The following is a 57671-nucleotide window of genomic DNA, read 5'->3' as shown; positions in this document are numbered from 1 at the left end:
TCTGAGAAGAGCACAACAGAGGCTACATTACGCCCTTCATAGTCAGTAGAAATGCTGGTCAGCAACTCATTCAAATCACTACTGCTATGTCCAAAACGAAGTGAGTCAAGATTTTGTGAACCATCAAACGTGCGATACTCCAGCGTATAATCGTTGTCTAGCAATTCGGATGAGACATTTCCCAGACTTTGTTTCAGTGCTTCCATAGAACTACTATCCTGCACTGCAGCAATAGAACTGGAGTTATCTACCGCAAATACCACAATAGGTTCTTCCAGTGTATTTTTGATCTGCTTGATAAACGGACCAACCAGCAACAAGCACAACAAACTCACCAAAACAAAGCGTAATCCCGTTAGCAAATAGTTAATCTGCTTGTCCCATGACTGGTGACGAAAACCTTTGTTTTTGACATATAATAAAGCTGCATAAGCAGCTCCTACTAACATGCTGGGTATGATAAGCCAGGGTGAGTTATCAAAAAGAAGTTGTACTTGTTGCATAATGTTAATTTTACACTAGGTGAGCATCCCACCATCCACTTGCAGCACCTGCCCGGTCATATAGGCAGACATATCAGAGGCCAGGAATACTGCGCAATCTGCTACATCTTCAGGAGTTCCTCCACGCTTAAGTGGAATACCATCTCGCCAGCTTTGTACAGTTTTTTCATCTAGCTTTGCCGTCATTTCTGTTTCTATAAAACCTGGTGCAATAGCATTGGAACGGATATTTCTGGAGCCTAATTCCAACGCCACTGATTTGGTAAAGCCTATAATGCCTGCTTTTGAGGCGGCATAGTTAGCCTGTCCTGCATTACCTTTGATCCCCACTACCGATGTCATATTAATGATAGAACCACTTTTTTGTTTCATAAAAGTACGGGTAGCAGCCTTCACGGTATTGAATACAGACTTAAGGTTAATGTTGATTACTTTATCCCACATTTCTTCATTCATCCTCATCAACAGATTATCTTGGGTTATACCAGCATTGTTTACCAGAATATCCAAAGAGCCAAAATCAGCTACCACACTATTGATTAACTCTTCTGCAGCAGCAAAGTCTGAAGCATCCGAGCGATAACCTTTAGCATTTACGCCAAGCTCTTTTAGTTCTTTTTCCAGCGCTTCTCCCTGTTCTACGCTGGAGAGATACGTAAAAGCTACATTCGCCCCTTCTTCAGCAAACTTTAATGCCACTGCTTTTCCTATACCTTTTGAAGCACCGGTAACAAGTGCATTTTTTCCTGATAACAGTTTCATAGCCATTTTATTATATGATGCGTTTTTGCAAACTTAATTAATTCTTCAGCTAATCATATTCAATTTAAAGGTACAGGAGGAATGGCAATAAAAAAACCATCAAAAAGATGGCTTAGCAGTTAGTTTCATGAAATATAACTATCAGAGAATTTCTTCTAGTAGGTGCATAAGTTCCTCAAGATAGCGCTTATCAGTATCATCAAAGTTTTTCATTTTATGGCTATTGATATTGAAGATCAGTGCTACTTCTCCCTTATGAAATGCAGGAAGAGCAATCTCTGATTTGTCAAGCTCTGAACAGGGTACATAGCCAGCAAACTGCTCTACATCATCTACGATGATTGTGCATTCTTTGGAAAGAGCAGTACCGCATACTCCTTCTCCTAAAGCTATACGGGACACTGCTGCAGGCCCCTGAAATGGTCCAAGTACCAGCTCACCATTTTTTACCAGATAAAATCCTGTCCAGTCAAACCCCATAGTGTGATGGGTCACGGCGGCGATATTGCCAAAATTGGCGATAAGGTCATCTTCATTAGAGACGATGTCACGAATTTGTTGAAGCAACATTTTATACTTCTGCTGCTTAGTTTGGTGTGTGGGAGTAGTTACATTTTCTAAAATAACCATCTGTTATAACATTAATGATAAGACATGTTATATATACAAGACACATGTATATGTAACTTTTTATATAAAAACGAAAAATCTTTAACAAAGTAGAGAAAATAATGTTTATTTCCAATTTTTTATAAAAAAAATCAAAAAATGCAGCTAAATGGTCAAAATCTTAAAAAAGACCCATTAAACAAGCCTTCATTTTGAAGGTTTTCAAAAAAAGTACACCAAATGAAGATAATAAATATTTACTTAATCATCACCATGTTGAGTATGGCGAATCCTGCACTATCTCAGGAAATCCAAGTTCCCGGTTCGTATCATTGGAAAAATAGAATACTACTGCTTTTTTCTTCAAATCAGGGAGATATGTTTCAACAACAGGCAGAAATATTTGATGCTAAGCGTACAGGTATGAAAGAACGCGATTTAGTACTTTTTTACATCAAACATGACACAGTAGAAGCTCCTGATGGTAAAAAGTACGAAAAAAAAGCAGCAGAACAATTAAGGAAGCAATTTCAGGTGGCAGATGATGCTTTTTCTGTGATACTGATTGGTAAAGATGGCACACAAAAACTGAAGCAAGAAGAGCTATTGAGTACGGATAAACTTTTTGCCATAATTGATGCCATGCCTATGAGAAAAAGAGAGATGCGTGAAGATGATGGTAATTAATTGCGCAAATTGCTCATCTCCTTGATATCAATCTCCAACGCCCCCACTGCCAGTTCAGCTTTTACTTTGAGGGGTACTTTGTTGAGGTCATCAGATATCCAGGCTTTTACCGGTTCTTTCCCATTAAAAAAATCATTTTCCGGAATTATCGGCGAGATCACGATAGATTTGAATGTACCTAGTTTAGTTTTGAGCTCTTCTCTACCCAGAAACTTCACTTCCAGATCATAAACTTCATCGTCAAAGAAACCGTTAAGTTTGATGACGTCCCCTACTTCATGCTTATCATAATCTATAGTACGCAAGAAGTAATAGCCTCCCACGATATCTAATATATTATCAGGGACCTTAAACTCTTCTTTTTCTTTCAACTTACGGGTCTCTTTATCTAAACGAAGCACTGTGGCTACGTCTTTGGCATGATTGAAATTGATAATCTCATTCTTACGATACTTATTTTCCTCAATATGGAGATAGGCTTTTTGCGGTAGTATGGAAGCGGTATCCACGTATACTCCCCAGTTGTCTCGTACTTTTACCATCCAATCTACTACGCCGGTGGTAGTACCATGCACATCAATCTTGTAGCAGGGCCTGCCATTTACCATGTAGTGCTTATCACTGATCTGCATTACTGCTTCCGCAGCATTGATAAATTTCCAATGCACCCTGAACTTAAGAATTTCACCTGCACCAAAGCTGTTATTATCTATATAACGATAATGGTCCTGTCCCGAAGAGGAAGTCAATATAAGGATAACACATGGTAGTATTAAGGCAATAAATCTTTTCATAGACAATTTTACACAATCAATAAACACGCCATCATTTCTGTTTACGTAATGAGTATATTCATATGTTTTACAAAAATTTTATTATGTACGTTCATGTACATCAATTGCCCGCTACTGTACACTAAGAATAATATAAATCATAGCTGAATCATCATTTTCGCAGATGGCATACTTCTTGGCAATACCCTTATACAACATTAGCCCAAATTCTCATTGACGTTTTAGTTAAAATTGAACATGCTACTAAGAGCCGAAATCTGTTTCGGCTTTTTTTATGCTCCATACTTTTCCTTAAGGTGTACTAAAAAAGCCTTGAGATCCCCCTGAAACTGTGCTTCATACTCTTCTTCCAGAGAGGATACTGTAGACTGGTACCTTACATAACGGTTGAAAAAAGTATTATTGGGCAATTCTTTTTGCTCCGGAAGTTTAGCTACCAAGCTACGATACCTTTTGCTCTTAAAATCCAGTGCACCAGCATCGGTCAGAATAGAACGGATTTCTTTTTCCTTTAGTACCTGCTTATTTTCCTGACTCATATCTGGAGAAAAAGAATGGTATAAACTATCCAAACGATGTACTCCTTCGAGCATGTGTTCAGCAAAGAGTTTACGGTCATGTTGATAGTTAATATATTGGCGAAACGCAGGTGAGTTTTCACCGTACTTTCTTTCTAAGAAAGCCTCAGCACCTTTATCTCCTATAAAAGAAGCCAGATTTTCATTAAACTTTAAGTCATCTTTTACAAATAAGGTGGCATGGGTGAGTTCATGTACTATAGTATTTGCCAGCTCTCCTTCTGACCTAAAAAGTAGCTCTGACATAATTGGGTCGTCCAGCATCCCCAGTGTGCTCCATGCACTTACGGTGCGTATGCCAGTATCATAGCCTTCGGCTTCCCATTTTGCTTTTTCTTCCAGTGCTTTATCGTAATCAAAAAATCCTTTGTAAGAGAAGCTACCTAGCAGGGGAAACTCCCATTTTTTGTCTTCCATTGAAAATGGTTCGCATGCGGTGATCACCCATAGTACAGGATTTCCTTTTTGATCAAATACACTTTTGTAACTGTCAGAATCATTTACCCCCAAAGACTCAATCGCAAACTCCCGGATATCCTGGGTCAGTAATATCTTTTGTTTCAAAGAGTCTGCTACCGCAGGATCTTCCAACACATCCTCTATAGGTCTTGCATTCCAGATAATATTTAGTTGTCCTTTAGCCTGAGCTAATCCATATGCCACCAGCTCATACTGCCAAACCAGCAATATCAGTAGTGATATTGCTATTCCACCCATTATTTTCTTCCACATAAAAGATATAATAATTTAGCTGGCACCATAATTAATATTTTCGTGTTTAGGTTCAAATCTGACTAAAAGAAAACAGAAATTTATACTTTAAAAAAGTATTGATTTTATACTTAAAATAAGTATATTTGCAAATATAAGTAAAGAGCAAATTAACATAGTTACTTTGTGAAAAGTACACTAAAAATAGTACCTTCATTTAATATTAAAGTAAAGACTTTATGAGCGATCAATCAGAGAAATTAAAAGCTTTACAGCTTACCATAGACAAATTAGATAAAACATATGGCAAAGGTACAGTAATGAAGCTTAGCGATGAGCGAGTAGTGGACGTACCAGCCATTTCTACAGGATCATTGGGACTAGATATTGCCCTAGGAATAGGAGGAATTCCCCGAGGCAGAGTTACCGAAATTTATGGCCCTGAGTCTTCTGGTAAGACTACTTTAGCTATGCACTGCATCGCTGAAGCACAAAAGCAGGGAGGTATTGCCGCTATCGTAGATGCTGAGCATGCTTTTGATAAAACCTATGCTGAAAAGCTAGGCATTGACACAGAAAACCTACTAATCTCACAACCAGATAATGGTGAGCAGGCTTTGGAAATTGCTGAGCATCTTATCCGTTCCGGAGCTATTGATATCATCGTAATTGACTCAGTAGCTGCCCTGGTACCTCGTGGTGAACTTGAAGGAGACATGGGAGATAGCAAAATGGGACTACAGGCACGTTTGATGTCTCAGGCATTGCGTAAACTCACCGGAGCTATTAATAAAACTAAGTGCTCTTGTATCTTTATCAATCAGCTACGTGAAAAGATTGGGGTTATGTTCGGTAATCCTGAAACAACGACTGGGGGTAACGCGCTCAAGTTTTATGCTTCTGTACGTCTGGATATTCGTAGAATAGGTCAGATCAAGGAGGGAGCAGACAACGTAATGGGAAACCGCACCCGCGTAAAAGTTGTAAAGAATAAGGTAGCTCCTCCTTTTAAAGTAGTAGAATTTGATATTATGTATGGTGAGGGAGTATCCAAAGTTGGGGAAATTCTTGACTTAGGAGTAGAGATGGACATCGTAAAAAAATCTGGCTCCTGGTTCTCTTATGGAAGTGAAAAGTTGGGTCAGGGTAGAGATGCAGTGAAAAACATTCTATTAGATAATCCCGAACTTATGGGAGAAATAGAAAGAAAAATCAGAGCTACAATTAGTGGTGCTATTTTGGAAGATAAAGAGGAAAAAGAGAAGGAGCCTGATGCAGCAGAACTAAGTACTGATGGTAAAGAAAGCTGAGAACAAATCTGAGTAAATTTATATAGCCGCTGCTTAGTCAGCGGCTTTTTTATTACACAAGTTGTTGAATCAGAGACTGAGGCACTTCATGTTTACCTGCAAACTTTAAAAATTTCACCTGCAAGCCATAATGCTGAAACTTTTCTCCCAAGCGATCTATACTATCTTCCTTAATGTAAGGATCTTGGTCACCATAGAAATAGTAACAAGGCTTCCCTGAAAACACCTTCCTAGAAGAGACCAGCTCAATATCTTCAGGAAAAGAGCCAGCACACATAACCAATTTGTCAAAACTAATTTGAGAAGATACTAACCAACGAATGAGTGTGGAAACACCCTGAGAAAAGCCTAGCATACTGATTGACTTTGGCTGCAAATTCATCTCTTTGTATCCTATACGATAGGTGTGGTCCAAGTAAGAAATATAATTGTTGATGGCCATCTGTCTGTTCTCTTTTGTCATCCAGGAAGCCCCTACTCTACCACTCGTGCCTTGTAAGTAAAAAAGAGACAAGCCCTGAGGAGCAACAACAAAGGCTTTGTCATCCAAAAAACTAAATTTTTGAATAAAATAAGGTGCTAACTGACCATACCCATGTAGTACTACCCACAAATGTTTAGCCTTTGTATTTCCATTTGAATAGTATGTAGTCTGAAAATTGAAGTTAACTGTATGGGTTTGTGATAACGACATAAAAAAAGCCTCTTTTACATAAGAGGCTAAGATAAGAATAATATTAAAGTACTATTATCGCTTAAATCCTAAGACTGCACCTCCGCAATGATTTTGAGACCCTTCAAAGGTAAAAGTGATGTAATAAATACCAGTAGCATTACAAGGATAGATAATTCCTTTATTAAAGTTTCCGTTGGCGTAGCTGGTTCCTACCTGCTTGCGGTTAGAATCGTATAGATTTAAAATAATACCATCTGTACCTTCTCCTTCTGCACAAATGCTGATGAAATATTGAGTTCCTTTAGCAAATACATATGAGTATTCAATCTTTTCTTTGGACCCTCCTTCACCATTTATTTCGTAGCTTTTTACAAAGTTAAACCCTTCTGCAAGTTGAGGAATACATGCTTCGGTATGCTTTGCAGGATCACATTGAGCCTGCACCTCTATATCCAACATGAGTATCAACGAAACTATGCCAAACAGGGATATTAAAGTTTTCATATAACTCACTAATATTTTAATTTATAATATAATCTCTGATTTGAGCAGTAGTAGCCGCAATCTTTTTCACATCTTCCTGGGTGATATTAATAGAACTAGTACTCTTATTGGTAATAGTAACTATTCCATTAACCTCTTCTAAAGTAGACTCAGCGTAAGTCTGAGTAATTTGTATGTTCTCAAACTGTGTTTGCAATTGCGCAACCTGCTTTGTCAGATCACCGATATTAGGATCACTGTCACTGTAAAAAGACAGCAGCAGCATGATACTCTCAAGGATAATTTTTTGTTCTCCAATTCTCTCAATCAATTCCTGATTATTGGGGTTCTTTTCTGATACCTGACACAGAATATGTAGCGCTTCAATCCAGCCACCGGTTAACAACAGTACACTCAAATTGGAACGTTGCTGATTCTGAAGGTAAGAATTGATGCTATTAAAGTTCTTAGTGGTTATTAGCAATAAAGAGTCCAGATTCCGACTATTGGTAGCTAACCTTTTGATCGTACCAAAATTAAAAAACTGACCTATGCTCAATCCATCTGACAAATCCCGAATTGCGTTGAGGTAAAATATTGCATCCTGATTTTGTTCGTAAATGTTGGTATACCCTAAATCTGTACCATATACCCCCAGGTTGAGTGCCTTTTTGAAATTACTATTATAGGCAGAGATTTTATCAGTTTCGTTGAGAAACTCCTTATTATAGTTTGTTCCAGATTCTTTAAGTAACACTGAAATCTCCAGGGGAGAAGGTATTTGTTGGAGGATACTTTCTAATACATCATCAGAAATAACAGAAGTCTCGTTGGAAGCATTATTCAGGCTATCCAAGAAAGCCTGCTCGTTTAGCTTGGGATCTGAATCACAAGACCAAGTAGCAAACGAGAATATTCCTAAGGACAAAAGCAGCAGTCTTTTCATGAATATCTACAAAGTTTTAGATTGACAAATGTAGGCTGAGAGTAGGTACACCCAAACCCAAATTATAATGATTTATTACGTATGAATTATTTCTAAACCAAAACAGCTTATTTACTCAGGATAGGAATTTTAAGGTTGCCTATACGCTCCATGAGTTTGGCAAATAGTTCGTAGTACAAAGTGATATACAACACCAATGTCATTAGCCAAATTACAGCGATATTAAAGTAATAAGTGTCAAATAACTTACCTGCAAACTGTTTCTTAGGAGCAAAGAAATGTGTTCTGTAATTAAAGAAACCAGCATTTACCATAGGCTCATTAAAGACAGGATCTATACGTTGAAGCAGTTTACCTTCATACTCAATGATCCGATCAGAGACATTGATATTTCGCACCAAATCTGCCAGACTTTCATTGAAGTATCGGTTTTTATAATCATTCAGATCATATTCAATACCGGGCTGGTTTTCAAAGTAGTAAACCAACTTTTCCTGGTTTTCTACTGCCTTATTGAAGATTTGCATATAATGCTTTTTCATCCCTTCAAAATAAGCGGTAACCTTATCCACATTAGCTTGACTTAAGCCTTCAGGCGTAAATAGCAAACTAAGATCCGCATCCTCCAGGCCTTCTTTATAAGCTTCTTTTGTAAGTTCAGTTTTTAAAATATGGAGATCCTTAAGTACTAGGCTTTGTACAGAATCACGATCATCATCTGCATGTTCTACTACAAACTGTAATTTGCTTTCCAACTCGGGAATTAAATAAGCAGATTTAAAATCAGCCTGCCGTTCTTGTTTTTCAAGTTCATAATAAGGCCTCTCATATGAATTCTCCTGAAACTGATATACTGCCATTGCTTCATAAGCCCAGCGAGAGGCCATCATATCTGCTACGATAGGAACCTCGCCTTTGGAACTGATCATGCTATTTAGCTTATCAAAGTTGAATAACAAACCGCACAGGATGAGTTGAGGAATCAGTAACAGAGGAATCAGTATGTAAACAGTAACAGCTGAATTGAAAGATGCAGAGATGTTCAACCCGAGAATACACGCAAAACAGGAAACTGAAAACAAAACCAGCCAGAAGCTTAGCGTCATTTCTTTAATTTCCAGTATAGAATTACCTATGATTACAAAGGTCAATGTCTGCACTGCCGAAAGAGCAAAAAGTATTAATACTTTTGAAGATAAATAACTGTTCCAACTTAAATTAAGGAATGACTCCCGCTTAAGTATTTTACGATCTCTAATAATTTCTTCAGCACTAACTGTCAGACCCATAAATAAGGCTACCACAATAGACATTAACAAATAGGCAGGAATATTCTCATTGAAACGAAATGAATATACCAGGTTACCTGCATCTTTGTACTTAATTATAAGTGATAAGAAAAGCGCTAATACTGGTGCTTCCAGAAAGTTGATCAGCATATACTGCTTATTGCTCACCTTTGATAAGGTATCACGAATAGTAAAAAGCATAGTCTGCTTTATTCTGGAAGGAATACTCAAAGACTTAGGCGGTGCATCTTTTTCTTCGGCAACACTTTCAATCTTAAAATTCTCCTGATACATTTCGTGCCATTGAGGAGGAGATACTTTACGCTTATTAGTGAATTGACCGTATTCATCTACCACCTTTGCCTCAATGATATTGAAGACCTGCTCAGGATTTACATTACCACACTCATGGCACTGCCCTCTCTCAGCATCTACTTGGTTAGAAGACCTTTTGAAGTAAGTTACTGCTTCCACCGGATTTCCATAGAATATGGGATATCCGCCTGTATCTAACAGGTACATTTTGTCGAACATCTTATAGATGTCTGATGAAGGCTGGTGAATAACCACAAAAATAAGCTTACCCTTAAGCGTAAGTTCTTTAAGTAGATCAATCACATTTTCGGAGTCACGTGAGGAAAGTCCGGAAGTAGGCTCATCTACAAACATAACTGCTGGCTCACGGATAAGTTCCAGAGCAATATTTAACCTTTTCCTCTGCCCTCCACTGATTGTCTTGTCTAACACACTCCCTACCTTAAGGTCTTTACGATGCTCCAGTCCCAGGCTCTCTAAGGTAGCAAGCACGAGTTTATGTATCTCATCCTCTTTCTTATCAGCAAAGCAAAGCTTGGCATTATAGTAAAGGTTTTCATAAACCGTAAGCTCCTCTATGAGTAAGTCATCCTGTGACACATAACCTATTACGCCCTGAATTTGGTCTTTCTGTAGATGAATGTTGAATCCGTTGATAGTAACTTCACCATCCGAAGGAGTTTCAATCCCAGCGAGCACATTGAGCAAAGTAGTTTTACCTGCCCCGCTTGCACCCATAATCCCGATAAGCTTTCCCGGACCTTCTGCAATATTAATATCTCTAAGTCCGATGGCATTATTAGGAAAACGGAACTCAAGATTCTTGGCATTAAAAGAAATCTTGGTAGTAGATACTTCCGAAATAAAATTCCGAATCAGGTCACTATAATACAGTGCTGCGCCTGATGGTGTTTTAATAGTACTACCGTTGGAAAATAGATAGGATTGATTGGGCTTCATTATGAAACCATTCAATACCACATCGTCCTGTCCAAGATATTTAGTGAAATAAAGATCTACACTTTTTACCCTAAGAAAGATGATCTCACCACTTATATCAGTATGAATATGCTTAGCAGCAGCCTTATTCGTATTTGAAGCGCTTACGACCAAGATGTCTTCAAAATCACTGCGGCTCTCAGGAAAGTTTAATGCAAAACCTTCAATTAGCTTAAATTCATCTTTTACAATGTTAAAAGCACGAGATACGGTATCAATAATATCAATTCGTTGATCCGTAAAATTACCATCAGAACCTACTAACTCCAGTAGTTTGACCAGAACGACTACTTTTTGCTTTTGTGTAAGGGTTTTGTTAATCTTCTTACATATCGCCAACGTCTTTACAGAGTCTTTGACTGAGGTAAGTTTTTTCTTTTTTACCTGTACTTCATCTCCTTCTTCCTCTTCTTTACCGTATTCAGCAAACTGATCATAGAGCTCAACATATTCTTTTATTGAGTCATGATCCAATTCCTGTTTAAAGAAGTTAATGACAAAGTTACGTTCAGTATCTGTGACTCCTCCATCCTGCTTGGTGATAATAGCAAAAAGCTGGGTTAATGCTTTAAGTATTTCCTCGCTCATTTTATTCTACTGGTTCTGATATAGATGTACTTTTATTGTGGTCTTTCTCTGATGAGAAAAATAGTGAGATAGCAGAAGCTTCAGGAGCTCCGCTCAGTGATCGTTAGCAGCTAGAAGAAGAGAGGTATCAGTAAGTACTGAATTCAAAATTTACCTCTACCAACTCGGAAAATTCCTGTCCAGCTTCTTCCATGTCTTCATCATCCTCATGAAAGTACCAGTGAATCTTAGCACCACTGATATCTTCAAGTTTTGACAATACATCCAAAATGAGTTTTGAAGAAGCAGTATTGAAATATTCAAGCTTAAACACAAACTCACTGCTGGGATTAGGCTCTCCTGCATAGGCTTCCAACCAATCCAATACTGGCTGATAAAATTCTGCTGAATCTTCAGGCAGTGATCTTCCTGAGATTTCAAAAATACCATTTGCTTTATCCAGTATAATTTTAGGAGTATCCTCAGTTCCTTCTAAATTTAAAATTTCCATTATAGTTCGCTTTATTTGGGTTAAAACTTATAATACATTAGAAAAAATTACTCTCTTCCGATGGTGGTCCTCAGTGCAAAGAAAGAGCGTTCATTATCCATAGGAATAAAGTCATACTCAAGCTTTCTACCTGATTTTCTTGCCATGTCTACAAAGCCAAGTCCGGCTCCGCCTTTCTCTGAAATTGTAGTGCTTTTAATAATATCCTTATAGAGTTGCTTAAGACCATCTTTATCAAGTTCGTTTACCTGATCCAGCTTGCATTTAAGCTTCTCCACGTCGGTATTATAAAGCGGGTTTCCGGAAGCGATAATGTACTCATCGTTCTTTTTGCCGATCATGAAAACTGCATCATAACTGACACTTTCGTCTAACTTGTACCCTTCACCGTGCTTCACGATATTTTGAAGACACTCTACCATGACATTGAATACCTTTCTTTTGATGGAAGATTCTTCCCCCATAGAATCCATATTTCGCTCTGCCATAGCAAGCACTGACTTAGTAATTTCTTGAGTAAATTCTCCTTCGTACACTAAAATCAGATTTTGCTCGCGCATTGATTTGTGTAAGTCATACACATATTTCATGACTCTGTGATTTTGGTTACCTTAATTAATTTATTAAAATTTTATTCCGATCATTAATACATCATCTGTCTGTTTCTCTTCACCCTGCCATTCTTCCCAGGTTTTCGCAAAGATATCATGTACTTCATCCATAGGATGAGTATGATTTTCCTCAATCAATGCACGAGTACGTTTAGGGCCAAACTTTCTGTTATCCGGACCTCCAAACTGATCAGGAAAACCATCGGAACAGAAATAGATTGAATCGCCTTTACTCATTTTGAGTGTATGTGTAGTGAAGTTTGTCTGGTTCTTGAAGATGCCACCACCGATAGGGAATTTATCACCCTTGATCTCATTCATTTCTCCCTTCTGCATATGATACAAAGGACGGTGAGCTCCTGCATACTGTACCTGATTTTTATTGATACGGCAGAGTGAAATATCCATTCCATCCTTTGATTTGGAGCCATCACTATCCTGACGAAGCGTTTGGGTCACCCCTTCATCCAGTTGATCCAGTATTTCGCCAGGTTCAGTAATTTTTCTACTTCTTACGATATCATTCAGCAAGAAGTATCCTATCAAAGAGATAAGTGCACCCGGTACTCCATGCCCTGTGCAGTCTACTGCTGCAATAAAGATATCTTCACCTCTTTGTAAGAACCACGGGAAGTCTCCACTAACTACATCTTTGGCTTTGTAGAAGATAAATGACTCAGGAAACACTTTTCTAATAATTCTATTATCAGGCAGAATAGCGCCCTGTATACGCTGTGCGTAATTGATACTATCATTGATCTTCTTATTCTTATTCTGAATCTCAAGCTCAATTAGTTTTCTTTCTGTAATGTCATGTGATACTACCAGTACTGACTCCAGGCTATCCCCTTCGTCAAATTCCGGAATGGCATTGACATGCATGATATGTTCACCATCCTCAGCAGGGAAGCCGATTTCTTTGGCTACCTTACTCTGAGTTTCCTTCACATTGTCAAGAATATCTAGCCACTGTTCTACTACCGAAGCGTTAAGCCCTGAGTCATTAATATGCTTATGCAAGAAATGGTCTGGTTTCTTTCCGGTATAAGTCTCAATGGTAGGGTTAATGTAAAAGAATGTGCCTTCCTGGTCAAACCTGGTGATAAGGTCAGGTGAGTTTTCGGAAAGCGCCTGCATCTTGCTTCGCATACGCTCTTCCTGCTCAGCTCTTTTTCTCTCGGTAATATCCCGTGAGTTCAGTACAATACCATTTACAGCAGGGTCATCCAGTAGATTATTTCCCGTGGTTTCTACCCATACCTCATTATTATCTTTGGTCTGATACACATATTGTACAGTAACAGATTCTTTGGGGTTGTTCAGCAAAGTCTGGAACATCTGGCTAAATACCTCTGCACCGTCGCCTTTGATATATTGAGCATCACTCTGCCCAATCATATCCTGCTGACTGTAGCCAAAGATCCTTTCTACAGAAGGACTGATATAACGGATATTTCCGCTTTCTTCGTAAATTGTAATGACTTCAGAAGCATTCTCCAGCAGTGAAGCCATACGCTTCTGAGTACGCTCTACTTCATCTATCTGCTCTTCCAACTGCTGGTTGGTACGCTGCAACTCTTCCTGGGTTGCCTGCATCTCTTCAGCATTCTGACGCAATACTTCCTGCTGCTCCTGTAGTTCATTACTCATTTTCTGAGATTCACTGAGTAAGTTACGCGTCTTCTCATTAACTTTGATATTGAAGACTGTACGGGCAATAATCAAGCTAATTTCCTCAACAAACTTTACATCGCGAGCACTGAATTTCTCAAAGCCTGCAAATTCCAGCACTCCGTATACCTGCTCATTGGTGATAAGAGGCACGATGAGCAATGCTTCGGGCCGTTGATCTCCTAACAAACCGGAAGTTACTGAGACATAATCATAAGGAATCTCGGTACGCAGAATGGTATCTTGTTCTATGGCAGATTGCCCCACAAGGCCTTCAGCAAATTTGAACTGGCCTTTTAAGTGTTTCTTTTTGTTATAAGCATAACTAGCCTTCATCTCTATGAAAGTGTTATCCTTATCTTCATCATTGACTACATAAAAAGCACCCTGAATAGCATTGATTTTCTGAGTTACATAAGCGACCACTTCATCTCCCAGTTCTTCAAGATTATTGTGCGAACGCAGGATGTCTCCAATTTCAGCCACACCTGTTACAATCCAGTTACGCTCTCTATCTCTTTTTTCAGACTCCTGAATGCTATCACGCATATTAATAAGCGCATTTCCCAGCGTATCCTCCTCACTCAAAGGTGTGAAGTCTGAATCAAAAGCTCCCTCGCCAATCTCATGGGCAAACTCGGCGGTTCTTCTGAGCGACTTTGCAAACTGATCAGTTACCTCAGCCATCTGTCCAATTTCATCATCACTATGCTTAATTACGCGTTCGGGCAGTTTACCCTGATTCATCTGCTTAAACACTTCTTTGAGAGATAATAGGGGATCTATCAGGAAACGAGAGAATACTATGCTTATCAATAAAGCAATGAGTACGACAATAGCACCGGCAATCAAGAACTTAACAATCATTGCCTGTAAATTACCCTGAATCTCCTCCACATCAATTTTACTGATGATTCCCCATTCAACTGAAGGGAGATAATCCCAAGATGCCAAAACGACTTTTTCTCTAAAATCTTCATCAATAGAAGCACCGCTGGTTTTCTCTACAGCACGTTGCATGGCTTTTTGCTTTGCATCTCCCAATGTTACTCCTTTAGACAGAGCTGCATTACCTATATGACGACTTGGATTCAGACAAATCGCTTTGTCTTTATATTTTTTGCTTAGGATAATTTCACCACTTTCTCCCAAACCAGTAGTATCATTGACCAGAGAAAAAACAGGTGCAGCTTTTATCTCTGTCATCAGAATACCATTCTGGCCAGACAAAGGCATTCCCATTACCAGAAAGTACTCTTCTTCTTTTTGATAAATATTGCTAAAGTAGGTAGAAGATAATGACTGATTCAGAGATTCTCCATCAGGTGAAACAAAGTACTCATCTGCCTGCTGTGCCGGATCATCATCAGTGGTATATAGAATTTTACCCTGTGTATCAAGTAAATAAACATGATGTATATCCTTGTTACTTCTAAGTAGTTTTTGCGTTTCAGTAGCTACAAGTTGATATACTGCTGCACTATCTTGACTTTCTGGGCTAGCTATAGATTCCATTACCTGCGCACTTGAGAAAGCATCCACTAGCTGTGTTGCACCTGCCTTTTGCTGCTCAAAGAAAGTCTCAAGCTGCCCCTTTTTCAGCCGAGTGATAACCTCCAGCCTTCTAAGATACTGATCCTGCAGATTTCCATTTACCAGCTTGTAAGCAGTAAAGCTGATAGCGACTACAGTGACCAGCACCACTGTAAGCACTAAGGCCGTTATCTTACTACTTATATTTATTTTCTTAAACATATTTTACACTATGGCTTAGATATTAAAATTGAGTTCAGCTTTTTGCACAGTAAATAAGCTACTGCAAAATGCGAGATATATGACTTTTTTTTAGCGCTTAGCTTTTTCTAAACTTACATTGTCATCATTTACAAGTTTTAGTGCCAGTTTGTCAAAAGTCTGCTGCAATGCTGACTCCTGCTGTGGTGTAAATGTATGAAAGGATGCTATTTCAACCACTCCGATTACTTCTTCAGCCTCCTTAAGAGGAATTATAATCAAATGACGAGGCGAAGCACTACCCAGGCCAGAAAGTATTTGTATGTACCCTTCCGGCACCGCATTAATATTTACCAGTTTGCCTTCTTTGGCTACCTGTCCGGCCAGCCCTTCACCATATCTGAAAACCTTTTTTTCACCCTCTGGTAAATGATAGGCATAGGAAGCAAACAGCTCTATGTAATGAGAATCTTTGTCCTCCTGGCTTATATAAGCTGCCGCCTGGCTGGCTTCTAACTCCTTACATACGATAGATAAAGCTTTGTTGAATGTGGATGTCATATCATCATCAGATGAGAGCAACGTTTCTATAGCCTCCTGATCAATAAAGATTTCTCTTTCGGCAGAGGCTGTGTTCTCGCTCTTATCTTCCTGATTTTTACTTTCAATACCTTTTCCTTTGGAAGTTGCTTTACTGTCATAAGTACGGCTATCCGAGATAAGCATAGTCACAGCACTTAGCCCCAACAAAGCGGTTATACCTGCTATAAGGTACAGCCGAAATAAGGTAGGCTGTAATTGCCCTATAACATTTAAATCTACTGCCGGAACAGCATGCATCATCTGATCAGGAAATTGGTATAAAGTATAGGCCGAGAAAGCTACCCCTATAAAGAATAAGATGGTAAAGGTAAAGCCTAATCTCTTCGTAATAGCTTGCATAACTCTATTTATATTGTTTGTTTAACTCCATTAGAAAATTCAATATTTGGTCTACTTTAAGTACATGATCAATTTCTGTCAGTTGTAAAGCAGCTTTAGGCATGGTATCAATCATACATTCATCCGGATCCTGTACGATAGTCATTCCACCCCTCTGTTTGATTTTCATCATCCCTACCGCACCATCCCGGTTGGCACCGGAAAGCAGTATTCCTATCAGCTTGTTTTTGAAAACATAGGCAGCGGTTTCCAGCGTAACATCTATGGCCGGACGAGAATTATTGATCATTTCTTCTGTAGAGAGTGAGAATCTGTTACCCAACTCTACCGAAAGGTGATAATTGGATGGGGCCAGATACACTCCGCCTTTTTTAATACTTTCTTTGTCGGTAGGTTCTGTAACTTCTTTGATACTTTTGATTGAAAGCGCTTCTACAAAACCATTGCGAACATGCTTGAGCCGGTGTAAGCACATGATAATAGGCAGCTCAAAATCCTCAGGAAGGCTAGATAAAATCTTCGTTACTCCCTGAAAGCTCCCGGCAGACCCTCCAATGACCACTGCCTTATATATATTGCTTAGATTATACTGGCTCATGTTACTTGCTACCCTTATCCTGTTCTTATTCCTTTATCTTTTTGTAGATTTTTTCTTCGTTATTGGCGACGATAAAGCGGTTCGCAATTTCACACCAGATTAATGATTCTTTTGAGCCTATTGCCAGATACCCATATTTAAATAAGCTTTCATGTAGCTTTTTCAGTACTTCATTTTGCAGGTTTTGGTTGAAGTAGATCATCACATTTCGGCAGAGTATAAGGTCAAATTTGTTGAAAGGGGCCCCTCTTACCAGGTCAAAATTCCGAAAAGAGACTCTTTCTAAAAGAGATTTGTCAAATACTGCCAACCCATTCTTTTCTTCATAATAGTTTCTCACTGATTCAGTACCCTGATAGCGTATGTAGTTCTTTTCATTCAGCTCCATATTTTTTAGAGAGTACTCCGCTTTCATAGCTCTATTGAGGATAGGCTTATCAATATCAGTTGCGATGATATTTACTTTATTCAGTATCCCCATCTCTTTCAGTAAGATCGTCATAGAAATAACCTCTTCACCCGAAGAGCACCCTGCATGCCAGATACTGAAAGTATCATGATTGAGCAGAATATTGGGAATGATATGATCGCGAATTTCTCTCCAGAAGGAAGGGTCACGAAACATTTCCGTTACATTTACGGTGATCTCAGCCAGAAAAGCCTCAAAGAAAACAGCATCATTTTCTATCTTTTTTATTAGCTGTTCAGTAGAGGAGAATTTATGCAATTCAAGAATACGTTGTATTCGCCTCTTGAAAGATGACATTGCATAATCGGTGAAATCATAGCCATGAAGACTTTTTACTATATCTGTGATTCTTCTAATATCGGCAATCTCTATTTCCTGCATCTTACTGTTAAAGGTTCTGTTATCTCCTCCTATACTAGGTATAATTCTCTGACTATCGAGCATATTCTTGAACTGAATTATTAAAACGATTGCCGATTTTTCGGCTAAGGCTACTTTTACATAGCATCGCAAAATAAGCTAAAATCATAGAAGCTTTAACAGGCGGGTTGGAAGGAGGCCAAAAGACTATGTAATGTTAGGAACATCAAGTCCTTGATTACTGTAGAAATACAAGTACGACGAGATTTCTTTACAAGAATAGAAAGAAGCCAAGAAATGAACGTCTTGAGAGAAAAATGCAAGATCAAAAAATAAAGCCGTACACTGAATTTAATCAGGATGGCTCTTTGAATAAGGCTATATAAATATTACTGATAAGCTCCAACAATGACTTCTACCATGTTTTCTTCAGTCAGATATTGGCGGGCTGTTTCCTGTAGCGCCGATGCATCAATAGTATTGATCGTATTCAGGTAACTTTTATAGAAATTATAAGTAAGTCCGTAAAGATGGATATTTTTAAATTTTTCAGCCAAAGCAAAAGGCGTGTCAACAGATGCCATTAATCTTCCAGCCATGTAGTTTTTTACGGTATTTAGTTCCATATCTCCTAAGGGCTCATCTCGTAAACGGGCCATTTCTCTATAAATTTCCTCAAGCACCTGAGCAGTAAACTCTTTCTTCACCTCAGTGCCTATTACAAAATAACCTGCATCACGTAAAGTAATGAGGCCGGAATTAATCCCGTATGTAAAACCTTTATCTTCGCGAATGTTGCGCATTAATCTTGAACCGAAATAACCTCCAAATATCGTGTTCAAAATCTTCATCTTATGGTAGTCAGGATGATCCTTGGTAAGCATAGGGCCACCCATCCGTATGGAGGACTGTAAATTTTCAGGTCGCTCTACAATGATTCTTTTCTCTTGTGTCATTACAGCATCGGGCAGATTATCTTCTGACGGCGAGCTTTCTACCAATGGCAAATCACCAAAATACTGCTCTATTGCCTGGAGTACTTCCGTATTTACATCGCCAGAAACAATGATTTCCAAGTGGTTCTTCAACTGATGCTGAAAAAATGTCTGTAATTCGTCAGACGCTAAGGCAGGTATCTCCTCTTCTTCCAGAGACCTGCCGTATGGATGGTGAGCACCGAAGAGAGCTGCCTTGAATTTTTTAGAGGCAAGCGCATTTGATTTTTTGTTGTGCACTTGCAAATGCTGTAACTGTATGGTCTTCAGCTTTTGAAGTTCATCCTCAGGAAATATAGATTCCGTAATCAGTTCCCTCAGTATAGCCAGCAAGGGCCTAATATGCCTGACCAACATGTAAATATCAACTGAGGAATAATCCAGGCCGGGAGAAAGCTGCAAAAACGCTCCATACTTATCAATTTCATTGGAAATAGCGACTGAATCTTTTTGTTTTGTTCCTTCAGCTAACATTTTATTGGTAAAAAAAGCTACTCCATTCTTTTGCTCATGCCTGATGCCTCCATGCCTGAATACTAATTCTAAACCTACTACCGGCTGCTTACCCGACTTGATCATGTGTACCGGAATACCGTTGGAAAGTTGGGTTGTTTCTGCTTCCAAAAAGTCGATATGCCGGATAGGCCTGGCAGGAGGAGCCACTCTTCTGTCTAATGTCATACAGTCTTTCTTTACATTCTTCCATTGTGTGCCAGCAAGCCTGTTTTGCTGGCCAGGTAATAATATTCTTTATATTTGTTATCAAAATCTATTTCATCCTGAAGAGCTTCTTCAGAAACGCTAAGAAAACACTTAGCCCATCCCTTATCAAGTAAAGAACCCAGGGCATCTTTTAGCACTTCTTCTTCTATTTCCAACTCTTCTTGTAACTGCCTAAAGCCAATTACGAAATAAAGCTCATCCAATACATCAAACTCAATATCAGTCATAAAAGCTCACTTTTGCAGGAACTAGGAATACTGTCTTTCTTTCCATTGATAACCGCCAAAGTTAGCGACTATCCCAAAGAAAACAGCATACAGAGAATAAATTAACTGTAGCGCAAGGAAATTAGATACCGGCAATCGTTTATTAATATCACTAAGCACAGCATGTAGGAATATAAATTCTGTTATACCTTTTAGCAAAAGTATAAGCAATATGATTTGCCAGGGAAAAGCGTCCATCAGACTCAAAACTACCCCTGTAAGCAGTAAAGCATGAAAAGAAAAAACAAATAAGGCCAACAAAGCTGTAGAAATTCGTTTATGAAGTTTCCATTTTCCTGCCCAGCGCTTGCGCTGGTAGTAAAAGCTTTTCAAACTTTTCTGAGCCGCTGTGTGCACTACTGCATCTTTACTTTTCAAGAAATAGATTTGTCCGGGAAATTTTCTGTGAATTTTCTGCATCAGAAACTCATCATCTCCCGAAGGAATATGCATGCTATCGCTATAACCTCCCACTTTTACAAAAGCGTTTTTAATAAAAGCCAGGTTAGCACCATTACACATGTTGGGCTGCCCGGCTTCCAGACTGGCTGCTCCGGCACCGATTAAACTGGCAAACTCTACCATCTGTAATTTCTCAAAAAATGACTTAGTATCCGTAAATGTTACCGGTGCTGATACCATCATTGCATTATGCATCTGAAAAAACTGTACTATTGTGGCTATCCAATATTTACCCACCCGGCAGTCTCCATCCGTCGTTACGATGATTTCTCCTTTAGCTTTTGCCACAGCCTGACAAATGGCGAGCTTCTTGTGCGAACCTTTAAAATCTTTAGGCAGTGCTAAGTGAAGCAGGCCCAAATCAAAATGCTGACTATGAAATGTACTCACCAATTCCACAGACTTATCCTCCGACTGATCATCTACCACAATGACTTCTAGCTGCTCTGGTGTGAAAGGAGCTTTATTAGTCCAGCATTGCTGATCAATATCTTTTAGTAAAGCAAGGATATTTTGTGCTTCGTTACGAATGGGTATGATGATGCTCACCCTTTGCTGGCTCTCAAACTCAGCTTGTGTGGTAAAAACAGGTGTTTTTTGCCAGTAGTACAACAAACAGACTGTAAGACAAATATAGAGAAAAGATAAGATGCACAAGGAGACTAATATCATGAGCGGTTACTTATAATTCCAAAGGTATGGCAGACAGAAAACTTAACCCATTTCAATACTCTTTTTTCTTTCTGTCATAATACTTCAGTAAAATTTTTTGCCTGAAAAATACAGTTTATTCAAGCTCAGTAAAAGACTCATGGGTGCCTCATCCAAAAGCTTATGCAATATCCAACATTGGTTTGTAAACATATGGATTGTATCTTGCCCTGGTTCTGCGTAAACAGTTAAATGGTAAGATGCAACAGACAGATTTGCAGGAAAAAATTATTTTAGGAATTGACCCTGGTACTCAGGTAATGGGTTATGGCGTATTGAGTATCAGCGTTGATCATAAGAAGCATAAGCAGCTCAAACTCCTACAATATGGTGTGATACGGCTTACTAAATACAAGCAGCACGAACTAAAACTAAAAAAAATATTTGAGCGTGTGCTTGGACTTATCAATGAATACGCTCCTGACGAAGTAGCCTTAGAGGCTCCTTTTTATGGTAAAAATGTGCAATCTATGCTCAAGTTAGGACGGGCCCAGGGCGTGGCCATGGCCGCGGCTCTCAGTCGGCAGATTCCTATCGTAGAGTACGCTCCCAAGAAAGTTAAACAATCAGTTACCGGTAATGGAAATGCTTCCAAAGAACAGGTAGCGCATATGCTGCAAAGTCTGCTTAAATTCCCTGAACAACCTTCTGCCGAACAACAACTTCTGGATGCTACCGATGCGCTGGCTGTTGCCCTGTGTCACCATTTTCAAAAAGCTACTCCTGCCCGCCAGGCAAAAAGCTGGAAAGCTTTTGTAGCAGATAACCCCGACCGTGTTAAAGGATAATAATATGAATACACCTAAGCATGAGAAAATCCTTCTTCAGTTTGATGAAGAAAGTAATTTTGCCGATTGTGAAATCAGAAGTGAGCTTTCTACGGTAGCTCGTACCGGAGGTAACCTTTGGCTGGCCTTTGACGAAGGCCTAGGGCTGGAAAGGCTCACCATCAATGATAAAGGCTACGGAAATCACACCCGCTACCTTATGAGTGACTTTATCCATTTACCGGGCGGTGATGATGAAATTGACATCGAGGGTATTGCTTATGCTGATCACTATCTCTGGCTGGTAGGCTCGCACAGTCTGAAGCGGGATAAGCCTGACAAGGATGAATCTATCTCCAAACAGGTAAAGGCTTTAAAGAAGATAAAAAATGATGCTAACCGCTATACGATTGCCCGTATTCCGGTAGTCTTGAACAAAAAAACAGGAGAGTACGAATTATTTAAAGAATGTCCTCATCCTGAGGATGATGAAAAAACGCTCACTGCTGCCAAAGTAAAAGCTGGGAAAAAACATAGTAAACTGAGTAAGGCCTTGCGGAACGACAAACATATTGGCCCTTTTATGCATCTGCCCGGCAAAGATAATGGAATGGACATTGAAGGGATCGCGGTCCACAAAGATCGTATTATGTTAGGGCTTCGTGGCCCCGTGCTCAGAGGCTATGCGATTATCCTGGAAATTGCCGTCAAAGAAAAAAAGAAAGGTAAAAAGCTAAAACTGAAAAAAATCGGCAAACACGGAAATAGATACCGTAAACATTTTGTTCACCTGAGAGGCATGGGTATCCGTGAACTGGCCTATGCTGATGATGACCTGCTGATATTGGCAGGGCCCACTATGGATTGCGATGGCACCATAGCCCTCTACCGTATGAAAAATGGCCCTAAGGATGCTAAAGAAAGTATTACCCACCGAAAAGGTATAGAAAGGTTATTCAACATTGCCATGGGACATGAAACCCCATATGGCAAGGATAAAGCCGAAGGAGTCGCACTTACCGAAGACCACAATATTATGGTAGTGTATGATGCCCCTGCTGACGAACGTATGGTAGGCAACAGTGATGCTTATGCTGACGTATTTGAGTATAAGTCTTAAGCTTGCCTGTTTTCAGGCTATCGATTATCAATAACCACAAAGAAAGAGTAAAACTAAAAGAAATTTATGAATAGTAATCTTGCCATTATATTTGATATGGATGGTGTCATTGTCGACAACCACCAGTTTCACCTTAAGTCATGGCTGCAATTTTTTGAAGAGCATGATATATCCATGACCGAAGAAGAGTACAAGCAAAAGGTCAATGGCCGCACCATGGAAGAAATCCTTACCAAAATCATGGGTAAAGACCTCTCAAAAAAGAAGTTGCGAGAACTTGGTGAAGAAAAGGAAAAAGTATACCGGGATATGTACCGCCCTCACATCAGGACTACCGATGGGCTTCCGGAATTTCTGGAAGAGCTCAAAGTCAGAAATGTACCTCGTGCAGTCGCCACTTCTGCTCCGCCACCCAATGTAGATTTTACAATGGAAAATACCGGCCTGCGTTCGTTTTTCTCTACCATCATAGATGATACGATGGTAAGCAAAGGCAAACCTGACCCTGAAGTATACCTGAAAGCTGCCAAAGAACTGGATATGAAGCCCGAACGTTGCATTGTTTTTGAAGATGCTATGTTGGGCATACAGGCAGGTAAAAATGCTGGCATGAAAGTTATTGCTGTAGCGACTACCCATAGCCGAGAAGAACTTGAAGCTAGTGAAGCCGACTATGTAGTGGATGATTTTATGGGACTGACTGTAGAGAAGCTATTTGCGGAGTTGAAGTTGTAGCCTGTACAGCTTTAAAGGGCTACAAAGTGTTTTAAATTATACAGATAAAGCTTTGTTTACTACTTCGTCACAGAATTATCTGCTATGTTTTGAACCAACTAGCCTGAATATTTATTATTAAAGGAGCAGTAACCAGCTTTTAGAAGAGCTGGTTTTTTACTTAATTTCATGTACATGAATTTTAAAGCACGTATTCTTCTTTTAGTATTCATCAGTTTGTTGAGTATTTCCAGCCTTCATGCACAGAATGGTGGGATTAAAATTGCCAAGCTGAAATACAATGGCGGCGGCGATTGGTACGCCAATAAAACGGCTCTGCCCAACCTCATCAAGTTTTGTAATGAGTCTATCAACACACAACTTGCCCTGGAAGAAGAAGTGGTAGAAGTAGGGAGTCCCGAACTGTTTCTATACCCTTACATCTACATGACCGGCCACGGAAATGTGGTCTTCTCCGATGAAGAAGCTGAAAACTTGCGCAAATATCTTATCTCTGGAGGCTTTCTGCACATTGATGATAATTATGGGTTGGATGAATTTGTGAGGATTGAGATGAAAAAGGTGTTTCCCGAACTGGAATTTGTAGAGCTGCCCGAAGACCATGACATTTATAACCAAAAGTTTAACTTCCCTAAAGGACTTCCAAAAATTCATGAACATGACGCTAAAGCTTCACAAGGCTTTGGTCTGATTTATGAAGGACGACTTGTATGCTTTTACACCTACGAAAGTGACCTGGGTAATGGCTGGGAAGACCAGCGCATACACAACGACCCTGAAGAAGTGAGGCAGCAAGCACTCAGAATGGGAGCCAATATTATTGCATTTGCTTTCACGCAGGAGGGTTAATTATTTAAACTTTTATTTATATTAGATGTGCTATTAAAAACATTAGCACTATATAAAACATTTATTCACTAAGTATTATCCATATTAAATTCTCAATTCAGTGATTATTATTGCATTCTTTATTGCCCACTGGTATTTCTCTTTGTTCTGCCAGACCTTTTTTCTGCATCGTTATGCAGCGCATAAGCTCTTTACAATGAATCGCTTCTGGGAGCGCTTTTTCTTCGTATTCACCTGGATGTGGCAGGGATCATCTTACCTGAGCCCCAGAGCTTATGCCATACTTCATCGTATGCACCATGCCTACAGTGATACTGAGCATGACCCTCACTCTCCCCATCATAGTGAAAACCTATTTGATATGATGTGGAAGACCAAAAACATTTACAATGGCTATGTGAACCATGAAGTAGAGCCGGAGCCCCGTTTTGCAAAAGATCTTCCTGAATGGGATGCTTTTGAGAAAGTAGCAGAAAACTGGGTAGTACGTGTAGCCTGGGGAGTAGCCTACAGCTTATTCTATATTTGGGCAATCTCTATCGCTCAACTGCCTGGTACCCACTGGCTGATGTACGGATTGCTGCCCATCCATTACCTTATGGGACCGATACACGGTGCCATTGTCAACTGGTGTGGACATATGTACGGCTACAGTAACTACGATAACCGCGACAAGTCAAAAAATACATTAGTATTTGACTTCCTGATGCTGGGTGAGTTATTTCAAAACAACCACCACCGCCTGCCTAAGCGTCTGGACTTTGCCGCTAAGTGGTTTGAGATTGACCCTAGTTATCCGGTGATCAAGATGCTTGAAAAATTACAGATTATTAAAATTAAAAAGCTGAAGAAAGCCTAACTTTCTTTACTCCAAATTGCCGCCTTTTGCTTAGCAGAAGGCGGTTTTTTTATGCCCTTACAGTATTTGAGTCTAAGTCAAAAGAGAAAGTTTTTTCAAAACAACTAATAAATTAGTTGATAAACTAAAAAATTAGTTTTACATTAGAATATATCATCAAATACTGCTTAACTATGGAAAATAAGAAAAACCGTCCCTTTAACCTTGAAAGCAAACGAGGATTGCACTTCAGCATCGGTCTGGTCATTAGCATAGCCATCATTACTCTGGCTTTTGAATGGAAATCCTATGACAAAGGACCAATTGTAGATCTCAAAGCTAAAAAAACAGATTTTGACGAGATGAAACCTATTCCGGTAACCATACAAGAACCTCCCAAACCACCGACAGTATTACCTGAAATCAAGGAAATACCTAATGATGAGGAGCCGGACGTTGACCTGGATTTTACCCTTGACATAGACATTGATGAAAATACTGCTATAGCCGAGTACATACCCGAAGATGTTCCTAAAGAAAATACGGAACCGGATTATTTCTTATTTGTAGAAGAAGACCCGGCACCAGCAGGAGGTATGCAATCCTTCTACCAATATTTGAGCAAGAATCTGAATTATCCTAAAAAAGCCATTCGCAACGGAACAGAAGGAAAAGTATATGTACAGTTTATCGTCAACACTGATGGCTCACTCACTGACCTCAAAGTACTCAAAGGCATAAGCCCAGAGTGCGATCAGGAAGCTTTACGTGTACTTTCCAATGCTCCCAAATGGAACCCTGGGAAACAACGTGGCAGACCGGTAAGAGTACGCATGAGCATGCCCATTGTATTTAATCTCCAATAAAAAAACCACAGAAAAACCCATGGATAAACCTAAGCAGTCTGTAAAAGAACTGACGAAGGCCGAAGAGCAGGTGATGCAGATTCTCTGGCAACTCAAAAAAGGATTTGTCAAAGATATACTGGAAGAGATGCCTAAACCCAAGCCTGCTTACAACACAGTCTCCACCATTGTGCGGATACTGGAAAAGAAAGGTTTTGTGGCTTATAAAGCTTATGGCAAAACCCACGAATACTACCCGCTGATCAGTAAAAAGGAGTACAGCAGCTACTTCCTTAAAAACTTCGTGGGTAGCTATTTTGGTGGCTCATTCCATAAGCTGGTCTCTTTCTTCGCCCGCGAAAACGATATGGATATCCACGAATTTGAGGAGATGATGAAGTATGTGGAGCAGGATATCAAGGAAGACAACGATCAGGGTTCGGAAGAAAAATAAGCACCTGTGCTTTTTTTGCACCAAACTTAGAACGCTTAATCGGCTCTTACATCAAAATACTACATCGTCTAAAGTATAATAAATGTCTATGCGCTGGATTCAGGAAAAACCGATCATTATCATTCCCATCATGTTGTTGCTGGCTTTCCTGCTCCTTCCCTTGATGAACGAGGAAGGAAAGCCCCGCGTAAAGCATGCGGCTGTAGCTACTAAAGAGTTTCCCAGTACAGGCTTTCCAGATTATGATCTGCTCCCTGATAATCTAAAACAACGGATGGAAGAGTTGGTGAAAGAAGATACCATGCACCGCTACAGCTTTTACTATTTTTTTGAAGTGGATGATGTAAACCGCCACTATTACATAGATGACTATTCCATGAATACCATATGGATTTCTCAAAAAGTAGAGGATCAGGAGGCTTTGGCTCTGGTAGATGAAAGGCTCATGGAAAATGCTGGAAGAGGGTTTACCATGGTTCGCCACCCCCAGTATTGGGACTGGGTAAAGGATAGGTCTATGAAAAAGGAGGTGTTTTCTAATAAAAACCTGGTTCATTATGTCTTTCCTGAGGAAGAAGCTGATTTCAGAGAGTTGAGGGTGGGCATTTTCAAGGATACTATTGATTATTTCAGAATGCACGAAGATGAGTTTGTTCATGACAGCAAGACCTATGGCCTAAGCGAAATAGATACTCCTCCAACTCCTAAAAGAGGCATTGACTATTTTCATAAAGTCATCAGGAAGTTTCTGGAGGATAAACTGGTCTATTTCAACTTCTACAATATGGAGGGTATAGTGAAGGCAGAATTTACCATTGGCGGAAAAGCTGACTCACCACAGATCATAGAAGGCTTCAGCACCCGGGAAAGCGATCGGGATGAGGCTTACAAACTGGATGGCCTGATCGTCAAAGCACTTAATGATCCAAAAGTTCGCTGGAAATCAGGAGTAAAAAATGACAAAAAAGTGAATACCAGGGTGAGTATGGATTTTCACTTTGCATTTAATGAAGAAGGAAATTTAACACTGAGCATGTCGGATTTGTATCCGGCCACTAAAATTTTTTGAAATACTAAATCATACCAATATGAATCATCTGCTGACCTATTTGCTTGAAAGCAGTATCTGCCTGGGAGTATTTTATCTCTTTTATGTGATGGTGCTGCACGACCAGCCCAGCCATCAGTACAATCGTTTTTACCTCCTGGCTACTTCTCTATTGTCGTTCATCTTGCCTGTACTGGAGATACCAATACTGGTGACAGAGAGTGTAGGCAATGTAGCGGGCAATTACCAGAATTTCATCTTACTCAACCCCGCCCTTCTTACCGAGGCTAATGCAGAAGCCAGTCTTCTGAGCAAATTACTCAACTGGCAGAATGTACTGCTGCTATTGTATGGATTGGGAGTTTTACTGACACTTGCCCTTTTTATCAGGCAAATTAGTCAACTCATCGTGACCGTGCGCAATAATAAGTTCACATTGCGTAAAGGTTACCGGCTGGTTTATACAGAGGGTAGACTCCCCACCTCTTCCTGCTTCAGTTACCTGTTCTGGGATAATACGCAGAAATTAACCCAGAAAGAAGCCGCGCAGATCATTGCTCACGAAGAAGCACATATCCGGCAGAAGCATAGTTATGATGTGTTTTATATGGCAGTCCTCAAGATACTCTTCTGGTTTCATCCGCTGGTGTACCTCTATGATAAAGCCTTAACGGATGTCCATGAGTTTGCTGCTGACGCAAGCGCACTGAAGCAGCAAAATCCACAAAGCTACGCGAAGCTGCTCACCCGCAAACTGTTTGACGGGCTACAATTGTCACTAGTGAACCATTTTTATAAATCAAGAACTTTAAAAAGAATCAAAATGATGCATTTGACTAATCAACAAACGCCGCGCTACAAATTACTGCTGGCTATACCTTTGTTTCTGGCTGTATTCTTTACCTTCTCCTGCCAGACAGAAGAAGAGATGGAGAAAGAAGCCATTGCCGCTACTTATGAAGATGTACAGGCACAGATAAGGGATGTAGGTGGCCAATTACAATTTTATGCTGAAAAGTATTTTGAAAGCCCTGCTAATTTAAGAAATGCAGTAAACGAAGAGTCCGATAACATGGTATCTGAAGGCCCATCTCCCAGCTATGAAAGCTTACAACTTAAAGTTTATGAAAAAGTAGCTTCATCCGGAGATTATTCAAAAATTGAACAACTTCTGGAACGCCAGTCCCAACTCCAAGAAAAGCTAATGGGTCTTCCAGATCCTGATGGGGTGTATACTGTAGTAGAAAACCAGCCTGAGCCGGAAGGAGGTATGAAAGAGTTCTACCAGCATATTGGTCAAAGCCTACAGTATCCTGCTCAGGCGCGTCGCATGGGTATAGAGGGGAAAGTATTTGTGCAGTTTGTCGTCAATGAATATGGGGAGCTTTCAGAGTTTCAAACCCTAAAAGGCATAGGCGCAGGTTGTGATAATGCAGCCATTGAAGCACTTCAATCTGCTCCCGCCTGGAATCCCGGAACTACCGATGGCAAGCCCGTAAAAGTGCGGATGGTATTGCCAATCACTTTCAAACTAGACCACGGAGATAATAATAGCGCTAATAAGACTAAAGAGGACTCACAAGAACTGGGTAAGCTGGAAAGCGCTAGCAATAACCTGGAAGAAATCGTAGCAGTAGGTTATACACCTTGATACTCAAACACTTATTTTTAAGCCAGGCTCCGGAGAGTCTGGCTTTTTTGTGTTTTAAGCTCAAGTACAGCTTCCCAATAGTTGTCTAATAAAAGCTTCTGATTAAGCATACGCCTTGGTTTAGACCTATTTGATAAAGTATTGTTTTTCAATATATTAGTAAGCATACCAGGATCATAAAAATCCAGGCTATGTCATATAAAAAAATACTCCAACCTAAGCCTATCGTTGCTCTGCTATCAGGACTGATCCTGTCTTTCCTGATCTATAGTTTTTTCCCGCAAAACACCCTGAGCAAAGAACAGGCGGAGCTTCTTTTTGCCCATGAGGTATATCCCATTTTACAGGAAAAATGTTTTGCCTGCCACGGTGATGAAAGCCATGAACTGGAAGGAGATTTTGACATCCGCACGCTAGCCTCTGCCCTGGAAGGAGGAGAGTCCGGGCGGGCTGCCCTAAATCCCGGTGATGCCGAAGGCAGCCTGATGTATGAGGCCGTTACCTGGATGAATAGCGAATTGGAAATGCCCCCCAAGGAGAACGATCGCCTGAATGAAAATCAGATTGCGCTACTCCGCTCCTGGATTGAAGCAGGGGCTCCCTGGCCGGAGGAAGAAAGACGAACTTATCTGATGGAGAATACCGAGTGGAATTATTCAGACGGTATCAAAGTCAACACCAGCAAGGCGCTATCCTTTAGCTGGCAAAACCGCCGTTACAAGCCAGAAGATCTCTGGGCTTTTCAGCCTGTTGGAGAGGTTGAAATACCAGAAGATTATCTATCTGAAAATACCAATCCGATTGATGCTTTCATTCATCAAAAGCTTGCTGAAAAAGAGCTGAAAGCCGCTCCTCCTGCCGATAAACTCACCTTGATTCGCAGGCTGAGTTTTGACCTTACTGGCTTACCTCCTACCCCCGAAGAAGTTGAAGATTTTCTCAAAGACCCTTCTCCCGATGCCTATGAAAAAGTGGTAGATCGCCTACTGGCATCACCACGCTATGGTGAGCAATGGGCACGCCATTGGCTGGATGTAGTGCGCTATGCTGATACCGATGGTTATTCCAATGATTTTGAAAGGCCTAATGCCTGGCGCTACCGTGATTATGTCATTCGTTCATTTAATGAAGATAAGCCTTACGATCAGTTTATCATGGAGCAGATTGCCGGTGATGAACTGGATGCCGATGATCCGGAGATGCTAGTGGCAGTAGGTTACCTACGCATGGGGCCCTGGGAACATACTGCCATGAGTGTGGCTGCCGAAACTCGTCAATTATTTCTGGACGATGCTACCAACAGCATAGGCGAAACCTTTTTATCTATCCCTTTAAGATGCGCCAGTTGCCACGACCATAAATTTGACCCTATTCCCACCCGGGATTATTATCGCATACAGGCCAGCCTGGCTCCTGTTCAGTTCGCTGAGCGCTATGCCTCGTACCTTCCTTCTGAAAACCAGGAAGGTTTTGAGAAGGGAAAGAAAAGACTGGAGAAACTGATCCGGGAAACCAAAAAAGAACAGAAAGTTATTGCTGATAAGGAAGAAGCCGCTGCCAGACTTTGGATGCAGGCCAGAGGAATGCAGTACCTATCACCAAAGGAAAGGCGTAAGCTGCCAGAAGATCAGCGACCTCCCCGCTTTTATGGTTTAAGTAATCAGGAACTGGGCTACCAGAAAGTACTCAGCAAACGCTTACAAGTCCTTAACCATCAGCTAGGCCGCTATGAACCTCTGGCCTACTCAGTATACAATGGTCCTGTAATAGAAAATATCCACAGTGGCAGGGATATGCAGATGCCCGATAGCATTGGTAATGATATTCAGCCAACTTTTATCTTAGGCGGCGGCTCAGTATATGCTCAACAAGAAGAAGTGACTCCGGGAGTATTAAGTGCTATCCGTTCATTTACCGAAGAAACTGAGTCTCCTCTGCCCGATTCTATTCCGATGGTCAAAGATGGGAGGAGGCTTGTGCTGGCAAGATGGCTGTCCAGCCCTGAAAACCCGCTCACTACCCGGTCTATTGTAAATCGTATCTGGCAATATCATTTTGGTAAAGGCATCGCCGGTAATGCCAACAATTTCGGAGTGATGGGCAAGAAGCCTACGCATCCTGAGCTTTTAGATTGGCTTACAAACTATTTTATAGAACACGACTGGTCCATCAAAGCGCTACATCGCCTCATCCTCAGTTCTGAGACCTACCGTCGTGCCAGCACCCATCCCGATTTTGAAACAGTAAATACGCTTGATCCCGATAATCTATTGCTTTCTCACTTTAGTCCTCGTCGGCTAAGGGCTGAGGAATTAAGAGATGCCATGCTGCAGATTTCCGGTGAATTGAATACCACTATGGGCGGACTCCCGGTCAAACCGGAAATTAATCGTGAGGTCGCTTTACAGCCCCGTCATATTATGGGCTCTATTGCTCCTGCCTACCAGCCCTCTCCTACCCCTGAAGAGAGGAACCGAAGAAGCATCTATACTTATCAGCTTAGGGGTCTGCCAAATCCGATGCTGGAAGTCTTTAATCAACCCAACGCCGACATCTCCTGCGAAGGACGTATTGCTTCTACCGTTACCCCTCAGGTATTCACCTTATTCAACAGTCAGAACAGTTATAGCCGTGCCCTGGCCATGGCTTTGCGTTTGGAAGAAGAAGCTCATTCGCTTGAAGAGAAAATTAAACGAGGCATATCCCTGGCCTGGAACCGTGAAGCCAGCCAGCAGGAGATACAATCCTCTGTGGAGTATGTGCAGGAAATGATAGCTTATCATGAAAAAAACGAAGCCGTACATCAAACTTACCCGGTAAAAGTTGAGCGGACTATGTTTGAAGAGATGACCGGTGAAGAGTTTTCTTATACCGAACATCTGGATATTTACGAGAACTACCAAGCTGATGCCCAAGCATGGGAGGTACCGGCAGAAACCCGCGCCTTGTCAGATTTCTGCCTTGTTTTATTCAATACCAATGAATTCGTTTACATCTACTGATATGAAAAAGAAAGCTAGAGCGAGTGACCTTCAACGACTAGTAAATCAACAGGCTGCCGAAAATCTAAACCGCAGGGATTTTCTCTATGGCCTTGGCTCAAGTATTGGCGCACTGGCTTTCAGTAGCATCCTATCTGTAGATCAGGCTTTTGCCAAGACTACCTCTGGTGGACCATTAGCCCCTAAAGCACCGATGCTACCTGCCAAAGCCAAAGCCTGCATCTTCCTAATGATGGAAGGCGGCCCTAGCCATATTGATACATTTGACCCCAAACCTGAACTCAGCAAGTACCATCTCAAAGAATTTCAGCAGGCAGGAGAAAACCTGTCTGCGATGTCTTCTGGCAAACGCTATTATGTAGAGAGCCCTTTCAAAACCCGCAAAGTAGGGCAGTCAGGAGCAGACATGAGTGAGCACTTTATACATCTGGCAGAGGTTGCTGATGACCTTTGCTTTTACCGAGGAGCGCAAGCTGAATCTGTGAATCATCCTACCGCCATGTACCACATCAATACGGGCAATAAGTTTGGCGGTGATCCCGGATTAGGCGCATGGGTTACTTATGGACTTGGTACGGTGAATGAAAACTTACCCGCCTTCATCGTACTGCCTGAAGTAGCCTATCCTCAGGGAGGCTCGGGCAACTGGTCCAATGGTTTTCTGCCTGCTTATTATCAGGGTACACCCTTACGCTCCGTTGGTTCACCCATTCTGGACATCAAACCTCCTGAGGGGGTAAGCCGCTACCATCAGCGCGAAAGCCTGGACCTGCTCGCTGAACTCAATCAGACCCATCAGGAAAAGCACCCCTCTCATGAAGAGTTGAAAGCAAGGATGGAAAACTATGAGCTTGCCTTCCGCATGCAGATGGAAATTCCGGACATCATTGATATTGAAAAGGAAGATGAGAAAACAAAAGAGATGTATGGTGTAGGTGAAGAAAGCACGGATGCTTTTGGCCGCAAATGCCTGCTGGCCCGCAGACTGGTAGAGCAGGGCGTTCGCTTTGTACAAATTTACTCGGGAGGTTGGGATTCCCACGATTATCTGGCGAGGGCTCACGGAAAGCTGATACAGAGTATAGACAAACCTATTGCTGCCCTGATCAAAGACCTGAAAAGGCGTGGCATGCTGGAAGAAACCCTGATCGTCTGGTGCGGAGAGTTCGGGCGAAGCCCTGACAACGGGGTAAGAGGAGGAGAAGTGGCCTACGGCAGAGACCATAATCCCAATGCCATGGCCATGTGGATGGCCGGAGGAGGCGTCAAAGCCGGACATACCATTGGGGCAACTGATGAGTTGGGGAGCAGCGCAGTAGAAGTGGTTCATCCTCTTCAGGATGTGCATGTAACCCTGCTCCGGCTACTGGGGCTAGATGATAATAAGCTTACCTATTTTCATGGAGGCAGATATAAGCAGCTTTCTCAAACCGGTGGAAATGTAATTAAGGAATTGCTGATTTAGCTAAGCTGACTACTCACTTTACTTCATCGGTATTCCCTCTTTCCAGTACTCGCCCCTCAGTGGTATTGAACAGTTTTTTGATCTTATTCTTGGCAGCGCCGCTGCAGATCATCACCAGGTAGTCTCCTACTTCAATCTTTGTCCCTTTGGATGGGTTTTTCAGAAGGATGCGCTTACCATTATTTTTCTTATTGAGGCCTACCAGCACACAATCATGCTCCACCTTAAGATCAATAAATGAATCCACATAATCTTTACCTGCATAGGGATTTTGCTCATTCACACGAAACTCCAGCAGGTCATATTCTTCACCTTCCAGGGCAGTGGTCATGATGGATTCTGCCATCAGCGCCACATCCGGCTCAAAAGTATAGCTGGCCACCAGGCGAGAAGCGATCTCAGTCTTGGACACAACATAACGCACGCCTGCTGAAGCAAAGGTTTCCTTTAGGCTGGGATTATTCAGGGAGACTACATAGTTAAGGTCAGGAAATTTCTTTTTGAGGTTGAGCAGATAAATCAGCACTTCGGTATCGTCAGCAAAATTAATAAAAACTGTAGCCGCCTCCTGAATATTTGCCTTGCTAAATGCTTCCAGATTACTGTAATCGGTATAAAGCACAAACACCTCTTTATTAGAATAAGCTTCGTGGATCAGGTCTACTTCACTTTTGTTGTTAACGATGATGGCAACCTGCTTGCCGGAACCTACGACTTCATCTACGACTTGTTTGCCGAATTTGTCCCAACCGATGACGATGATGTGATGCTCAAAATTTGTTCCCAAGAGTCCTAAACGTTTTTTCTCTAAGTATGCTGAATATTGATTCGTAAGCTGGCCGATAAGATAACCGAGGATAGTTACACTTCCTAACACATAAACCAAACTTACAATGCGCCCGGTACCTGATACCGGATAATAATCCCCGTAGCCCACTGTGGTAAGGGTAATGATCGTAAACCAGAAAGCATCGGGCAAGTTTTTGATATTACTTCCCTCTTTCCCACTTTCTGCAATGAACAAAAGATAGGTGATGATAAAGTACGCAGCGATGGCTGCCAGCATGAAGAGTAAGTTTTTTTGTCTTTTAGAGCCCAAGGAAGAGTAGTTAGTGAATAATGTGTATTGATGAATTTATGCTTAATCTATAATTGATATCTTCTTAATCCATTTGCTGGGCTTCAAAGCTGCTTAATGTTCCTTCTGCTGCATCTATCATAAAGCTGATACGGATGGGGTTACAACACACTTCGCAGTCTTCCACATAGGATTGCTTAACTACGGAAGCATCCAGCAACATAGAAATTTGAGCCATGCAATAAGGACAATAAAAAAAATGTTCAAGCATTTTAAAAATGTTTCCTGTTAATGATCTCACTCAGGATGATGGCTTTGCGGGCATTGTTCGCATCTTTCAGTGAAGCGGCTATACTGCTGGCTAAACGTTTACTTTTCCCTTTATGTCCGGTTTTCTTCACTACCAGTTTCTTAGCCTTTGCCTGATCTTCTATGTTGATTTTATCGCTGATCTTCTGCGCTACCTGTCCCTGATATTTCTTGCCTTGTTCTTTGTATTTCTCAAATGACTCAGCTTTTTGCTCCACCTTCCTTCTTCCTTTTTCTACTTCTTCTTTAGCTCTACCTGTTGAGAAAGGATGTTCATAGTCATCATCTTCTGCTTCACTTTCTATCTGTGGCTCAGGCTTTCTTCCAGGTCGGGGACCTTCCTGTCGGGGATTGTCCAATCGGGGACTCTCACCGGTGAGCTCACGTAAAATTTCTTCAAAAGTAGAAGGTTGCCTTCTTTGTTCAGGCTCATCAGGAGAACTTACTTCCGCCCTCCGGTGGGGTCTTCTGGTTTCTGCTTCGGTTTCTTCCTCTGCTTTGCGTGTTTCAGCCTGTTGCTTCTTTCGCTTGTTCAAAAGATTAGAGCCCAGTGAAAAGAGCGCAAAGAGCACAAAGAGGGCAATTTGTATTAATTCATCCATAAAATCATTTCAATTATACTGAGCGTTCAATATTTGACTAACCCAGATTAGTATTTTGACCAAAATAATAACATCATGTTATTAGTGTTATAGTTAAAGAAAAAAAATGTCTTTAACACAGGAAAAAGTGGCTTTTTTAACCGACTTTTAACTTAACAAATCTAAAAATTATTTCTAAGTTTGTCCCTTTTCCGCAGGAGATGATATGCAGTTAACACGACTTGAGATCAAAGGCTTTAAGAGTTTCGCAGACAAAGTTATCATTAACTTTGATAAGGGGATTACCGGTGTAGTTGGCCCAAACGGCTGCGGTAAGTCCAATGTAGTAGACTCTATTCGTTGGGTATTGGGTGAGCAGAAGACGCGTATGCTTCGCTCCGACAAGATGGAGAACATCATCTTTAACGGTACCAAAAAACGCAAAGCCACCCAGATGGCTGAGGTTTCACTTACCTTTGACAATACCAAAAACCTCATTCCTACCGAATACACCCAGGTGACCATTACCCGTCGCTATTACCGCTCCGGGGACAGTGAATATATGCTAAATGGCGTTACCTGCCGCCTGAAGGATATCACCAACCTCTTTATGGATACGGGTATTGCCTCCAACAGCTACGCTATCATTGAGCTGAAAATGGTAGACGAAATCCTCAATGATAAAGACAACTCCCGCCGTAACCTTTTTGAAGAAGCCGCTGGTATCAGCAAGTTTCGTACGCGTAAGAAAGAAACGCTGCGAAAATTAGGAGATACCGATGCTGACCTGGAACGGGTAGAAGACCTGCTCTATGAAATTGAGAAAAACCTGAAGTCGCTGGAGAAGCAGGCCAAGCAGGCAGAAAAATATTATAAGACCAAAGAAGAATATAAAACCCTGAGCGTACAGCTTGCCAAAGTAACAGTTAGCTCTCAGAGAGAGAAGCTACAAAACCTGAACAAGCAACTGGAAGCGGAAAGTGACCGTAAGCTAAGCCTCAACCGTCAGCTCAGTGAAAGTGACGCGCTGATAGAGCAGCTCAAGACCGATCTGGTGAATAAGGAGAAGCTGCTTTCTTCCCGTCAAAAGTCATTGAACCAGCATGTGGAGCAGATCCGTAACTTTGAGAGTGACAAGCAGGTAAAGAATGAAAAGATGCGGTTGCTCAAAGACCGAGAGCTACAACTCACCGAGCAGCTAGAGCGTGACCGCTACAACATTGACCAGATCAGCGAAAGCCTGGAAGGACTACGCTGGCAAAGATCAGAAGCTGCCGAAAACCTGGAGATCACCAAAGAAAAGGTGGCTCGGCTCAAGCAGGAGTACGAAGAGTACAAGACCAAAACCAATACGCTGAAAGAGGAAGTCAACCAGGCGGACCGTGAGCTAAGAGAGAAGCAGGACGAGGTCTACCAGATCAAAAAAACGCTGGAGATTAAGCAGATGCAGCTTAGCGCTACCCGCCAGGATTTGGAAAAAACCTCTGCCGATACCAGTGCCCAACAGGCTGACCTGAGCCGCTATGACGAACGGGCCGCCGAACTGGAAGAAGAAGTGCAGGCGCTTAGAGACGAGCTTACCGAAGCCGAGCAGGCCGAGCAGGATTTGCAGCAGCGTATGGAGTCCCTGGCCGAAAGCATAGAAGCGGATAAGGAAAATCTTTCCAAGATCAACCGTACCCGCGATGCCTTGCAGAATGAATACAATCTTACCAAATCTTTGGTAGATAATCTGGAAGGCTTCCCCGATGCCATCAAGTTTATCAAGAAAAATATTGATTGGGCGAAGAAGGCTCCCCTCCTCTCGGATATCATCAGTTGTAGTGAAGAATATCGTGTCTGCATAGAAAACTACCTCAGCCAGTACATGAACTACTATGTGGTGCAAAGCCGTGCTGAAGCTCTGGAAGCCATCAACCTGCTCAGCGATGCTTCCAAGGGTAAGGCTAATTTCTTTGTACTGGATGAGTTTGAGCATTTTAAGCCTGCTGATCGCAAAACCTTTGATAATGCTGTCTCCGCTGCTGAGATTGTGGAGTATGATCCGGCTTATCAGTCACTTGTACAATACGTCCTCAACAATGCCTACATTGTCAACGGTGATTATACCATTCCTGAGGATAAAGAAACCTCTTTCATTACCAAAGATGGCCGCATTGTCCAGCATCCGTTCAGCATGGCGGGAGGTTCCGTTGGCCTGTTTGAAGGTAAACGTATCGGACGGGCCAAAAACATGGAGAAGCTCAAGGTACAACTCAAGGATCTGGAAAAAGAAGTAGAAGCGCAGCAGCAAAGCATACAGGAAAAGCAGCTACAGTTATCCAGCCTCAAGCAAAGCTCTCCTAAAGAAACTATCGCTTCTCTGCAAAAGGAAATCAGCCAGACCAGCCAGGAGTATGTATCAGTTAAGACCAAGAAAGAGCAGATGGCTGAGATGCTTTCTTCCAACGCTCAGAAACGAGAGGATACCGAAGAACATATCCAGGAGTTGCATGAAGCCTGTGCCGAACTGGAACCGCAGGTAGCTGAAAAAGAAGAGGAGCTGATCAAGCTGGAAAGTAAAATCAAAGAACTGAAGGAAAGACTGGCTGAAGAAAATGAAATATTGAGTGAGAAGTCAGCTAACTTCAACCAGGAAAACATACAGTTTTATCAGCACGAAAACCGTGTCAGTAGTATTTCTCAGGAGATCAGCTTCAAAGAAGAAGCTTACCAAAGCAGTGAAAATAATATTGCCAAAAATCAGCAGGCCCTCAAAGAAAGCGAAGCGAGCATCAAACAACTGCTGGAAAGCAGCGATGTGAGCGAAGATGAGTTGTTAGCCATGTACGAGGAGAAAGAACAGATTGAGATGGGCGTAAACGAAGCTGAAAAAGACTATTACTCCGTCCGGGGTGAGATTGACAAAAATGAAAAGGCAACACGCGAAATCCGCAACCAGCGGGAAAACAGTGACTCCCTCGTGCTGGAAATTCAGAACCAGCTTAACAGTACCAAACTGGAACTAAGTGGTGTAAAGGAAAGGCTTTCCGTAGAGTTCGAACTTGACCTGGACGAGCTTATGAAGGAACAGGTTTCTGAAGAGGAAAAAGCAAATCTAGACCCTGAAGCCCTCCGGGAAAAACTCATCAAAATCAAAGATCGTTTGCAGCGTATCGGGCCGATTAATCCTATGGCGATGGAAGCCTACGAAGAGATCAAGGAACGTTATGATTTCATCAACAGCGAAAAAGAGGATCTGCTACAAGCCAAAGAATCACTGATCACTACCATTGATGAGATAGATACTGTGGCTCGCGCTACTTTCATGGAAGCTTATGAGAAGATCAAAGAGAACTTTGTCAAGGTATTTCGCTCGCTTTTCACCGAAGAAGATGACTGTGACCTTAAGCTTACCAATCCCGATGATCCTTTGGAGTCCAGCATTGACATTATTGCACGCCCTAAAGGAAAGCGGCCACTGACCATCAACCAGCTTTCGGGGGGAGAGAAAACGCTAACCGCTACTTCCTTGCTGTTTGCTATTTACCTACTGAAGCCCGCTCCTTTCTGTATCTTTGATGAGGTGGACGCGCCATTGGATGATGCCAACATTGACAAGTTCAACAATATCATCAAGACTTTTAGCAAAGACTCACAGTTCATCATCGTAACCCACAACAAGCGCACCATGGCCAGCACCGATGTGATCTACGGCGTAACCATGATTGAGCAGGGTGTTTCCAAAGTAGTACCAGTTGACTTACGGGAGTTTGAGTTGCAGGCCGAGTAAAGCAAAGCTACAGATATAATGGTTTGAAATTAAACCGATTATGTCGTTTGTAACTAATAATAAAGCTAAAGAGCTTGTAGATATATATTTTGAAGATTATGGTACCGGTCAACCTGTGATCCTTATTCACGGTTGGCCCCTAAGCCATAAAGCCTGGGAAGGACAGGTCTCTGCCATTGTTCCTGCCGGCTTCCTCTGCATCACTTATGACAGAAGAGGCTTCGGATCTTCTTTAGCCCCTTGGGAGTCTTATGATTACTCTGCCTTGGCCAGTGATCTTAATGAGCTTATTACCCAATTAGAACTAGATAACTGCATCATCTGCGGATTCTCTATGGGAGGCGGAGAAGTAGTCAGATACTTTACAGATTAAAGTGCGAATAAAATTGCCAAAGCCGCCCTGATCAGTTCTATCATTCCTCTGGTGAAGCAAAAAAGTGGCAATCCTGATGGTGAACCTGAGGATGTGCTAAAAGAAATTATGCAGGCCTTGCAAACTGACAGAGTAGGTTTTCTGGAAGGTTTCCATAAGAATTTCTATAACTATGATGACAACAAAGATAAAATGAGCGAGCAGCATCTGCACTACGGCTGGTCTATTGCTGCCCATGCGTCGCCCAGGGCTACAATCAAATGCGCCGAGGCATGGGGGGAAACTGTCTTCAGGTCAGATCTCAAAAATGTAACTATCCCTACTCTGATCGTTCATGGAGATGCTGACTAGATTGACCCTATTGATACTGCGGGTAAACAGGCAGTCAAAGGTATTTCTGATAATCAGTATGAAGTAATCTCCAGAGGACCTCATGGACTGAACCTCACCCATAGAGAGCAGTTAAATGAAATGCTTCTTTCTTTCCTGAAGAAGTAACCGAGGTTAAATTATTAGATTTACTACACCTTAGCCAGTGCCTTTCAAACACTGGTTTTTATATGATCGTCTGCTATATGGTTCTCTTTTGCCTGAAAAGGTGTTAAAATTGAGATAACCGCTACAGGTCGTTACTGGACCTACATACTTTCGCGTAAAAATCTGCTTTTCTTTATCATTAATAAGAGTTAATCTGAAAACCTTTTTTTATTGTAATTCGAAGAGATAACTTTTTTTAAAGAGACGAGGTCCGGCGGTGTCCGCTTATACCTCCACATGAACCAAAGGGAAAAGGTAGGTATTCAAATAAGCAATAAATCCACTTTTCATCATCAATGAATTAAAAAGCCTTTTAGAAAATATTAAGCTGTAAAGAATATTGATTTACAAACAAAATATTCATATAATAATATATCTTATTAAAATCCAAGTTCATTCACTATACCCTAACCTAACAACCTACCTTATGAACTTTCTTAAACAAAGTATTAAAACTGCAATGAATGTTGGTATTTTGTTTAAAATATATGCAGCATTTTCTTATTTGCGACATAAAAAATTCATTGAAGATGCTATTGCCAAAAACGATTTGAGGTTAAACTTAGGTAGCGGAAAAACTACAATTAATGGATGGCTTAATGTTGATATGGCAATTGGAGCCAAAATCCTGACTATGAAGTTACCAGGAGGTCTCAAAAAATTTAAAGATAATTCTGTTCGTTGTGTTTACACATCACATTTTTTAGAACATATAGAGTATCCCAATACAGCTCTAGCTATTGTTAGAGAATGTCACCGCATACTTATTCCAGGTGGTACATTAAGGATCATTGTTCCTGGAATAGAAAAAATAATACACGCGTATTCTGAGAATGATCAAGCTTTCTTCGCAATCCAAAAGGAGATGCACCCTTCCTGGTGCAATAGCAAACTAGATCATCTTATGTATGCTCTACAACAAGGAGGAGAACATAAATATGGCTACGATTTTGAAACTATGAAAGCATTATTAACTCAGGCCGGATTTAATCAAATCATTGAGAGCGATCATAACAAAAGTCATGAAGAACTACTGAGAATCGATTATAGGACTCGAACTGATAACCGCGGACGCTATTTATCTCTATACGTAGATGCAGTCAAATAATAAAGTTTATTTGAAACTAGACGAGCTTATTTTTTTAACAGCAAGATTTTTTTGTTAAAACTTTCGCTTACAATGAAGCTGTTTAAACATTTAGTTTTTGATTAATTTTTCGCAGGAAAATGGCTAAAAATGCGATAAAATGCAGGCTCATCCAGTTTCTCACTGAAAATTCAAATCTAACCAATAAGGCTTTGAATCCATCTATTCAGGCATTAGCCACCGCCGGCATGTTCAATGACCGATCTATATTTATAGAGTTCTTCATCAAAAATATGTGTTTTACTCTCATATGTTTTTATGTATTGGCTTGCTGAATTTCTCGGATTTGGCTTTACATTAGCAATAATTTCCTCTTTTTCGGCATGCCTTCTGGAATCCTTCTGAATCAAATCCTGGGTCTGCATTTAAAAATATCCCTTTTAAATTGATACCTGCTTCTTTTAGCAGGTTACAGATTTCCTCAAAAAGCTCCTGTATTTGGTACAGATCATGGTGTTGTCCTTCCTGAGGGGTGGACATAGCCAACATGACTCCTTGGTTGTCAGAAAGAAACAGAGCGTTTGTTGTATTAGTTGCCTTTCTGCCTTGGTAACCTACTGCATCACCACCATTTTTTGCAGGTGTATGGCTGCCATCAAATTCTGCACTGGATAAATCCAGATGGTGCAGGTTTGCTTTCAAAAGATGCACCCAAATTTCCTTCCAACAACCTGCTTTAGACCATTTGTTAAAGTGGTAAAATACGGTGCTCCATGCTAAGACTTTAACTGTAAAAAACTGCTTAGTTGGCACCTCACGCCATTGACAGCCCGTTTTTAGTCGGTAAAGGATACATTCTACTATCTCTACTATCGGTACGGTTGTTTTAAAACCACGTCTCCCATAAGATAAATGTGGTAAAATCCATTTCTCAATCATACTTTTACTTATTATTCCCATTGAAGTGTTAGTTAAAGTTTCGCAACTCTAAATTCTCACTTCTTTGGGAATATTTTTGAAAGTTTAAACAGCTTACAATAGCTAATAAAAGCCATAAACTTCCTTTGCGTTAAATAAGTAAAATCCCGCTCATGGGTATAAGCTTCGCGTTCAAAACTGATTTCCTCATAAGCCTGCCTGTGGTTTCTGCCTTTGAGCCTGCCAATTCCATACTCCAGCAGATAGCATACATAAAAAGGAATGACCAGCAACTCTCGCTGCTGACAGAGATGTATGTTCTCATGATTGAGTAATACCGGATCATCGCTATCCCTTTTCTGACGCACAAAAACGAAAGGATAAAGCGTGATAGCGCGAGCAAAATTTCCGGTGATCAGGCGCACAAATCGCGGAGCATGGAGGATCATCAGAAAAAAAAATTATGCAGCAAAACTTATCATATGTTTACTAAACAAACGGCTTAGAAAGTTATTCATTTCGTCCCACAGTTAGCTTAGAGATATTCATTGTTTCGCTTTGCGGCTTTCTCGGTTACTGCTTCCAACAGAGCTGGCACCCAGTCAGATTTGCTATTAGAACCTTTGGCTCTTTTCTGACCTATTCCTCCAGGGTCTGGGAGGATACGGTTCAACAAGCCCATCACATCGGCTACCAGCCCGGGAAAAAGTCCATTGGCTGCAGTTACTGCTTTAGCCTGTAGAGGGATAATCAGTGAAGTTTCTCCATGCCTGCAAGCCGACACGATGGATTCCGCAGCTTTTTTAGCATCCATAGAAGTAAGGGGCTGCGAAGCAAGGATATGAGCCAGTCCATGCTCCTTCCTGTGCTGACCTTTATGCACCATCTGCCGTACACTACCGGTACGCATCAGACCGGGACACACGGTAGTAATGTAAATATTGTACTTTTGCATTTCGGCGTGTAAGCTTTCCGATAGTCCTACCAGTGCATGTTTGCTGGCGGCATAGGGCGCGAGATGAGGTACTACTACTTTTCCGGCCAGAGAAGCAATATTGACAATTCTCCCCTCCCCTTTCTTCTTCATTTCCGGTAGTACGGCTTGCATCAGGTTATAAGGTGCCCAGAAGTGAATGTTCATAGCTTCTTCATACTCTTTCTTCTCCATTTCTTCAGCCGGTGCAATCTGTATTACCCCCGCATTGTTAATGAGTATCTCTATCGCGCCGAAGTGTTTTTTTACACGACCAAGCATACTCTGAAGCTGATTAGCATCTGTAAGGTCACATGCGACAGTATATACCCCATCAGTACCGTAGGAAGATGCCAATTCGTCCAAATCCTCTTTAGCCTTCTTTAATTCATTTTTATTTCTCGCACAGATGGCCACTTTGGCCCCTTCTTTTACCATGAGCCGGGCGATTTCCAGGCCTAATCCCCGCGAACCTCCGGTGATCAATACTACTTTTTGAGAAAGCTCTATACTGCGGTGTTTGTGGGTAAGCATTCGTGCCAAAGCAACACCTGCTACACCTGCAGCTGTCCAGATCAGTTTTTTTTGGGTGTCATTCATAAAAGTGAGTTTAAAAAATAAAATATTATTCCAGTGCTTAGTCTAGCAGACTGATTAATTTACTTAAAGTATAACGTATGAGAAACAATTGTTTATTTTTTCTTAAACTAAATTTTCTTCCTCCAGACAATATAACGACAAAATTTTCGGATAAGCTGAGAAAACTTTATCTTCCGGCTACAACAACCTTTAATCTTCAGAATTATGAATAAGCAGAACAGAAGAAGTGCGCTCAAAAAAATGGCCGGTAGCGCAGCAATGGTACCTCTGGCAGCACTTCCTTTTAAATCTTCAGGCAAATCATATGCTCCTCTTAAAGGCAACATTAAACACTCAGTTTGTAAATGGTGCTACAGAGACATCGCTCTGGATGAATTCTGTGCGGAAGTTAAAAAGATGGGAATTACTTCTGTAGAATTATTAGGCCCCGATGACTGGCCTACGCTGAAAAAACATGGCCTCACCTGTGCGATGGCTTCCTGCCTGAGAGATGGTTTTGGTATTTCCAAATGCTTCAACCGTACAGAAAATCATGCGCAGCTTTACGATATTTATGCCGAAAGTATACCGGTGGCGGCTGAAGCAGGCCTGAAGCAAATCATTACTTTCTCCGGCAACCGCGATGGTATGGACGATGAAACCGGTATGAAAAACTGTGCGGAGGGCTTAAAGAAGATTATGCCCATCGCAGAAAAACATGACATTATCATCTCTATGGAGTTGCTCAACAGCAAGGTAAATCACCCTGACTATATGTGTGATCATACGGAATGGGGTGTGGAATTATGCAAAATGGTAGGTTCCGATAATTTCAAGCTGCTGTATGATATTTACCACATGCAGATTATGGAAGGTGACGTGATTGCTACTATACAGAAGCACCACCCTTACATTTCTCACTACCATACCGGAGGTGTACCAGGCAGGGCAGAGATTGACGAAACGCAGGAGCTGTACTATCCTGCTATTGTGAGAGCCATCGTGGATACCGGTTTTACAGGCTTTATTGCGCAGGAATTTGTGCCTAAGCAGGACCCTCTTGCTTCTCTGGAAGAAGGCGTCAGAATTTGTGATGTCTAACGTTTCTCTACAATCCAGCCCCCATAGTAAAAAGCTTTGCTAAACAAACGGGGAGCATGAAATCCCGCCTCCTGTAGCAGTTCGCTCAACCGGTGAATTGTCAGGCGGTGGGTATCTACCTGTACATGTTGCAGGCCCTGATCTACCATCTGGCTATCTAAGCCTTTATCCATCATATATTGACGAAAATATTTTAGCTGTAGCTGAAAATCATCTGGCGCATAAATATCCGAGATAATCAGGGGAGCATCTTTGTGCAGACGCTCTGCTATATTGCGCAAAAGTTTGATCTTACCCTCATCATCATCAGGGATAAAGTGCAAAACCAATATCAGTGTAGCGGCATCAAATTTCTGATCAGCCGGCAAGTCACTTACCACTCCGGTTTTGAGCAGTAGCAGAGGGTCATTATCCCAGTAGGCAAGTTTCATCTGGGCCAGGCGTATCATCTGGGGAGAAGGATCTATACCCGTAATTTTCCAGCTATTCACCTGCTGTTTGATCTCTGCCACCTCCTGCCCTGTACCACAGCCTGCAATGAGCAGCCTTCTTTCTTCCCCAACAGGAAGATAAGTCTTCAGGATTGCAGGAATAGACTGCTGTATAAAACGATAGTTGGGTACCCAGGTAGGAATTTTATCATCGTATTGGGTAGCGCGGTCACCCTCAAAAAATTCTATGTGCATGATATTGATACGAATTTTAGGCAAAATGACCATTCCTGCCTGATTATACAAACTTTATTATGCCAGGCTGAAGAGGAAAAAAGGAAAGTTTCTGATAGGGATGCAACCCAAAAGCCTTTTGCTTAATCTTACAGATAACAATGAATAAAACGTAAAGCTATAGAGAAACTATGAGTGTAATGACTCAAAATACACTTAATGAACACAACAAGCGTTGTGCTTTCATAGTATAATTGTATGATCGGCATTTCATACTCGCAAAATCTCAATACCTTTGCGGCTAAACTGAAGAAAAATTTTTAACAGATAAAATCTAATCAAACAATAATGAAAAGGATCTTTTTAATATTTTCTCTTCTGCTTACTTACTCGCTTGCACAAGCCCAGGAGCAGCAAAACCAGTTCACCAGCGCACAGCCTGACCTTCCGGGCATGTTACTTTTTGATTATGGGTTTAACATATTGATGAATGCTCCTGATGAGTTTGAAATCCGAACCATACGCTCCAGAAGCATTGGTTTTCATTATCTTTATCCGGTAGCTTTGGGCGAGTCAAAGTTTTCGTTTCATCCGGGTATAGGTATTTCTTCTCACAATTATACTTTTGATGAAAATGTAACCTTAATGGACGGTGATTCTACTGAAATTGTGGAGATTGATACCGATGAATTTCCTGGTGTAGAAAAGACCAAGCTTTCTGTTCACTACTTCAACATTCCTATGGAGTTCCGCTTCTTTGCCAATGAAGATTATCGTGGATTTACAGCAGCCTTAGGAGGAGTAATAGGACGTCGCTTGCTTTCTTACTCTAAAATCAAGTACAATGATGATGAGTACTTTAAACAAAAAAAGGATTTTAATATTAATCCCTGGCGCTACGGTGCGCATGCCAGAGTTGGGTTTAGAGGCATTACGCTTACCGGACAGTACATGTTTTCTGAAGTATTTTTAGAAGATGAAGGCCCTCAGGCCAATACGCTTACGGTAGGCCTTACTATCTCATTATTCTAGAAATAAAAAAAGCAGAGCTTATCACTCTGCTTTTTTTCTCTTATTAAAATATTATTTCAGGATTAGCTTTTGCTGCATTCGCAAACTTCCCTGCTTGATACTCACTAGATATAATCCACTTGCCAGATTCAGGTTTTGCTTTAGCGCTAGACCTTTCTCCAGTTCTTCCGGCATGACAAGTTCATAGATATACTGCTTACCGTATGCATCCAGCAGCATCACCTCTACTTCCATCCAGGGTTTCAGGTTAAACGCACGAATGATCAGTTCCTCCAGGCTGGCAGGATTAGGATAAAGCAACATTTTCGGATCAGGCGTCACAGCATAGTCCTCAAAGTTCTCTAATACTACCACATTGGAGTAGTCAAACTGTCCGTCAAAGTCTACCTGACGCAGACGGTAATAGCTAAGACCATACAGTGGATTCTTATCTGTAAAGTTATAGCCAAGCTCCTGATAACTATCCCCGGCACCTTTCACCGTGCCTAAGCTTTTCCAGTCCTGTCCATTCACTGAACGCTCTATTTCAAAGAAGTCGTTATTTTTCTCCGAAGCAGTTACCCACTGTAGCAGTGCATGCTTACCTTCCATCTTCACTGAGAAGCTGAGAAGCTCTACGGGTAACACCACATTAGCGGTGCCGAAAGATATATCAGTAGAAGAAAATGGTATCAAATCTACGGAAGTAACACTACCACCTGAAGCACCACCACTTTGACTTGTTCCTCCTCTGTTCTCCCAACGATTATCTGCCCCATCATTATCAGCAGCAGGATATGGGTGACTGTTTTTATCATCCCAATACACAACACGTGTATCGCTGGCATCACTTACCCCAGAAGAGGCATTCCAGTTGACTGCTACTCTTGCAGCATTGCTACCACTACTAGTAATACGCCACATATCGTTGGCAATATCTACTAAGACATCAGCCCCTGTTCCTGGATCAAATATAGTACGGTCCCTTTGGTTAGAGGTAAAGTACTCGGCAGTCCAGTTTTGGTTTCCTGCACCCACATTACTGATGGTAGCAGGCAAATATCTTCCGCTTTTACCAATTGGAAAGCGATAAGTAGCATTTAATACGATGTTGTTTTGAGTAAGAGGGCCATTTACATAACTTATGGCACTTCCACCAATATATGTACCTCCACTTGCAATGGTTAAGGTATTGTTACCGTTTGTAGTCAGCACGCCGTTAGTCAGTATTAAATTTTCATTGATCACAATATCCTGATTAGCGGAAATACTACGTGTAGCATCAGCAGCATTTACGATTGTAACTCCGGCAGGATTATCAATTTCAAGTTCATTAAAAGCATCCGTTCCAGTAAAGTTACCCTGAATTGACTGGGCAGATAAGCCTTCCATCACGATACGAGAACTTCCACCTCCGTTATCAAACTGACTATCATTGCTTTTGTATACATTACCTTTTACGTGAATAGTACTGTTTCCGTCAAATACTATTACCTCTACATCACCTCTTATATCAAAATCCTCACAGACATTAAGTGATAAGTTATTGGGTAACACCCGCTCTCCACTACCTGAAAAAATTACTCTTCTGATATTAGGCAAGTCGGTAAGTACAGGATAATCTCCACCACCAGCATACTCCAAACCGCCTCCACCTGAGCAGTTTTCATCCGGAAAGAACTCTTCGTAGTCACCAGTAGGGAAAACCACTGAGCTACCATCTGATTCAAGGCGAATTGTACCCTCTCCGGTTACAAAGCCTAGGTTATGATTACTAGAACCATCCTGAATCACTAAAATAGCCCCTGATTCTATGGTGATTTTGCGAGTTCTGATATTATTTTGGTTAAAATTCAATATATCACCCGACTTTACTGTGATATCAGGAGTCTCACCGGATATCGGCGCTACTCCTCCATCATAAGTAGTAGTAGCAAAGAAGTTACCACCTCCACTGTCATTGGTAATGAACTGGGGCACCTGATCGGGAATTGCTGCACCACATAATGGGCTAGTACCATTATTTTCAAGTGTAACGCCTGCGGTATAGATACCTTCTATGGTAGCATCAGCTTGATCGTTAAAATCATAATGTATCTGCTGAGTAGCTTCATCAAAATCATTATTAGAGAAAAGTTTATCCCAGGCATCACTGGTATTATACAATCGGGCAGGTCCATAATTAACAAGTGAATAAGGGCTGGTCACTTCCACATCATTCTGATCGTAGCGCATAGAAAAATCTCCATTAAAACCTGTAATTCCACTACTTTTGATGATCCAGTAATATTGGAGCACATTATCCGCATCCGTGATATTAGGGTCACCACATATGGCAAATTCATCATCTTCTGTAATAGGAGGAATATCCCGAACCGGGCGAGCAGTGATGTAGCCAGCTGAAATATCGTTAATTGTGACTACTATTGGAGTATAAGCTACCAAACCAACCGGATAAGTAAAGGTCTCATTGCCTGCACTTACTGCATTGAAATACTTTCTGATTCCAAAGTCTCTGATAGCACTATTGGTTTGGATCATGTTGTTCACATTGAAATCATCTACGCCTCTTCCACCAATGCCATTTTCAATGTATGCATCTGCAGGAAACACGATCAGGTTACCACCAACATCAAATACACCGGTAGTAAGTGTCAGCTTTTCGTTAATCCTAAAATTTTCTTCGGTATCGCGGATTAGCAAACCGGAAGCGTTATCCAGGTTAACCACACCAAACTCGCTGGTACCAGAACTTGAACGGTCCAGTATCTGCTGCTGTGTACCATTAAAGACTATACCAGGACCAGTAGACGCACTGGTATGAATTGCATCATGCAGTAAGTCTTTTTTAATGTAAAAGGCACTGCTTTGGGTATTTAATGTTCCATCCTCAATAGTAGCATTATTATTTACCGTTACATTTTTTGACAAGCTTAATGTACCGCTACCCGTTTTTTCAAAATTCCAGAAGTTGGTAGTACCTGTACCCGTAATGGTGGCATTAGTTCCTACCTGAAAAGTAGTTATCTGGTCATTTATTGAGTTACCGCTGGTAGAGAATACCCCATCATTATTAAGATTTTCCAGAATGGTAAGGTCAAAACCATTGGCATCAAAGTTTACTCCTGTACCGATATCCAGTATATGCGTGCTTAATGGAAGGCTATACAGTTTTGCTGTAATATTAGCAGAAGCGATCTCTACTTCTGACAATTCAACATTACTCTGTATACCAAAACGATCTTGTGTAGATGGTGTATCTCCATTTCCAATCGTGATAATAGTACCATCAGCTATATTAACAGCATCTGGCTCCAATAGTAAACTTGCAACTGTTGGTGAGTTATTATCACGAACCAAAGTAAAAGAACCACCAGTATGTTCAAAAGAACTTCCTGCGTTAATAACTTCAAAAATACCTCTATTAGATTCAGGAGCAGCATTTTTTCCTAACTCTACTATGCCTCCACTTTGTGCATACTGTAAGATACCTGTATTTGAGTTGAGACCACGTCTGATTTGCGAACCCACGATAAGGTTACCATCCGTAACTTCAATACTGGCCTGACCTGATGAACTATATTCTATAAAGTTATTTCCATTATTAGCAGTGTCATCCATGTCTAACTCTCCCCCACTGACATGTAGTAATCCATCTAAAATAATTCCCGTATTATCACCATCTATGTGAGCTACTCCCTGACGAATTTCCAGTCCTCCTGAACCGGATGAAGCATCAGCATTGTTGGTATTAGGGAGGAAGAAGTTACCCGTAGATTCTTCTGTTAAGGTTACATCAATTGAGGAGTTATTTAATATCAGTAAACCGTTTAGAATTTCTATAGGCTGTTCATTGGTAATGTTAATATCAGGTAATGAAAAATTGTTATTAAAAGTAAAGGAGGAGGCTACATCGGAACCCTTGTTCATAACAATTTTATATAATTCAGGCACCAACAAAGAACCATCTTCAGTTTGTATATCGGTTATACCATTTAACTCACCTTGAAATTCTAAGATTACACCACCACCTCCTGTATTTGCATAGAGATCAATGTCAGGTTGCCCTGATCCCGAGTTTTTTTCCTCAACCCTTATATCACCTTTGACAATTAACCTATGCTCAACTGTAGCATCTTCGTCAACAAGTATTCCTACATCCTTACCATAACCTGACTGACTTTCTCCTAATAAGTTGATACCACCAACAGTAACTGTCCACTCACCAGTTTCTGGAAAAACCAATACCCCAGGATTACTATTACCAATTAGTAATGTATCCTCCACATTGATAGATCCTGTAAAACCATCTTGTAAAAACAAGCGAACCCGCGACCTCATGCCCATAGCCCCCAAAACATTAATACTATGATTTAGATCCGCATTGTAGTAAGATCCCGCAGACCCTTTATTTCCGGATTGATTACCGGCTATGATCAAATTTGGAAACTCTGACAAATTGGTAGGTATAGAAGTATTATTATCATGCACTTTGTATTGAAAGGTATTAGTGGTTAAGCTGGCCCATTGGCCAAAATCTCCCTCAAGAGTATAAGTGCTTGGAGCAATTTCACGGACTATTTGCGAGCTAGTTCCATTCGTTCCTTCCACTACACCTAAATTGACACTATTAAGGCTGCCATTGGTTTGTATTGTTAATTGGGGAGAATTGCCTCCATCAAATGTCAATGAAGCTACCTCTATATCATTTGGCGCACTACCTTGTTCTGATATCGTTATTGCATGACTATCATCAGATGTAGCCCCAGCAATTATAGCGATATCTCCTATTTGAGGATAATCAGAAGCGGCACTTCCTTCATGTTTATCGATTACATCTGTTGACCATGTATTAAATGAATGCCAATCTCCATCACGACGGCTGTAATAGATTTCAGGAGTACCCACAAACCTAGCAGCCACGCCTGCGGTATAGCTGGCATTTTCCAGAGTGAAGCCAATATTAGGAAATTGAGGGTCCCAATTTCCCGTTACACTGGCACCATTAAATACCTTGCTGTTAGTGCTATTATCAATATTATCATCAGCCACAGCGGCAGGTAAAGGTAGGGTATTTCCTGTATTTAAACCGTTGAATATAATTACATTACCCGGATTCCCTCCTAGCAAATTATGGTTCTCATTGGTATCGTTTACACTTCCGTTTCCACTGGTATTAGTATTTTTCACAGCTTGTTCAGTTCCATCATAAGAACGTTGGTATGTGCCACTATCCAACACTTTTCCAGGAACATAATTGCCTTCCGCTCCACCATCTATATCATCTTGGTCATACTGAAATAACCATGAAACTGTAGGTAGACCACCATCAAATCCCTCATGACCTATTCTCCAATAGTAAGATAAAATATCTCCGCCTGATAAATCAGTCGTTTGTAACTCTCCGTCCACAGGGCGTACCGTCACATATTCATCACCAGAGTAAGTTACCGACCCATCATTGACAATGTACATCACCGCTGGTGTATACTTGTCTTTAATACCAATTGGGAACCAGATTAGGTTATTATTCTGGTACTCGTTGTTGGTATTATCATAAGAGGGATCAAAACCTACATTTTGTGTATCATCTACTCCATGAATGTTGGTAGTTCTGGGCACTTTAATACTTAACCCTCCGTCAGAAGCATTACCAGCTGTAAAGAAATATTGCTCTGCCCCAGAAGTATTGTCGCCAAAAAGATTTTCTCCATTGCCACTACGCAAACGATGATCATCGCTAGTTTTGCTCTCTGTATTTAAGTCCAGAATATCTACTTTCAGGTTATGGGTACCTAAATTTACCCCCCCATGCCGATAAGCCATACGGGTGACTGTTAAATCACCACCCAACCGCAATTCGTCATTACCCAAATCAACTACAAGGTTACCAATAGTAGATTCAGAGGTAGAGTTAATTAGAATTATATCACCTACCGTTGGCTGATCCTTTTCTCTGACTTCAAGGAAAGAATTTACCGGATTGACACCCTGTTCATACACCAACAAATTACCATCCAAATCTATAGTGTCTGCATAAGCCCTTACGATATAACCAAATTGGTCCCCGATAGGATCAATCTGGTTTAAGGTAGAATTACTGGATATGGTCAATCCATTTCTGATATAAAGTAATCTGGCATTGTTAGAATCAAGATTTTTACCACCTGAAGCAGTTAATATATTTCCGTTATCCTCAACTCCAGGATTTTTGGCTTGTAGCTGTAGCGTACCTCCCGATTTATCAATTACCAAGTTGTAAAGTGGAAATCTATATTCAATATAACTTTCGTCTCCGTCAGGGTCGTCATAGTTCGTCAGTGCTGCTTTGTAAGAGGTTATATTTCCCACATAGAGGATTCCATTTTCAGTTCCATTAAAAGTCACGGTAGCACTTCCTGCGTCATCAGCGTCATTGGTGAATAAATCCAATACACCACTATCTTCAATGGTCAGGTTGCGACCCACTTCCAGATCAGAGCAGTTAACGCCATCTGGGCAAAGGTCTAAGTAGCTACCATAGGTATTTGTTCCATCACTTCTGGTAGTACCCGTTTCAATTGTAAGATCATTCAATACTACCAAGTCTGGCGCAGGATCAATTGTCCTTTCTGAACCACCATTTCCTGAGGACCCATTGCTTACTGTTACTCTGGCATTAGTATTAGTGCTACTTATAGAATTAGTAATTTCTAAATTATAAAAAGAGGCGCGGGAAGTAATTTTCGCAGCGTTAGTAGTACTAGATTCTGCAGTTACAGTGCCTCCTGTAACACTTATATTCCCAGGATCACTATTGATAAATATTAAACCTCTGCTGTTTGCTCCTTTCACAGCCAACGTACCACCACTCATGATAAAAACATTACCAGTATAGGTTAAACTAAAAATATAGTAATCGCCACTGGCTCCTCCTAGCCCACCATCTACTTCTACATTGCCCCCGGACTGGTTATAACCGCCTAAGCTCCCTGAGCCCTGCACAGATGTTCTAATCTGATTTGTTAGAATATTTCCTCCTTCTACCTTGATAAGACCGTTTTCTCGGAGCGTTAATCCACTATTGCCCGTTGCTTCAAGGTAACCAGCGCTTACCTGTACTGTACCATAAGGAACGATAGCGGTTGCTGAGGTTTTACGTACATCTCCTCCATTTACCCAGAGGCGAGCAGTAGATGAAATAGCATAATTGGTTGCCCTGTTGAGTACAGGTATTTCAATATTACCTCCTATTTCTGCCGTACCATTGATTAATGCAAAAGCGTTGGTATTTTGTATTGCTGATTGTAGGTCAGCATCAACATTATCATTTGCATAACCGAGCAGGCGAAAGTTATCAATATCAGTAGATTGGAAGGATACTTTATAGGTTTTATCAGTGCCTTTATCAATGACAACACGATAGAAAAAAGTAGTATTGTTGCAATTTACGGTCTGATCTGCATTATCATTGGTAAAGAAAACATCTACTATACCATCTGAGGCTTCATTATTATAATAAGTGTGCCCCGGACTTCTACGATCATTTTCCGTAGCAAAGTCTGCACGGTTGGTAAAGTATACGTCTCCATTATTGGTAAAATCTCCTTTGATTTCAAAGGTATGGCGCGCATTAGCGGTAGAAGTGGAAATACTCCCTATTCTGTCAGTACCATTATCCGTTACCAATACATCACCATTGACAACGAATGTTCTGGCATTAGCGGTACCATCCCCAAACTGTAAATTGCCATTTCGTACTTCTAAGTCGCCATTCAATGAGATATTCGCCCCCAGTATCGCTTTGGACGTATTATTCACCAGACTTATCCGCATATTTTTAAAGGTCCGCACTTGATCCAAAGTGATATCTGCTGCTGCTTTTATCACTACTGTACCTCCATTATCGACATCTGCAAACCCTATATTACCTGTCACCTCTCCTGCAGGAAAGTTATCCACCAGAATGCCACCATTACCGGCTATTCTGATTTCGCCTTTACCATTGATTGTTTTAAAGTCATGCCCACTAGAGGTAGTAAGATCCAGATTACCATCTACTTTGATAGAGTTTACAATTAAATTATTGGTACTAGCCTGAACAGTTACAGTGCGCCCTGATCTGATAATTACCTCATCCGAAGTTGAAGGTGTTTGATTAGCTGGATTTTTAAATAAAGGGGCGGTAGAAGCATCGGTAGTCCAGGTATTGGGATCATTCCAGTTACCATTCTGAAATACATACCAGGTTTTGGCCAGCAAAGGAGCACCTGTTCCCAAGGTGTAATAGCCTGTATTAAGACGTGAAGAGGGCACTGAAACTACTATTTTATCTCCGCCTTCCAAGGTATAACTATCAGCATATACTCTGTCAAAGTCGTCGCCAGATGCAGGGCGATACAGCAATACATATTCGGAAAGGGTGCCCGAATAAGTAAGACCTGCCTCTGCAAAATCAAAAACCATTTGTACACTCACATCCCCACCATCTACACCTGCTAAGCCACCCCCATTATTTTTTTCCACATACCAGTCTCTACTCCAGCGATTGGTAATGTTGGTTACATCTGCTCTATTGTTAGTAGTGATACTATGCGCTGTACCACTGTGTGCCAACATCACATATTCATCAGCATCAAGGGAAGAAGAATTTTCGCGAATCGTAAGGCCTCCACTTGACAAAGAGTTGGTTCGCTTGTCTGTCCCGTCAGAGCCTACTCCTCGTATGTCTTGGTCATATGCACCATCGTAGCCAGTGCCATTCCCAAAATAATCGTTGGAAATAGTTATACTATATTTTTGACCAAGGTAGTTTTCTACTATCGTACGTTGAGGATTATTTAGTGGTTCACTGTAAACTAATATTTCTGCAATGTCACCATCAAAATACCTATTATCTCCGTCATCAAATAACCCAATCGTTACATTGTCATCTAAATCATTGATTGAAGCACTGCCGGAGGTAGCTACATTATTACCATTTACAAACAATTTTAAATTGCCATCAGCTACATACGATCCAATTACTGAACCAACACTTCCTTCACTTACATTTCCACCACTGGCACTAGCTGAGCCTGCATAACCATTTAAGTTGAATCCTCCTCCATTTACAAAAAGCGTCCATGAACGTTCTGATCCTCCTGATCCGGCTCTTTTGGATATTATTGCTCTTGGCACTACAGTTCCAGAATTAAATACTGCCAGGATAGATAAAGTGCTTTTGCCGTCAAGTCGGTTGTCTCCTCCATTGTCATCCAAAATTCTTAAGTAGTCATTACTTCCATCAAATTGGAGCGCAGGCTTACCTCCTATGAGACTGCTGTTCCAAGTTGGGCTCGTGCCTATTGTGCCGGTGTATAAAGCGTCATAGTTGTTCCCGGATTTGTCTAGCCAGGTATCTCCATCAGAAAATGAAGTTAGATCACTAGCATCTAACCAGATAAGGTTCTCTGGCTCTCCACTGCTACCATCTGAATTACCTACGCCAGCAGGACCAACCTGGGCATAAAGAAGGGAGGTTAAAAATAAGTTTGCCACCAAAATCAATAATACACTTCTCAATAAATTTTGGGTGTTGCGTAAGGCTTTATTCATAAATCACGCTGATTACTAAGCTTAATTAGAATTAATCAAGGCTCAATAATACAAATAGTATTTCTAAGCTTAGTAAAATGCAAATTGAGGAGATTGTAAGTAAATGTTTTGCAATGCGAGAAGATATAGACAAACCCTGCCTAAACAATTTGTATCACAACTATCAACAGCCAACAATTATTGAATAAATCCAGGAAAAATTAAACTATACAAGCCTATAAATAAGAAAAGTTCAATAATTCACCTTCTTTAAGATCCATCAGAGTGTAAAAATTTGTGTGAATTTAAAAATGTGCACAGGAACTTATCCAAGTAATAAATTCAGGTTTTCTATACGAAATGTACAACCCACACTCGGTCTAGCTTTAGGGTTAAGCCAGTAAAATTATAGGCCAGAATTATGAAGACATGCTTTTTTATGCAACGCTTATACCTTCATGTTGAAGATCAAAAACAAGCTTCTTGCAGGATATTAATATTTATTACTCAGGTAGAGATACTTTTCACTCCTATTTCAGTAAGTATAATAAAGCTGTGATGTAGTCTACATTATTGCTTTATTATACTCTTAATACTCCCCTAATTGGCTTCCAGTTTGTAAGTAATATCCTTAAGTTTTTCTACCTTTTCAAAAAAACTATTCACCGGATTGATCTTAAATTTCCTGGACATAGTATCTACCGTAATGCTCTCCATACCGTCTTTTAAGTAAACTTTCAGCGCACAACTTCCCTGATAATCTAAAAGGAGTTTTTCTAACTCAGTCACTAGCTTTTCATCAAGAATTTCTACCGGTATGTTAAGCTGAATACCCTTTGTCATCTTCTCACGGATTTCACTTAATAGCTGCACGGACTGAGGGCGAAGTTCCCAGACATCCGGCTGATTGTACCGTTCCTCTACCCGGCCCCTAACATATACAAACTCCCCTACAGATAAGCGGTGCCGATTGCTCAAAAAATCTTCCCCAAAAAATGCCAGGTTTAGTGAGGTCTGATAATCCTCAATCGTCACGAGGCCAAAAGGCTTACCGGTCCGGGTCTGTCGTTCCTGGA

46 protein-coding genes (2 of these 46 cut by a window edge) are annotated in these 57671 nt (G+C 41.0%); 19 read left to right on the top strand and 27 right to left on the bottom strand.

The window, feature by feature from the left end:
* The 3 genes from WJR50_RS20530 to msrC form a co-directional block, all read right to left on the bottom strand.
* A protein-coding gene (locus WJR50_RS20530) for a vWA domain-containing protein (protein WP_341295194.1) crosses the window boundary here: on the bottom strand, positions 1 to 503 show its 5' portion. The gene continues 1600 nt to the left of window position 1, outside the view; the window shows 503 of its 2103 coding nt (coding positions 1-503); its start codon is at positions 501 to 503; its stop codon lies beyond the left edge, outside the window.
* Positions 504 to 518: 15 nt separating this feature from the next.
* Positions 519 to 1265: a 3-oxoacyl-[acyl-carrier-protein] reductase gene (gene fabG, locus WJR50_RS20525; RefSeq protein ID WP_341295193.1), complete on the bottom strand. Its 747-nt coding sequence runs from the start codon at positions 1263 to 1265 to the stop codon at positions 519 to 521.
* A gap of 141 nt (positions 1266 to 1406) precedes the next feature.
* The gene (gene msrC / locus WJR50_RS20520; RefSeq protein ID WP_341295192.1) at positions 1407 to 1895 is read right to left on the bottom strand and encodes a free L-methionine (R)-S-oxide reductase MsrC; all 489 of its coding nucleotides are present in this window, start codon (positions 1893 to 1895) and stop codon (positions 1407 to 1409) included.
* 219 nt (positions 1896 to 2114) lie between these two features.
* On the opposite strand from msrC, the gene WJR50_RS20515 reads away from it, so the two are divergent.
* Positions 2115 to 2561: a DUF4174 domain-containing protein gene (locus WJR50_RS20515; RefSeq protein WP_341295191.1), complete on the top strand. Its 447-nt coding sequence runs from the start codon at positions 2115 to 2117 to the stop codon at positions 2559 to 2561.
* On the opposite strand, the gene WJR50_RS20510 is transcribed toward WJR50_RS20515, so the two are convergent.
* Both WJR50_RS20510 and WJR50_RS20505 read right to left on the bottom strand, forming a co-directional pair.
* Complete coding sequence (locus WJR50_RS20510) at positions 2558 to 3355, bottom strand: DUF3108 domain-containing protein (RefSeq protein ID WP_341295190.1); 798 nt, start codon at positions 3353 to 3355, stop codon at positions 2558 to 2560. The two genes, WJR50_RS20515 and WJR50_RS20510, sit on opposite strands and share 4 nt — an antisense overlap.
* 272 nt (positions 3356 to 3627) lie before the next feature.
* A complete protein-coding gene (locus WJR50_RS20505; RefSeq protein ID WP_341295189.1) occupies positions 3628 to 4665 on the bottom strand; it encodes an aminopeptidase in 1038 nt (345 codons plus the stop codon).
* Between the two features lie 218 nt (positions 4666 to 4883).
* Here WJR50_RS20505 and recA point away from each other — a divergent pair, with 218 nt between their 5' ends.
* A complete protein-coding gene (recA, locus tag WJR50_RS20500; protein ID WP_341295188.1) occupies positions 4884 to 5954 on the top strand; it encodes a recombinase RecA in 1071 nt (356 codons plus the stop codon).
* 52 nt (positions 5955 to 6006) lie between these two features.
* On the opposite strand, the gene WJR50_RS20495 is transcribed toward recA, so the two are convergent.
* From WJR50_RS20495 to WJR50_RS20435, 13 genes are all read right to left on the bottom strand, one after another.
* Positions 6007 to 6648, bottom strand: a complete 642-nt coding sequence (locus WJR50_RS20495) for an alpha/beta hydrolase (protein ID WP_341295187.1) — start codon at positions 6646 to 6648, stop codon at positions 6007 to 6009.
* Between the two features lie 54 nt (positions 6649 to 6702).
* Positions 6703 to 7134 carry a hypothetical protein gene (locus tag WJR50_RS20490; protein ID WP_341295186.1) on the bottom strand — a complete coding sequence of 144 codons (432 nt, stop codon included), beginning with the start codon at positions 7132 to 7134 and terminating at the stop codon, positions 6703 to 6705.
* 16 nt (positions 7135 to 7150) lie between these two features.
* Positions 7151 to 8059 (bottom strand): hypothetical protein, encoded by a 909-nt coding sequence (locus WJR50_RS20485; protein ID WP_341295185.1) that lies wholly within the window; start codon positions 8057 to 8059, stop codon positions 7151 to 7153.
* 107 nt (positions 8060 to 8166) lie between these two features.
* Positions 8167 to 11250, bottom strand: coding sequence for an ATP-binding cassette domain-containing protein (locus tag WJR50_RS20480; RefSeq protein WP_341295184.1), 3084 nt, complete (start codon positions 11248 to 11250; stop codon positions 8167 to 8169).
* A gap of 127 nt (positions 11251 to 11377) precedes the next feature.
* The gene (locus WJR50_RS20475; protein ID WP_341295183.1) at positions 11378 to 11740 is read right to left on the bottom strand and encodes a DUF1987 domain-containing protein; all 363 of its coding nucleotides are present in this window, start codon (positions 11738 to 11740) and stop codon (positions 11378 to 11380) included.
* A 47-nt stretch (positions 11741 to 11787) separates the two neighbouring features.
* Complete coding sequence (locus tag WJR50_RS20470) at positions 11788 to 12330, bottom strand: SiaB family protein kinase (RefSeq protein WP_341295182.1); 543 nt, start codon at positions 12328 to 12330, stop codon at positions 11788 to 11790.
* 33 nt (positions 12331 to 12363) lie between these two features.
* Complete coding sequence (locus WJR50_RS20465) at positions 12364 to 15777, bottom strand: PAS domain S-box protein (protein ID WP_341295181.1); 3414 nt, start codon at positions 15775 to 15777, stop codon at positions 12364 to 12366.
* Positions 15778 to 15867: 90 nt separating this feature from the next.
* A complete protein-coding gene (locus WJR50_RS20460; RefSeq protein ID WP_341295180.1) occupies positions 15868 to 16698 on the bottom strand; it encodes a GAF domain-containing protein in 831 nt (276 codons plus the stop codon).
* A gap of 4 nt (positions 16699 to 16702) precedes the next feature.
* Complete coding sequence (locus tag WJR50_RS20455; protein ID WP_341295179.1) at positions 16703 to 17296, bottom strand: chemotaxis protein CheB; 594 nt, start codon at positions 17294 to 17296, stop codon at positions 16703 to 16705.
* Positions 17297 to 17321: 25 nt separating this feature from the next.
* Entirely contained in the window at positions 17322 to 18146 is an 825-nt protein-coding gene (locus WJR50_RS20450; RefSeq protein ID WP_341295198.1) for a CheR family methyltransferase, read from the bottom strand.
* Positions 18147 to 18514: 368 nt separating this feature from the next.
* Complete coding sequence (locus WJR50_RS20445; protein WP_341295178.1) at positions 18515 to 19801, bottom strand: M16 family metallopeptidase; 1287 nt, start codon at positions 19799 to 19801, stop codon at positions 18515 to 18517.
* Between the two features lie 11 nt (positions 19802 to 19812).
* Positions 19813 to 20070, bottom strand: a complete 258-nt coding sequence (locus WJR50_RS20440) for a hypothetical protein (RefSeq protein ID WP_341295177.1) — start codon at positions 20068 to 20070, stop codon at positions 19813 to 19815.
* A gap of 21 nt (positions 20071 to 20091) precedes the next feature.
* A complete protein-coding gene (locus WJR50_RS20435; protein WP_341295176.1) occupies positions 20092 to 21183 on the bottom strand; it encodes a glycosyltransferase in 1092 nt (363 codons plus the stop codon).
* 299 nt (positions 21184 to 21482) lie between these two features.
* Between WJR50_RS20435 and ruvC the strand changes: the two genes are divergently transcribed.
* From ruvC to WJR50_RS20380, 11 genes are all read left to right on the top strand, one after another.
* Positions 21483 to 22070 carry a crossover junction endodeoxyribonuclease RuvC gene (gene ruvC, locus WJR50_RS20430; protein WP_341295175.1) on the top strand — a complete coding sequence of 196 codons (588 nt, stop codon included), beginning with the start codon at positions 21483 to 21485 and terminating at the stop codon, positions 22068 to 22070.
* A 4-nt stretch (positions 22071 to 22074) separates the two neighbouring features.
* Complete coding sequence (locus tag WJR50_RS20425; protein ID WP_341295174.1) at positions 22075 to 23169, top strand: DUF3616 domain-containing protein; 1095 nt, start codon at positions 22075 to 22077, stop codon at positions 23167 to 23169.
* 66 nt (positions 23170 to 23235) lie between these two features.
* Positions 23236 to 23904 (top strand): HAD family hydrolase, encoded by a 669-nt coding sequence (locus tag WJR50_RS20420; protein ID WP_341295173.1) that lies wholly within the window; start codon positions 23236 to 23238, stop codon positions 23902 to 23904.
* A gap of 174 nt (positions 23905 to 24078) precedes the next feature.
* On the top strand, positions 24079 to 24753 hold the full coding sequence (locus WJR50_RS20415) for a DUF4159 domain-containing protein (protein ID WP_341295172.1): 675 nt from the start codon (positions 24079 to 24081) through the stop codon (positions 24751 to 24753).
* 100 nt (positions 24754 to 24853) lie between these two features.
* Entirely contained in the window at positions 24854 to 25612 is a 759-nt protein-coding gene (locus WJR50_RS20410) for an acyl-CoA desaturase (protein WP_341295171.1), read from the top strand.
* A 173-nt stretch (positions 25613 to 25785) separates the two neighbouring features.
* Positions 25786 to 26457: an energy transducer TonB gene (locus tag WJR50_RS20405; RefSeq protein ID WP_341295170.1), complete on the top strand. Its 672-nt coding sequence runs from the start codon at positions 25786 to 25788 to the stop codon at positions 26455 to 26457.
* Between the two features lie 19 nt (positions 26458 to 26476).
* The gene (locus WJR50_RS20400) at positions 26477 to 26890 is read left to right on the top strand and encodes a BlaI/MecI/CopY family transcriptional regulator (protein WP_341295169.1); all 414 of its coding nucleotides are present in this window, start codon (positions 26477 to 26479) and stop codon (positions 26888 to 26890) included.
* Positions 26891 to 26978: 88 nt separating this feature from the next.
* On the top strand, positions 26979 to 27959 hold the full coding sequence (locus WJR50_RS20395; protein ID WP_341295168.1) for a hypothetical protein: 981 nt from the start codon (positions 26979 to 26981) through the stop codon (positions 27957 to 27959).
* Positions 27960 to 27978: 19 nt separating this feature from the next.
* Positions 27979 to 29589, top strand: coding sequence for a TonB family protein (locus tag WJR50_RS20390; RefSeq protein ID WP_341295167.1), 1611 nt, complete (start codon positions 27979 to 27981; stop codon positions 29587 to 29589).
* Positions 29590 to 29780: 191 nt separating this feature from the next.
* Entirely contained in the window at positions 29781 to 32591 is a 2811-nt protein-coding gene (locus WJR50_RS20385) for a PSD1 and planctomycete cytochrome C domain-containing protein (protein WP_341295166.1), read from the top strand.
* Between the two features lies 1 nt (position 32592).
* Complete coding sequence (locus WJR50_RS20380; protein WP_341295165.1) at positions 32593 to 34056, top strand: DUF1501 domain-containing protein; 1464 nt, start codon at positions 32593 to 32595, stop codon at positions 34054 to 34056.
* 13 nt (positions 34057 to 34069) lie between these two features.
* Here the strand turns inward: WJR50_RS20380 and WJR50_RS20375 are convergent, their stop codons facing one another.
* From WJR50_RS20375 to WJR50_RS20365, 3 genes are all read right to left on the bottom strand, one after another.
* On the bottom strand, positions 34070 to 35155 hold the full coding sequence (locus WJR50_RS20375) for a potassium channel family protein (RefSeq protein ID WP_341295164.1): 1086 nt from the start codon (positions 35153 to 35155) through the stop codon (positions 34070 to 34072).
* A gap of 64 nt (positions 35156 to 35219) precedes the next feature.
* Positions 35220 to 35405, bottom strand: a complete 186-nt coding sequence (locus WJR50_RS20370) for a CPXCG motif-containing cysteine-rich protein (RefSeq protein WP_341295163.1) — start codon at positions 35403 to 35405, stop codon at positions 35220 to 35222.
* A gap of 1 nt (position 35406) precedes the next feature.
* Positions 35407 to 36045 (bottom strand): hypothetical protein, encoded by a 639-nt coding sequence (locus WJR50_RS20365; protein ID WP_341295162.1) that lies wholly within the window; start codon positions 36043 to 36045, stop codon positions 35407 to 35409.
* A gap of 205 nt (positions 36046 to 36250) precedes the next feature.
* Between WJR50_RS20365 and smc the strand changes: the two genes are divergently transcribed.
* From smc to WJR50_RS20345, 4 genes are all read left to right on the top strand, one after another.
* Positions 36251 to 39796, top strand: coding sequence for a chromosome segregation protein SMC (gene smc, locus WJR50_RS20360; protein ID WP_341295161.1), 3546 nt, complete (start codon positions 36251 to 36253; stop codon positions 39794 to 39796).
* Positions 39797 to 39836: 40 nt separating this feature from the next.
* Positions 39837 to 40169, top strand: a complete 333-nt coding sequence (locus WJR50_RS20355; RefSeq protein WP_341295160.1) for an alpha/beta fold hydrolase — start codon at positions 39837 to 39839, stop codon at positions 40167 to 40169.
* 51 nt (positions 40170 to 40220) lie between these two features.
* On the top strand, positions 40221 to 40520 hold the full coding sequence (locus WJR50_RS20350) for an alpha/beta fold hydrolase (protein WP_341295159.1): 300 nt from the start codon (positions 40221 to 40223) through the stop codon (positions 40518 to 40520).
* Between the two features lie 613 nt (positions 40521 to 41133).
* Positions 41134 to 41814 (top strand): class I SAM-dependent methyltransferase, encoded by a 681-nt coding sequence (locus WJR50_RS20345; RefSeq protein WP_341295158.1) that lies wholly within the window; start codon positions 41134 to 41136, stop codon positions 41812 to 41814.
* A gap of 336 nt (positions 41815 to 42150) precedes the next feature.
* Here WJR50_RS20345 and WJR50_RS20340 read toward each other — a convergent pair whose 3' ends face one another.
* From WJR50_RS20340 to WJR50_RS20330, 3 genes are all read right to left on the bottom strand, one after another.
* Positions 42151 to 42753, bottom strand: a complete 603-nt coding sequence (locus WJR50_RS20340) for a transposase (protein ID WP_341295157.1) — start codon at positions 42751 to 42753, stop codon at positions 42151 to 42153.
* Between the two features lie 35 nt (positions 42754 to 42788).
* The gene (locus tag WJR50_RS20335; protein ID WP_341295156.1) at positions 42789 to 43160 is read right to left on the bottom strand and encodes a hypothetical protein; all 372 of its coding nucleotides are present in this window, start codon (positions 43158 to 43160) and stop codon (positions 42789 to 42791) included.
* A gap of 86 nt (positions 43161 to 43246) precedes the next feature.
* Complete coding sequence (locus WJR50_RS20330) at positions 43247 to 44284, bottom strand: SDR family NAD(P)-dependent oxidoreductase (protein WP_341295155.1); 1038 nt, start codon at positions 44282 to 44284, stop codon at positions 43247 to 43249.
* 204 nt (positions 44285 to 44488) lie between these two features.
* On the opposite strand from WJR50_RS20330, the gene WJR50_RS20325 reads away from it, so the two are divergent.
* Positions 44489 to 45364 carry a hydroxypyruvate isomerase family protein gene (locus tag WJR50_RS20325; RefSeq protein ID WP_341295154.1) on the top strand — a complete coding sequence of 292 codons (876 nt, stop codon included), beginning with the start codon at positions 44489 to 44491 and terminating at the stop codon, positions 45362 to 45364.
* Here WJR50_RS20325 and WJR50_RS20320 read toward each other — a convergent pair.
* Positions 45361 to 46050 (bottom strand): class I SAM-dependent methyltransferase, encoded by a 690-nt coding sequence (locus WJR50_RS20320; RefSeq protein WP_341295153.1) that lies wholly within the window; start codon positions 46048 to 46050, stop codon positions 45361 to 45363. The two genes, WJR50_RS20325 and WJR50_RS20320, sit on opposite strands and share 4 nt — an antisense overlap.
* A gap of 327 nt (positions 46051 to 46377) precedes the next feature.
* Here WJR50_RS20320 and WJR50_RS20315 point away from each other — a divergent pair, with 327 nt between their 5' ends.
* Positions 46378 to 47061, top strand: a complete 684-nt coding sequence (locus tag WJR50_RS20315) for an outer membrane beta-barrel protein (protein WP_341295152.1) — start codon at positions 46378 to 46380, stop codon at positions 47059 to 47061.
* A 51-nt stretch (positions 47062 to 47112) separates the two neighbouring features.
* On the opposite strand, the gene WJR50_RS20310 is transcribed toward WJR50_RS20315, so the two are convergent.
* Entirely contained in the window at positions 47113 to 56616 is a 9504-nt protein-coding gene (locus WJR50_RS20310; protein ID WP_341295151.1) for a hypothetical protein, read from the bottom strand.
* A 579-nt stretch (positions 56617 to 57195) separates the two neighbouring features.
* A protein-coding gene (gene dnaE / locus WJR50_RS20305) for a DNA polymerase III subunit alpha (protein ID WP_341295150.1) crosses the window boundary here: on the bottom strand, positions 57196 to 57671 show its 3' end. The gene runs 3721 nt beyond the window's last position; only the last 476 of its 4197 coding nucleotides appear in the window; its start codon lies beyond the right edge, outside the window; the stop codon is at positions 57196 to 57198.

This window comes from Catalinimonas locisalis (genome assembly GCF_038039535.1).
Taxonomy (GTDB): domain Bacteria; phylum Bacteroidota; class Bacteroidia; order Cytophagales; family Cyclobacteriaceae; genus Catalinimonas.
Note: the sequence above shows the minus strand (reverse complement) of the source record. Positions and strands in the feature narration are given on the sequence as shown.

Bases quoted from the DNA above. Each gene is read 5' to 3' on its own strand.
- WJR50_RS20515 (WP_341295191.1), top strand. From the start codon at position 2,115: ATGAAGATAATAAATATTTACTTAATCATCACCATGTTGAGTATGGCG.
- WJR50_RS20415 (WP_341295172.1), top strand. From the start codon at position 24,079: ATGAATTTTAAAGCACGTATTCTTCTTTTAGTATTCATCAGTTTGTTG.
- WJR50_RS20340 (WP_341295157.1), bottom strand. From the start codon at position 42,753: ATGGGAATAATAAGTAAAAGTATGATTGAGAAATGGATTTTACCACAT.
- WJR50_RS20440 (WP_341295177.1), bottom strand. From the start codon at position 20,070: ATGACTGATATTGAGTTTGATGTATTGGATGAGCTTTATTTCGTAATT.
- WJR50_RS20510 (WP_341295190.1), bottom strand. From the start codon at position 3,355: ATGAAAAGATTTATTGCCTTAATACTACCATGTGTTATCCTTATATTG.
- WJR50_RS20450 (WP_341295198.1), bottom strand. From the start codon at position 18,146: ATGCAGGAAATAGAGATTGCCGATATTAGAAGAATCACAGATATAGTA.
- WJR50_RS20320 (WP_341295153.1), bottom strand. From the start codon at position 46,050: ATGCACATAGAATTTTTTGAGGGTGACCGCGCTACCCAATACGATGAT.
- WJR50_RS20345 (WP_341295158.1), top strand. From the start codon at position 41,134: ATGAACTTTCTTAAACAAAGTATTAAAACTGCAATGAATGTTGGTATT.
- WJR50_RS20495 (WP_341295187.1), bottom strand. From the start codon at position 6,648: ATGTCGTTATCACAAACCCATACAGTTAACTTCAATTTTCAGACTACA.
- ruvC (WP_341295175.1), top strand. From the start codon at position 21,483: ATGCAACAGACAGATTTGCAGGAAAAAATTATTTTAGGAATTGACCCT.
- WJR50_RS20480 (WP_341295184.1), bottom strand. From the start codon at position 11,250: ATGAGCGAGGAAATACTTAAAGCATTAACCCAGCTTTTTGCTATTATC.
- WJR50_RS20405 (WP_341295170.1), top strand. From the start codon at position 25,786: ATGGAAAATAAGAAAAACCGTCCCTTTAACCTTGAAAGCAAACGAGGA.
- WJR50_RS20460 (WP_341295180.1), bottom strand. From the start codon at position 16,698: ATGCAAGCTATTACGAAGAGATTAGGCTTTACCTTTACCATCTTATTC.
- WJR50_RS20385 (WP_341295166.1), top strand. From the start codon at position 29,781: ATGTCATATAAAAAAATACTCCAACCTAAGCCTATCGTTGCTCTGCTA.
- WJR50_RS20380 (WP_341295165.1), top strand. From the start codon at position 32,593: ATGAAAAAGAAAGCTAGAGCGAGTGACCTTCAACGACTAGTAAATCAA.
- recA (WP_341295188.1), top strand. From the start codon at position 4,884: ATGAGCGATCAATCAGAGAAATTAAAAGCTTTACAGCTTACCATAGAC.
- msrC (WP_341295192.1), bottom strand. From the start codon at position 1,895: ATGGTTATTTTAGAAAATGTAACTACTCCCACACACCAAACTAAGCAG.
- WJR50_RS20465 (WP_341295181.1), bottom strand. From the start codon at position 15,777: ATGTTTAAGAAAATAAATATAAGTAGTAAGATAACGGCCTTAGTGCTT.
- WJR50_RS20485 (WP_341295185.1), bottom strand. From the start codon at position 8,059: ATGAAAAGACTGCTGCTTTTGTCCTTAGGAATATTCTCGTTTGCTACT.
- WJR50_RS20335 (WP_341295156.1), bottom strand. From the start codon at position 43,160: ATGATCCTCCATGCTCCGCGATTTGTGCGCCTGATCACCGGAAATTTT.
- WJR50_RS20330 (WP_341295155.1), bottom strand. From the start codon at position 44,284: ATGAATGACACCCAAAAAAAACTGATCTGGACAGCTGCAGGTGTAGCA.
- WJR50_RS20490 (WP_341295186.1), bottom strand. From the start codon at position 7,134: ATGAAAACTTTAATATCCCTGTTTGGCATAGTTTCGTTGATACTCATG.
- WJR50_RS20355 (WP_341295160.1), top strand. From the start codon at position 39,837: ATGTCGTTTGTAACTAATAATAAAGCTAAAGAGCTTGTAGATATATAT.
- fabG (WP_341295193.1), bottom strand. From the start codon at position 1,265: ATGAAACTGTTATCAGGAAAAAATGCACTTGTTACCGGTGCTTCAAAA.
- WJR50_RS20505 (WP_341295189.1), bottom strand. From the start codon at position 4,665: ATGTGGAAGAAAATAATGGGTGGAATAGCAATATCACTACTGATATTG.
- WJR50_RS20310 (WP_341295151.1), bottom strand. From the start codon at position 56,616: ATGAATAAAGCCTTACGCAACACCCAAAATTTATTGAGAAGTGTATTA.
- smc (WP_341295161.1), top strand. From the start codon at position 36,251: ATGCAGTTAACACGACTTGAGATCAAAGGCTTTAAGAGTTTCGCAGAC.
- WJR50_RS20390 (WP_341295167.1), top strand. From the start codon at position 27,979: ATGAATCATCTGCTGACCTATTTGCTTGAAAGCAGTATCTGCCTGGGA.
- WJR50_RS20325 (WP_341295154.1), top strand. From the start codon at position 44,489: ATGAATAAGCAGAACAGAAGAAGTGCGCTCAAAAAAATGGCCGGTAGC.
- WJR50_RS20395 (WP_341295168.1), top strand. From the start codon at position 26,979: ATGCGCTGGATTCAGGAAAAACCGATCATTATCATTCCCATCATGTTG.
- WJR50_RS20400 (WP_341295169.1), top strand. From the start codon at position 26,477: ATGGATAAACCTAAGCAGTCTGTAAAAGAACTGACGAAGGCCGAAGAG.
- WJR50_RS20475 (WP_341295183.1), bottom strand. From the start codon at position 11,740: ATGGAAATTTTAAATTTAGAAGGAACTGAGGATACTCCTAAAATTATA.
- WJR50_RS20315 (WP_341295152.1), top strand. From the start codon at position 46,378: ATGAAAAGGATCTTTTTAATATTTTCTCTTCTGCTTACTTACTCGCTT.
- WJR50_RS20445 (WP_341295178.1), bottom strand. From the start codon at position 19,801: ATGACATTAGACAGAAGAGTGGCTCCTCCTGCCAGGCCTATCCGGCAT.
- WJR50_RS20455 (WP_341295179.1), bottom strand. From the start codon at position 17,296: ATGAGCCAGTATAATCTAAGCAATATATATAAGGCAGTGGTCATTGGA.
- WJR50_RS20365 (WP_341295162.1), bottom strand. From the start codon at position 36,045: ATGGATGAATTAATACAAATTGCCCTCTTTGTGCTCTTTGCGCTCTTT.
- WJR50_RS20420 (WP_341295173.1), top strand. From the start codon at position 23,236: ATGAATAGTAATCTTGCCATTATATTTGATATGGATGGTGTCATTGTC.
- WJR50_RS20425 (WP_341295174.1), top strand. From the start codon at position 22,075: ATGAATACACCTAAGCATGAGAAAATCCTTCTTCAGTTTGATGAAGAA.
- WJR50_RS20370 (WP_341295163.1), bottom strand. From the start codon at position 35,405: ATGCTTGAACATTTTTTTTATTGTCCTTATTGCATGGCTCAAATTTCT.
- WJR50_RS20470 (WP_341295182.1), bottom strand. From the start codon at position 12,330: ATGAAATATGTGTATGACTTACACAAATCAATGCGCGAGCAAAATCTG.